Annotated in this window: 43 protein-coding genes and 1 riboswitch; of the genes, 9 read left to right on the top strand and 34 right to left on the bottom strand. The window is 42.7% G+C overall.

Annotated features, from left to right (window positions below; all coding sequences use genetic code 11):
* Positions 1-342 precede the first annotated feature (342 nt).
* Complete coding sequence (locus ACVRYP_RS09730) at positions 343-2,022, bottom strand: hypothetical protein (RefSeq protein ID WP_447468519.1); 1,680 nt, start codon at positions 2,020-2,022, stop codon at positions 343-345.
* Positions 2,023-2,132: 110 nt separating this feature from the next.
* A complete protein-coding gene (locus ACVRYP_RS09725; protein WP_447468518.1) occupies positions 2,133-8,774 on the bottom strand; it encodes a ZmpA/ZmpB/ZmpC family metallo-endopeptidase in 6,642 nt (2,213 codons plus the stop codon).
* A 168-nt stretch (positions 8,775-8,942) separates the two neighbouring features.
* On the opposite strand from ACVRYP_RS09725, the gene tehB reads away from it, so the two are divergent.
* A complete protein-coding gene (gene tehB / locus ACVRYP_RS09720; protein ID WP_447468517.1) occupies positions 8,943-9,809 on the top strand; it encodes an SAM-dependent methyltransferase TehB in 867 nt (288 codons plus the stop codon).
* 77 nt (positions 9,810-9,886) lie between these two features.
* Positions 9,887-10,714: an exodeoxyribonuclease III gene (locus ACVRYP_RS09715; protein WP_447468516.1), complete on the top strand. Its 828-nt coding sequence runs from the start codon at positions 9,887-9,889 to the stop codon at positions 10,712-10,714.
* A gap of 328 nt (positions 10,715-11,042) precedes the next feature.
* Here the strand turns inward: ACVRYP_RS09715 and ACVRYP_RS09710 are convergent, their stop codons facing one another.
* From ACVRYP_RS09710 to ACVRYP_RS09700, 3 genes are all read right to left on the bottom strand, one after another.
* Entirely contained in the window at positions 11,043-12,185 is a 1,143-nt protein-coding gene (locus tag ACVRYP_RS09710; RefSeq protein ID WP_447468515.1) for a 5-methyltetrahydropteroyltriglutamate--homocysteine S-methyltransferase, read from the bottom strand.
* Between the two features lie 106 nt (positions 12,186-12,291).
* The gene (locus ACVRYP_RS09705; protein ID WP_447468514.1) at positions 12,292-13,029 is read right to left on the bottom strand and encodes a cyclase family protein; all 738 of its coding nucleotides are present in this window, start codon (positions 13,027-13,029) and stop codon (positions 12,292-12,294) included.
* A 101-nt stretch (positions 13,030-13,130) separates the two neighbouring features.
* A complete protein-coding gene (locus ACVRYP_RS09700; protein WP_447468513.1) occupies positions 13,131-13,343 on the bottom strand; it encodes a YdbC family protein in 213 nt (70 codons plus the stop codon).
* 89 nt (positions 13,344-13,432) lie between these two features.
* On the opposite strand from ACVRYP_RS09700, the gene ACVRYP_RS09695 reads away from it, so the two are divergent.
* Complete coding sequence (locus tag ACVRYP_RS09695; protein WP_447468512.1) at positions 13,433-13,750, top strand: hypothetical protein; 318 nt, start codon at positions 13,433-13,435, stop codon at positions 13,748-13,750.
* 28 nt (positions 13,751-13,778) lie between these two features.
* Here the strand turns inward: ACVRYP_RS09695 and ACVRYP_RS09690 are convergent, their stop codons facing one another.
* Complete coding sequence (locus ACVRYP_RS09690; RefSeq protein WP_447468511.1) at positions 13,779-15,065, bottom strand: peptidase U32 family protein; 1,287 nt, start codon at positions 15,063-15,065, stop codon at positions 13,779-13,781.
* A gap of 151 nt (positions 15,066-15,216) precedes the next feature.
* Positions 15,217-15,729: a QueT transporter family protein gene (locus ACVRYP_RS09685; RefSeq protein ID WP_447468510.1), complete on the bottom strand. Its 513-nt coding sequence runs from the start codon at positions 15,727-15,729 to the stop codon at positions 15,217-15,219.
* Positions 15,727-15,825: riboswitch (PreQ1 riboswitch) on the bottom strand. It overlaps the preceding gene by 3 nt.
* A gap of 28 nt (positions 15,826-15,853) precedes the next feature.
* On the opposite strand from ACVRYP_RS09685, the gene ACVRYP_RS09680 reads away from it, so the two are divergent.
* A complete protein-coding gene (locus ACVRYP_RS09680) occupies positions 15,854-16,285 on the top strand; it encodes a GtrA family protein (protein ID WP_447468509.1) in 432 nt (143 codons plus the stop codon).
* 333 nt (positions 16,286-16,618) lie between these two features.
* Here the strand turns inward: ACVRYP_RS09680 and ezrA are convergent, their stop codons facing one another.
* From ezrA to ACVRYP_RS09640, 8 genes are all read right to left on the bottom strand, one after another.
* Positions 16,619-18,343, bottom strand: coding sequence for a septation ring formation regulator EzrA (gene ezrA / locus ACVRYP_RS09675; protein WP_447468508.1), 1,725 nt, complete (start codon positions 18,341-18,343; stop codon positions 16,619-16,621).
* Positions 18,344-18,430: 87 nt separating this feature from the next.
* Positions 18,431-20,383, bottom strand: coding sequence for a DNA topoisomerase (ATP-hydrolyzing) subunit B (gyrB, locus tag ACVRYP_RS09670; RefSeq protein ID WP_447468507.1), 1,953 nt, complete (start codon positions 20,381-20,383; stop codon positions 18,431-18,433).
* 50 nt (positions 20,384-20,433) lie between these two features.
* Complete coding sequence (locus ACVRYP_RS09665; RefSeq protein ID WP_447468506.1) at positions 20,434-20,997, bottom strand: HAD-IA family hydrolase; 564 nt, start codon at positions 20,995-20,997, stop codon at positions 20,434-20,436.
* 109 nt (positions 20,998-21,106) lie between these two features.
* On the bottom strand, positions 21,107-21,652 hold the full coding sequence (locus tag ACVRYP_RS09660) for a DJ-1 family glyoxalase III (protein ID WP_447468520.1): 546 nt from the start codon (positions 21,650-21,652) through the stop codon (positions 21,107-21,109).
* 130 nt (positions 21,653-21,782) lie between these two features.
* Entirely contained in the window at positions 21,783-23,009 is a 1,227-nt protein-coding gene (locus tag ACVRYP_RS09655) for an FtsW/RodA/SpoVE family cell cycle protein (RefSeq protein ID WP_447468505.1), read from the bottom strand.
* A 138-nt stretch (positions 23,010-23,147) separates the two neighbouring features.
* Complete coding sequence (locus ACVRYP_RS09650) at positions 23,148-23,390, bottom strand: type B 50S ribosomal protein L31 (protein WP_447468504.1); 243 nt, start codon at positions 23,388-23,390, stop codon at positions 23,148-23,150.
* Positions 23,391-23,634: 244 nt separating this feature from the next.
* Positions 23,635-24,552: an FAD:protein FMN transferase gene (locus ACVRYP_RS09645; RefSeq protein WP_447468503.1), complete on the bottom strand. Its 918-nt coding sequence runs from the start codon at positions 24,550-24,552 to the stop codon at positions 23,635-23,637.
* Positions 24,549-25,481: a DHH family phosphoesterase gene (locus tag ACVRYP_RS09640; RefSeq protein ID WP_447468502.1), complete on the bottom strand. Its 933-nt coding sequence runs from the start codon at positions 25,479-25,481 to the stop codon at positions 24,549-24,551. The genes ACVRYP_RS09645 and ACVRYP_RS09640 overlap by 4 nt, the downstream gene beginning before the upstream one ends.
* 101 nt (positions 25,482-25,582) lie before the next feature.
* On the opposite strand from ACVRYP_RS09640, the gene ACVRYP_RS09635 reads away from it, so the two are divergent.
* The 3 genes from ACVRYP_RS09635 to ACVRYP_RS09625 all read left to right on the top strand — a co-directional run bounded on the left by ACVRYP_RS09635 (position 25,583) and on the right by ACVRYP_RS09625 (position 27,650).
* Positions 25,583-26,026: a flavodoxin gene (locus tag ACVRYP_RS09635; RefSeq protein ID WP_447468501.1), complete on the top strand. Its 444-nt coding sequence runs from the start codon at positions 25,583-25,585 to the stop codon at positions 26,024-26,026.
* 221 nt (positions 26,027-26,247) lie between these two features.
* Positions 26,248-27,018, top strand: a complete 771-nt coding sequence (locus tag ACVRYP_RS09630; RefSeq protein ID WP_447468500.1) for a TraX family protein — start codon at positions 26,248-26,250, stop codon at positions 27,016-27,018.
* Positions 27,019-27,044: 26 nt separating this feature from the next.
* The gene (locus ACVRYP_RS09625) at positions 27,045-27,650 is read left to right on the top strand and encodes a TlpA family protein disulfide reductase (RefSeq protein ID WP_447468499.1); all 606 of its coding nucleotides are present in this window, start codon (positions 27,045-27,047) and stop codon (positions 27,648-27,650) included.
* A gap of 24 nt (positions 27,651-27,674) precedes the next feature.
* Here ACVRYP_RS09625 and ACVRYP_RS09620 read toward each other — a convergent pair whose 3' ends face one another.
* The 17 genes from ACVRYP_RS09620 to ACVRYP_RS09540 all read right to left on the bottom strand — a co-directional run bounded on the left by ACVRYP_RS09620 (position 27,675) and on the right by ACVRYP_RS09540 (position 45,077).
* Positions 27,675-28,538 carry a phytoene/squalene synthase family protein gene (locus ACVRYP_RS09620; RefSeq protein ID WP_447468498.1) on the bottom strand — a complete coding sequence of 288 codons (864 nt, stop codon included), beginning with the start codon at positions 28,536-28,538 and terminating at the stop codon, positions 27,675-27,677.
* The gene (locus tag ACVRYP_RS09615; RefSeq protein ID WP_447468497.1) at positions 28,525-30,012 is read right to left on the bottom strand and encodes a phytoene desaturase family protein; all 1,488 of its coding nucleotides are present in this window, start codon (positions 30,010-30,012) and stop codon (positions 28,525-28,527) included. The genes ACVRYP_RS09620 and ACVRYP_RS09615 overlap by 14 nt, the downstream gene beginning before the upstream one ends.
* A 204-nt stretch (positions 30,013-30,216) precedes the next feature.
* Positions 30,217-31,878 carry a sensor histidine kinase gene (locus ACVRYP_RS09610; protein ID WP_447468496.1) on the bottom strand — a complete coding sequence of 554 codons (1,662 nt, stop codon included), beginning with the start codon at positions 31,876-31,878 and terminating at the stop codon, positions 30,217-30,219.
* A complete protein-coding gene (locus ACVRYP_RS09605) occupies positions 31,875-32,564 on the bottom strand; it encodes a response regulator transcription factor (protein WP_447468495.1) in 690 nt (229 codons plus the stop codon). Before ACVRYP_RS09605 ends, ACVRYP_RS09610 begins: the two co-directional genes overlap by 4 nt.
* 3 nt (positions 32,565-32,567) lie before the next feature.
* On the bottom strand, positions 32,568-33,218 hold the full coding sequence (gene phoU, locus ACVRYP_RS09600; protein ID WP_307121171.1) for a phosphate signaling complex protein PhoU: 651 nt from the start codon (positions 33,216-33,218) through the stop codon (positions 32,568-32,570).
* A 2-nt stretch (positions 33,219-33,220) separates the two neighbouring features.
* Positions 33,221-33,979: a phosphate ABC transporter ATP-binding protein PstB gene (pstB, locus tag ACVRYP_RS09595; RefSeq protein ID WP_307121170.1), complete on the bottom strand. Its 759-nt coding sequence runs from the start codon at positions 33,977-33,979 to the stop codon at positions 33,221-33,223.
* Positions 33,980-34,595: 616 nt separating this feature from the next.
* On the bottom strand, positions 34,596-35,453 hold the full coding sequence (gene pstA, locus ACVRYP_RS09590; RefSeq protein WP_447468494.1) for a phosphate ABC transporter permease PstA: 858 nt from the start codon (positions 35,451-35,453) through the stop codon (positions 34,596-34,598).
* A 1-nt stretch (position 35,454) separates the two neighbouring features.
* Positions 35,455-36,318 (bottom strand): phosphate ABC transporter permease subunit PstC, encoded by an 864-nt coding sequence (gene pstC / locus ACVRYP_RS09585; protein WP_307121168.1) that lies wholly within the window; start codon positions 36,316-36,318, stop codon positions 35,455-35,457.
* A gap of 18 nt (positions 36,319-36,336) precedes the next feature.
* Entirely contained in the window at positions 36,337-37,152 is an 816-nt protein-coding gene (locus ACVRYP_RS09580) for a phosphate ABC transporter substrate-binding protein (protein ID WP_447468493.1), read from the bottom strand.
* Between the two features lie 236 nt (positions 37,153-37,388).
* Positions 37,389-38,192: an ABC transporter ATP-binding protein gene (locus ACVRYP_RS09575; RefSeq protein WP_447468492.1), complete on the bottom strand. Its 804-nt coding sequence runs from the start codon at positions 38,190-38,192 to the stop codon at positions 37,389-37,391.
* A gap of 10 nt (positions 38,193-38,202) precedes the next feature.
* Positions 38,203-39,099 (bottom strand): ABC transporter permease, encoded by an 897-nt coding sequence (locus ACVRYP_RS09570; protein ID WP_307121165.1) that lies wholly within the window; start codon positions 39,097-39,099, stop codon positions 38,203-38,205.
* A gap of 36 nt (positions 39,100-39,135) precedes the next feature.
* Complete coding sequence (locus tag ACVRYP_RS09565; protein WP_447468491.1) at positions 39,136-40,104, bottom strand: ABC transporter substrate binding protein; 969 nt, start codon at positions 40,102-40,104, stop codon at positions 39,136-39,138.
* A gap of 10 nt (positions 40,105-40,114) precedes the next feature.
* The gene (locus ACVRYP_RS09560; protein ID WP_447468490.1) at positions 40,115-41,074 is read right to left on the bottom strand and encodes an ABC transporter substrate-binding protein; all 960 of its coding nucleotides are present in this window, start codon (positions 41,072-41,074) and stop codon (positions 40,115-40,117) included.
* A 493-nt stretch (positions 41,075-41,567) separates the two neighbouring features.
* Positions 41,568-42,167: an HD domain-containing protein gene (locus tag ACVRYP_RS09555; RefSeq protein WP_447468489.1), complete on the bottom strand. Its 600-nt coding sequence runs from the start codon at positions 42,165-42,167 to the stop codon at positions 41,568-41,570.
* A gap of 35 nt (positions 42,168-42,202) precedes the next feature.
* Positions 42,203-42,679 (bottom strand): NUDIX domain-containing protein, encoded by a 477-nt coding sequence (locus ACVRYP_RS09550; protein WP_447468488.1) that lies wholly within the window; start codon positions 42,677-42,679, stop codon positions 42,203-42,205.
* Between the two features lie 31 nt (positions 42,680-42,710).
* Positions 42,711-44,699 (bottom strand): excinuclease ABC subunit UvrB, encoded by a 1,989-nt coding sequence (uvrB, locus tag ACVRYP_RS09545; RefSeq protein ID WP_447468487.1) that lies wholly within the window; start codon positions 44,697-44,699, stop codon positions 42,711-42,713.
* A 57-nt stretch (positions 44,700-44,756) separates the two neighbouring features.
* Positions 44,757-45,077 (bottom strand): putative heavy metal-binding protein, encoded by a 321-nt coding sequence (locus tag ACVRYP_RS09540; RefSeq protein ID WP_447468486.1) that lies wholly within the window; start codon positions 45,075-45,077, stop codon positions 44,757-44,759.
* A 236-nt stretch (positions 45,078-45,313) separates the two neighbouring features.
* Here ACVRYP_RS09540 and ACVRYP_RS09535 point away from each other — a divergent pair, with 236 nt between their 5' ends.
* Positions 45,314-47,506 carry an ABC transporter substrate-binding protein/permease gene (locus tag ACVRYP_RS09535; RefSeq protein WP_447468485.1) on the top strand — a complete coding sequence of 731 codons (2,193 nt, stop codon included), beginning with the start codon at positions 45,314-45,316 and terminating at the stop codon, positions 47,504-47,506.
* A complete protein-coding gene (locus tag ACVRYP_RS09530) occupies positions 47,506-48,246 on the top strand; it encodes an amino acid ABC transporter ATP-binding protein (protein ID WP_447468484.1) in 741 nt (246 codons plus the stop codon). Before ACVRYP_RS09535 ends, ACVRYP_RS09530 begins: the two co-directional genes overlap by 1 nt.
* 80 nt (positions 48,247-48,326) lie before the next feature.
* Here ACVRYP_RS09530 and ACVRYP_RS09525 read toward each other — a convergent pair whose 3' ends face one another.
* Together ACVRYP_RS09525 and ACVRYP_RS09520 are read right to left on the bottom strand one after the other, a co-directional pair.
* Positions 48,327-50,102 carry a glycerophosphodiester phosphodiesterase gene (locus ACVRYP_RS09525; RefSeq protein WP_447468483.1) on the bottom strand — a complete coding sequence of 592 codons (1,776 nt, stop codon included), beginning with the start codon at positions 50,100-50,102 and terminating at the stop codon, positions 48,327-48,329.
* Between the two features lie 116 nt (positions 50,103-50,218).
* Positions 50,219-50,313: IS3 family transposase (locus ACVRYP_RS09520; protein ID WP_447467603.1), on the bottom strand; the 95-nt coding region annotated here is incomplete at its 5' end.

Here is a 50,313-nt window from a genome sequence, read left to right as displayed (position 1 = left end):
AATATCTGGCTGAGAAAGAAAATCTTACCCAACCACATACTAGTATAAACTATGTCTCAACAAAATAACAGTGGTTTTGACACAAATAAGACCTAGTTTTGCGGGACATTTTCATTTTCGATTGACAATATTTTGGAAAATGTTTTAGACCTAAAATTCATAGCTACAAAAGAAGATTTCCAGCACTCAAAGAATAACAATAAAACAGAAGAATACAACATCATACAAAGCTAAACTAAATGATAAAGCCCTCATTAAGTGAATGCACTGACCCAAAAGTTAGATTATAACTATCTAACTTTTGGGATTACATCCAGAATCCTAGTGAGAGTCTTGCTTTATTCAATTTTTTTCTGCTGCCTCAGAATCGTTAGAATTAATCTTGAAGTTTTTGAGGTAGTTGTCCTTACTTAACTCGCCTGAGAAGCTATCTCCGATTTTCAAGAACGGCAATTGGTCTGTAGAGTCTTCTGTTGCCTTGACCTTATAAATCTCACCAGACGAAGAAATGTAGTAAACCGTTGAGCTATTTATCATTTGGCTAGCCAATTGGTCCACTACTCCTGTGATGATTTCGACTTCGGCCTGACCAGCGGCAGAGTTTGCTGTTCCAGATAGGGCTGAGGTGTCTAAATCGGTAAACTGCGAAATCAAATGCTCAATGTCGTTATTGACGGTTACCTGTTGGTAGTCTTCGGCATCGACCAAGGCATAGGACTTGACCAGACCAGCATCGTCTTTGAGCGATACCAGGTAGTAGGCTTTCTCATTGAGCTTGACCAGGGTTGGGGCAGTCGCCACATAGCCTTTTTCTTGAACCTCTCCTTCTGCCGATGCCATGGCAGCAGATTCTGTCGCCGAAGCCAGCTTGTAGTTGGTCACTTCCCTCGTCCGCATATTTACCAAGATAAAGCCAAGGTTAGACGAATCCGCTGTCGCAGAGGTAATCCCAGTATAGAGGTAGATATCTGAGCCAATGGAAATGTAATTGTAGCTATCGGTCGTCTCCTTGACACCGGTCTGGCTAAAGACCGTGTTCCAAAATCCATCTTGATAAGTATAGTAGTCATCCACACGGGTCAAAACATTGTTTGCCGAGAAGACCCTGTCCACCCAGTCAGGAATAGCGTCAAGACTGTATTCCTTGGTTTCACCCGTCACTGCATCTAGAAGAATAACACCGACAGGGTCTTTGGAAGTCAGCATGAAACGTGGTTTGTAGACCGTCGCCACATAGTAGGGATTGCCTGCATCGTCCACTTCAAAGGAAGGGTCTCCAAAGATGGTGAAGGGATGCTTAAACCGCAAGTAACGCAGGGTATCTCTGAAGAGATACTCAGAATCTGAGTACTTCATGGGTTGCTCCAGTGGAGCCAACTCTGCCTTCCCCGTCGTTTGGTTAACCTTGACATAGTAGCCAATCCCTTCTGAGCGGTTGGACAACCATTTCCAGAAATTTTTGTATTCTAAAGGTGATACCCGATAAGGCTGATTGCCAATGGTGACTTGACGGTAATCGTCTGAGATCCCGAATTGCGAGACCTTGTCAATAGTTCCTAAATAGGTATCTCCAATTTTCTTGGCAGATTTACGGTCCAAGAGAGCCAAGGCCGAAATATCGGTTTCAGGAAAATCCTGCGTAAAATCAGCCTCTTTTACCGTAATCACATTGGCATAGCTTTTTGCCCGAAAAATCCGTGAATTGAGCAGGTTCAAGCCCATCATCAAAGCGATTAGGCCGACAATGCCTATACCAATCCATTTTAACCATTTATCTTGGACCGTATTGATTGGATTAACTTCCTTGCGACTTGTATTGGTCGCTTTTCGGGCACTTGCTTTTCCTATCGTATCCATCACTGTCGTCAAGGATAAGCCAACAAAAGCTAGAACTAAGCCCTCAATCACAAACCACCAAAAGTCCGTACTAAGTAGATTTAAAGGTGGCAGAAAAAGCCAATAGCTAATCACCATAGCCAAAAGCCACACTATAGCCAATCCTTTTTTGAACACTTCTTTCATAGCAACCTCCATAGCACTTTTTACTTATTATACCATGTTTAAGACTGGGACCTAGGAAAACAGATGATGAAAGCCAAAAAAGTTACTGGATTTCTCCAGCAACTTTTTGATTAGTTGTAGATTGATTCTCTGAAATCATCTGTCAATGTCAAATAAGCATTAAAGATCTTAGCCTTCACTTCTTTGACACGTGAAGAACTATTGTAGTTTCTATTATTTAGATTGATATTTGTAGATGGTGAAAGCGTTAAGAAGCGTCTCACATCTTCATCTAAGGCTTCTTGCAAGAGGGCCTCAATCTCTCCATAAGAGCTTAAGCTCCGTTCTTGGTCCTTGTAAGTAATGGTAATAGGTTTAAGATTAGCCACCTTTGCAATCCGTTGGTCAAACATAGCTTTTTTAAACTCTTGCCAAGTAGCGTACTGTTTATCAAACACAACTTCAAGAACTAGCTCATCTGTTATAAGACCAACTGTCCGTCGTCCTTGCCAAGTTTCTGTTCCAGTGATGCCACGGCTTAAGGCTTCTGCTGCCAATTGGTTAGACACATAAGGAATAAATCCTTCCTCATAGCCTTTTTCAGCTAAGAGTTCAAAGGCCATTCGGCGGAACATGAGATCTCCTGGAGACCCTTTGTCATTAGAGAGAGCCGCATAGTTTGGTGAGAAGAGTGGTGCATAGTAGTAACCATTTCGTCTCAACTCCGCACTATCCTGACCAGCAGCTAACACATGTTCACGGTAGGAAACCACATTGTGATCAATCAAATCATAAACAGTAGCCAAATCAAGATCAGCCCACTCTTCCTCGGTGAAACGACGATACCTATTTCCGGCATGTGTTTCTTCACCTGTTCCTGGATCCGTGACATAGTAGTTTTCAATGGTATTAAAATAACCGCGTTGCTGGTCTTTAGATAGATTAGCCAAAGCGACAGTTGCTTCAGCATAATCCAAGGTGTAAAGCACATCAAAGACCCCATGGAAATATTCCTGCAAGTCATCAGCCGTCTGGTAACGCTCTGGTGAGCTCGCATGGTAGCGATTGCCATTGTCTGCTACTCCCATAGCCTCATAGTCATACATGGTATTGATGACGAAGTTAGCACTATCATGAGAAACAGGAGACTGAAGAAATCCTTGGGCAAAGAGCTCCGCCCCTAGACCAAAGCGACGGCCATAACCACCAAAGTAGATGCTACCATCATTATTGTGCACCACCTCATGGGTAAAGACTGAGGAGCCATAATAATCCAGAACCTGATTAAACATAAAGTAAATGGTTGTGCCATTTGCGATTGCGCCTGAACCATTATTGGCGTAGTGCGCCCTGCTTCCAATTGGTCCAAAGAAATCTTGGATAGCATTTGTCGCCTCATCACCATACATCGGCAACCATTTGCCACCATTTGGAATCTGGTAACCATCCCAAGTCACCATTGGCTTAATCATGCGGTCCCTGACATCTTCCAGGGCAATCCTGTACCAGAAATCAAAATGATCCCTTTGCCAGATAGCCGCTTGATCTGCCATCTCTCTGATCTTGGCCTCTTTTTCGGCTTGAGTGGCTAAGTTCTTGATGGCATCGTAACCATAATAACGGTCATACATGCCGTAAGTGATCCCACCAATAGTTGTCAGGATAAAGGTTTCTCCACGTGTCGTCAACAAGGGTAGAATCCCATTTTGCTGACTAGGAACGCTTAAGAAACTATAGACCGTCACATCTTGGTCTGGCAATTCTTGAGACGCTGCTTCAACCACATGGGCCTTGGTTGTTGCCTTAAACCAGTCATTATCCGATGTGTAATCCGTCAAGGTCTGACGATTAGCAGTCAAATACGAGAGCAAGTCGTGATAACCAGTGTAAGGCGCGATTTCTGTGCCATAAGTGGTTAGATTATTGGCAGGATTTAGTCTGTCATAGTTTTTACCAAGGCGAATTAACCAGTCCAGAGTGTCTACCTTATTGCCATAAAAATCTTGATAATAGAGCAATAGATCCTTAGCATTTAACTCTCCAAACTTGAAATCATACCAGCGGTTCACATAAGCCATGCCGAGTAACAAGGCTTCTTTATTATCCAGAATGTACTGGTCTAACTCATGGTTTGGCATCGTGATAATATTTGAAGTGGCAATAGCTCCACTGAGGAAGTCCTGCAGATTCTCCTTGACGCTAGTAAAGGAATCTTTGAGGTAAAGCTTATCCATCAAGGTCTCTACGGTAGAGTCTCCAATTTCTTTATTTAAAGCCTCCAGGAGACTTGGATCATAGTAATCAATAGCAGACAGCGTAGGTAGAACCTTAGCAAGAGTCGATTGGTAATGATCGGTCAAGTGGTTTGGTGTATAGATCAAGTCCGTCCCAGCAATAGCATACTCTGAAAGAGCCGTATCACGGAAATCTTCCGTATAGCTTAAATCAAGGTATTCGATACTACCGTCAGCATAGCGAACCAAGAGCTTATTAATCTCAGATTGGCGCCCTGCATAGTCCGCAATAATCTCACTACCCACCATCGGAATCACAGCAACAACTTGATCCGTAGCCAGTTTACCAGATGCAATCAAATTCCCTTGCTTAACAATAAATTCTTTGTTGTAAAATGGCAAGAGTTTTTCCGTATTAGCATATTTGAGCTGATTCTCAGATTGATAACCCGTTACTAGGCTGTAGTCAACATCATACTGATTAATGTCTGGCTTGATAAAGTCCGCAACATCGATCGTAATGCCCATGGCATCTACTTGATTCTTGGCTGTCTGGGCCGTGACTGTCTGAAGCCCTGTAGTTCGACCAGGCTGTGTGCCGTCCACTAGGACGACAGTAGCACTTGGGGTTGCTTGCGCATTTGCAATATTACTAATGAGAGCTGCACCGTTGGACACATCAACAGAGCTGACTATATCCTCAGAACGGCTAGACGTAAAGACGGAGCCAATCAAACCACCGACATGAGCCGCTGTATCTGCCTGGTTGGTTACTTGACCAGTTGCTACCACCTGACTAATTTTAGTTTGCGGGCCACTGCTTTCCCCTACTGCACCTGAGACACTGCCCACATGGACATTCCCAAAATTAGAAACTGCATTGACAGTGATCGTCGCATTAACAGATGCCTGCGAAATGCTGCTGGCATTACGCAAGTAAGCAACTAAACCACCTGTAATATTGATATTATTGGTCGTACTTGTCCGAATCTCACCGTCAAAAGCGATATTTTCAAAAGCTGTATTGCGGGCCTGGTAAACCAAGCCACCAAGAGACCGGACCCCAGCGATTGTACCTTGTACAGCAACGTTAGTAACCTTACTTTGACCTGCTCTACCATCCATAAATTTAGCAAGAGCCCCTAATTCGCTCCCACTTGGTGCAGTGATTGCCACATTGGTCAAGGCTAAGTCAGAAACTTGGAAAGAGCCACTTAAGGTATGAAACAAAGGAGCTGCTAGGCCGTCTATACGATTACTATTCCCTAGGAGCTTACCTGTAAAATGATCAGGAACATAACTAAGGGCTCCATTAGTCAATGGCATTTCACTGGCATTTAGGTCCTCACCAAGTTCAAAAGTCCCTGAAGGGTTCGCACGCATGGCCGCAATAAGCTCTGTAAAGGAACGGTATTTGCCATCTGTGTAAACTTGTTCTTTTGGAATATAAAAGTGGTAATTATCCTGATTCTCAGTTCCTTGTCCCTTGTATTCGATTAGCTGCGGTGCTGTCGCTGTCAGTTTGAAATAAGGTGTTTCATCAACAGATTCTTCCTCTGCCGCAATCACTGACAAGTAGATGTCTTTTTGCTGCTCATCAATGACTTTAGCGTAATAATTCGTCCAATCACTTGGTTCACTTGGCAAGGCTTTAACCAGTTGATAGTTGCCATCAGCTTGTCTTTGATAGAGTTCAACACGATCAACATGTTTGATTTCAACACGCTTATACTCCAATTCAAATGGCACTTCATCCAAATGTTCTGTTTCCTGTCCATTACCCAAATCATAGACCAAGGTCGTTTTCAAGGTATAAGGGACATACCAATCGAGGTTTGAAACATCCAGATCATCCCAAGAAGTGATTGCTTGAGAGGTAACCAGGGTGGTTCCATGGTAGATGTCAAACTTAGCTTCGACAAAACTATCTGTCGGGTCTTCTAAATCATAGTTGAGCGTCACTTTCTTATCGTCATCGTGTTCGACTAAAGCCGCTAAAGTTAAGACTGGCTTCGTCTTGTCCTGAACGACATCAATAGAGACAGGCACTTCATCAACAGAGTCATCAGTATAGGTTACCAATACCGTTACTGACACTGTTCCAACTATAGCTGTTTCAGGTATCGCTTGCCAAGCATAGGCCTTCACATTGGTGACACTGCTCGGGTCAATGCTCTTTTCAGCTGCTGGCACTTGGCCAACTGTAACGGTTTGGTTAAGGCCTACAGGTGTTTGCTGTTCCGCTTCTGTTCGAACCTTGGTACCTTGCTTGATGACTCTAGCCTGTGGTGCAATAGTTGTTTCTTCAGCCGGCTGATCGATAACCTCATTCGTCTGCTCACCCCGAATCGTCTTATAGGTCGTCGTAATCGTTTGAAGACCTGGAACCGCTTCAGACACCACCTCAGTCTCACCAACATAAAGGTCATCACTGAATAAGTACTGATCCTCCAGCTCAAGCACCTTGGTCGTCTTGACCTCAACACTGCCTTCTAGGGGCTTAATGCCACGACGGATAACTTGGTCAAGCACCGCCATCGTCACTGCTTCACTGATCGTTGGATTGTCCTGGCGAACGCCTTTCAAGGTCTGATAGATGGTGGTTACCACCTTTTCACCAACCTGCCCTTGCGTCACCATCTCAATATCTCCAAGGTAGAGTTGATCCGTCTCGATTACCTGAATCTCAAAGGGAATATCTTGAACACTGGTTTCTATCTCTTCACCAGCAATTGGTTTGGTTCCTTGATGAATGATTTGGCTAATTGGGTCCTCTAAAATCACCTCACTACTGGCCACAGGATTGCCGATGATGGCACCGCGATCTGTTGCGAAGATTTCTGTGATTTCTTTAAGACCATCCTGTCCTTCTTGGGTCACTACAGTATAGTCTTCATACTCGCTGTCATCCGCAACAGTCTGCGTTTCAAACGGAATCAATTCTTGGCGACTGAGAGTGGTTGTTCCAGCTAGCGGCTTGGTGCCTCGTTTGATCACGGCATCCACAGGATCTCGCAAAACCTTCTCAGCAACTACTTGACCATCACGATAGGTACGTTCAACGATACCTACCTGTCCTTCACGGATCACTTCCGTCTCTCCCTGAGCAAGATTCGCATCCTCTTCATAAAGGGTCTCGAAAGGAAGCTCTTCCTCTACAATCAGACTTTCTACCTCAGGAGCTCGACTCCCTACACGCACGATTTCCTTAACAGGCTCTTGCAAGATTTGGCTCGATAAAAGTTCTCCATTGACATAGGTCAGCTGACGGCTACCGGCACGACCTGCTTGCACAACCTCAGAGGTTCCAAGTGGTAAATCCGGTGCATCCAGACTTTCTGTTTCATAAGGAATCACTTCATCCATAACAGTTGTCACCACTTCTGGTTCAGTGGGTGTCACTGGCTCAGAGGACACCTCTGGAACCACTGGTTCCTCTGGGCTGACAGGCTCTTCCGGATCAACAGGTACTACAGGCTCAGTTGGAACAACTGGTTCAATCGGTGTATTATTTACCGGAGCAACATCAGAACCCTTGAGAATAATCTCATCTTGAGGTGCCACAAGAACCTCTTCGCTGGTCAAGACACCGTCCGTAAAGATCAGACGTTTTTGTCCCAGAACACCCGTTTGAAGCAATTGCTCCGTACCAAGTGGTAAGCTAGGGTCTTCACGGTATTCCGTCATAAACGGCAGACTAACAAGAGATTCGGTCACAACAGGTTCTGCCACCGGTAACTCTGGAGTAGTCGGTAGAGCAGGTGTCTCTGGTGTGTTCACTACAGGTAGCGTCGATGCAGTCGGCTCTTCTTCGCTTGACTGATCTGGTGTCGCGGTCGTCACCTCATCAGACAGAGAGGGACTCTCTATCACAGGTGTCAGCTCCTGATTATCTGAAAGCATTGCTGAATGATCAAGAGTCTCCTGAACAGTCGCATCCACCGTCGCAGTATCAAGAGTCAAATAGTATTTGAAAACACGGTCACCAACACGGTACTGAGGATCTGGAAGCTTGTCCCCAAAGATCCCTTGGTGACTTTCCTGTAGAAAATGGCTAATCCCAAGCTCCAGGGCTTGACTCACAGGGCCTGTCAATAAGGCTGACGTAACTCCTAGAACAATCATCACTTTAAGAGACTGTTTCGATTGACGATCACGCACTAAAAAGATGGCTGCAACCCCTAATCCAGTTAAGACTGGTAATAGCCAATGCATCTGGTCACCTGTTTTGGGCAATTGCAAAAAACCGTGCTCTTTTTGATACACCAAGATATAGGTTTTGTCGCCATGTACGACCTCATTATGGAATTCTTGTTCCGTTTTCAACAAAGAACGCTGTTGCTCCGTCAAGTCTTCATAGTTCACATAAAAATAATCAATCTGTGCTGTAGACGGACTGACTTGACTTTGTTCAGTAATTGGTGCTTGGGGTTCTTCAGCAAAGATTACTGGTCCCGCTAGACCAATACCGATAACAGTCGAAGCTAATCCTAGCTTAAATTTTCGTAAGGAAAATTTAAAGTGACGATTGTAAGGCATCTTTCATACTCCAAATTGTTTAATCTCCTTATTTTAGCACAAATTAGCGATATCCACTCTTCTAAATGCTTTCTAATTCTTCCTACAAGCACTGCAGGTTAAATACGGATAGACTCATTCCGTTTTGTTATAATGGTTGTAACAACAGTTTAATAATAGGAGGTTCATATGCATCATACCCTTATCCCTTATAAAACCATGCCCGAGTGGACAACTCATACCATCCCCCAGACCTTCCAAGAACGCCACAATACCAAACCAGGAACCTGGGCCAGATTAACCATCCTCTCTGGCAAACTCCACTTCATCAGTCTCGATGAAAACGGCACTGTCCTAGACGAAGCCATCTTTGACGCAAATAGCGATACCCCCTTTGTCGAGCCCCAAGCTTGGCATCGGATCGAGCCTATCACAGATGACTTACGTTGCCAGCTGACCTTTTACTGCCAACCGAGAGACTATGTGGCTAAGAAATATGGCCTCACGCCCACACATTCCGAGGTCCACTATACCGCTCCTTTCCTCGCACCAAACAGCAAGATTCTCGACCTCGGCTCAGGACGTGGTCGCAACAGCCTCTATCTGGCGAGACTAGGCCATGAGGTGACAGCCCTTGATGTCGACCAAGATGCCCTCACTCTCCTAAAAGAGATGGCAGAGGCCGAAAACCTCCCCATGACCATCGCACCCTATGACATCAATATGGCCAATCTCACTGAATCCTACGATGCCATCATCTCTACTGTCGTCTTCATGGGCCTCAACCCTGATCGGGTCCCAGCTATCCTCCAGAACATGCAAGAGCAGACCAAGCCCGGAGGCTACAACCTCATCGTCTGCGCCATGGACACGGCATCAACACCCTGTCCTATGCCCTTCTCCTTCACCTTTAAAGAAGGCGAACTCCGTCAATACTATAGAGATTGGGAATTCATCAAATACAATGAAGACATGGGTGAACTCCATAAACGTGACGAAAACGGCAACCGCCTGAAGATGCAATTCGTGACCATGTTAGTCCGTAAAGTCCAGTAATACCGATTCCCCTTGGTCGCAAGACTAAGGGTTTTTTGATATAATAGAGCCATTACAGACTTAGAAAAGGAACCCCTATGAAACTCATCTCTTGGAACATCGATTCCTTAAACGCTGCCCTCACTAGCACATCGCCACGTGCCCTTTTGTCACAAGCTGTGCTGGATACCTTAGCCCTCCATGACGCAGATGTCATCGCTATTCAGGAGACCAAACTCTCCGCAGCAGGGCCTACTGGCAAGCATTTAACCATCCTGGCGGAACGTTTCCCTGACTATAAGATTGCCTGGCGCTCCTCCGTCGAGCCAGCTCGCAAGGGCTATGCTGGAACCATGTTCCTCTACAAGAAAAATCTAACCCCTATCATCACCTACCCAGAGATCGGCGCCCCGACAACCATGGATGTTGAAGGTCGTATCATCACGCTAGAGTTTGAAGATTGTTTTGTAACACAGGTCTACACCCCAAATGCAGGCGACGGTCTTCGCCGTCTTGCAGACCGTCAAATCTGGGATGAAAAATACGCCGACTATCTCGCTGAGCTTGACGCCAAAAAGCCGGTCCTTGCCACTGGGGACTATAATGTCGCTCATAAAGAGATTGACCTTGCCCATCCTTCTAGCAATCGTCAATCTCCGGGCTTTACCGATGAGGAACGCCAGGGCTTTACCAACCTTCTCGCCAGAGGTTTTGTCGATACCTACCGCTACCTGCACGGTGATGTCCTTGGAGCCTATACTTGGTGGGCACAACGTAGCAAAACCAGCAAAATAAACAATTCTGGCTGGAGAATCGATTACTGGCTGACTAGTGACCGTGTGGCCAAACACGTTGTCCGCTCTGAAATGATCGACTCTGGTAGCCGTCAGGACCACACCCCAATCTTAATGGAAATCAAGCTTTAATACATTGATACTTAACCGTAAGGTCTTGCCTTGCGGTTTTTATGTGTTCTAAAAAATCAAAAGAGAGCTCTAATTGCCCAATAAGTCTATTAAAATCTTTAGGGAAACCCTTAAAATTTTTTCCTAAACCACTTAACACTCTGATTGCTCCGTTTTATTATCTGTCTCATACCTTTTGGATCCATGCAATGTTAATTCTACTATTTGTGAATCAGTCTTAAATACTATTGACTTGACTGGATAATCAGTTAGATTCTCCTCATCTTCTACTACATACATATACGTAAAAGGCCGAGCTACTCGCTCGACCCAATGCCTACTGTCTATCTTATTCCCCCCATACTTCAGCCACGATTTCTTGGATGAGTTTGAGCTTAGCCCACTGTTGCTCTTCAGTGAGAATATTACCTTCCTCAGTTGAGGCAAAACCACATTGTGGACTGAGGCACAGATCTTCTAGCGGTACAATCTCAGCTGCTTCTCGAATACGCGCAATGACGTCTTCTTTTTTCTCTAATTCTCCCGATTTCGAGGTCAAAAGACCAAGGACGACTTTCTTACCTGGTGTCAACTCCTTAAGGGGTGAGAAGTCACCAGCACGATCCGTATCATACTCCAAATAGTAGCCATCAACTTTCTCATCCCCTAAAAGCTCTTTGGCAATTGGACCGTATCCTCCAGAAGATGCCCAAGTTGAGTGGAAATTCCCACGACAAACGTGACTAGTCACTGTAACATTTTCTGGAACTGCTTCATAAAAAGCGTTATTAAGGGTTAAAAATTTGTCTGCTAAATCAGCACGTACTTCTTCTTTTGTTTTTTCACCGCGACCCCAAGCTAATAAGAAATTATCGTCAACAAGTGTTCCCCATGTGCAATCATCGACCTGGATGGCACGAAGACCCTCGTCATATAAATCGTTCAAGACAGTGAGGTAAGCATCTCGGATATCTTCAACCACTGCTTCAAAAGTTGGGTAAAACTGAGCTAAATTAGCCACATGTTCTTCATCACGAATCAATTCAAAATACAGTTGAGCCGGAGCTGGAATGGTTAACCGTGCAACTCCTTTTTCACCAACCTCATGACGCAGAAAGACATAATGCTTCACAAAAGGATGATTTTCACCAGAGATCTTACCAGAAAGGATAGCTGAGTCAGCTTTGGTCGTTTCATCATGGAAATGGTAGCCTTCAGCTGCTTGAACATGCTCCACACCATTGAGACCCCAGAAGAAATCCAAATGCCAGTAAGCACGACGAAATTCGCCATCAGTAATGTTTTCAATACCAAGCTCTTGTTGCTTGACCACTAATTCACGAATCGCTTGGTCCTCAACCTTAGTCAATTGGTCCTGCGAAATCTCCCCCGCAGCATATTGCTCACGCGCCGCAATTAAATAATCTGGGCGTAAAAAGGAGCCCACATGATCTACTCTATACGGTGCAGTTTGTGTCGTTGTTTTTGTCATGGTAATGTCCTTCGACTTTCATTTTCATTTCTTTTTTATTGTACCAAAAGCTAGTATTACTGTAAATTATATCTTTTCTATCTTATGGTATAATGAATAGCTATAACTAGGGTAAAATTGCAATGGCTCGAACAGGAGAACCTGTCGCTTTTTCCCAATGCGGAAAAGCAATGGTAATCAGGCTACCCGTAGCTGGCACCTGATCCAGATTGGTCATCACTTCGATTTGGAAAATGTCTTGAGATAGGAGATAATATTCTTCGTGAAGAACTCCTCCATTGTTAAACATAGCCAGCCCCGAGTCCGTATCAAGTGTCTCATGGCCAAGTCCTTTAACCTGACGCTCATGGATCAAAAACTCCAGGGCATCCCGTCCCCAACCAGGACTGCGCTGCGCCCCACGCTCATCAACATTGGTCATGGCCTCTTGGCTCGGCCAACGCTTGTGCCAATCACTCCTGAAAGCCACGAAGCTCCCTGCAGGAATCTGTCCGTACTCTGCCTCAAAATCCAAAACGTCTTGTTTAGACAGTTCATAGTCCGGATTGTCAGCAACAATTGTACTTTTATCAATGACATATAAGGGTAAGATAAAGTCTTTCAAGTCAAAGTCATCTAACCATCGGCCACCTTCGACAAAGTGAATGGGAGCGTCAATATGAGTGCCATACTGGGTCACTACTGAGAATTGCTGGACATGAAAACCATCGGCCAAAGTAAAGATATCCTTTTTCTCAAGAGCCGGAAGAGGAGGAAAATGAGGAATCGTCTCATTGATTTGATGAGTTAAGTCCACCCATTTTTTACTTTGTAAGATTTGATATATCGTCTGTAAGTCTGACATAATAACTCCTTTATTCGTTTCTAGCTCCACTATATCAGAGCATTTGAAGGCTTACCAATATAAAAAACCTATCGTTGTGATAGGTTTTTTATATTGCGACCTTATTTAGAAAATTCATCCAATAGCACCTGAAACTCTTCATTGGTTAGGGTAATCCCCTTTCCCATTTTGCTGTGATCAGGACTCCAACTTCGGATGTCATACTTGGCTTCTGCGCCGTTGAAGCTGACACGGTTGAGTTCCTTGGTCCAGCCTTTTTCATTTTCAGACAAGACCAATAGTTTTTCAACAATTTCAAAACTAAATTCTGCCATATAATCCTCCTAATCAACTATTCGTAAAAACTTGTGATTTTTTTAAAAATGGTATATGATTATTGTATCAAGACTTTGGAGTTTTTGCTATGAAAAAGATAGTCTCAAAGCTTATTTTGCTTCTGAGCCAGTATTTATCTGGCGATGAGCGAAAACACAGCCATACAAATAACACCATTAAGCCAACAATACTGAACACCATTGAGAAGGCTCTCAAAGAAAACATTGCTGTCCATGTGATTTATAATGATTCCAATTTTACGGGTACTGTTCTTCGCATTGATCAGGACAAATCCCAGCTCGTTATGGAAAATCTCAGAAAATCACTCACCATGGTTATTGCCCTCCACGACATCAAACGAGTTAGAGTCTTACCTCCAGAATTACAAAAAATCGCTGAAAGTTAACTTCAGCGATTTTTTAATAGCCATTAAATTAAGCACGAACAGTCATGCTGACGCCATCTTCTTTGTAGAGATTGATAAGACCAGACTTGCAAGCACGCACCATATCACCAGGGTAAACGTCTTGAGGGACCGTTATGGTTAAGAGTTCCATCGGATTAGGAGCTCGGTCAATCTTTTCACCATCAGCATTGTGGAGGTTCTCAATCACCGTCTCAAAATGACGGAAACCTGGTCCGTAAAATTCAACTTGGTCACCTTCATGGAGGACATTACGCTGTCTTATCGTCGCAGTCATTGTCATTTTATCAAAAGCGACAACTTCTGCCACAAATTTGTATTCAGGAATCTTACGACGAGCTCCAAAGAGTTGCTCGTTTTCAGATGGGGTTTGATAATAAAAGCCAGTTGCTAATTCACGTTGAGCAACCTTCCACAATTCATCAATCAAATCCTGCTTAATAGCTTCAAATTTAGCCGGACTTTCCAAATAAGCATCTACAGCGGCCTTATAACAATTAGTCACAGTTGATACATAGTGGATAGATTTCATACGCCCTTCAATCTTGAGGCTGTCAACACCATTTTCAATGAGGTCTGGGATGTTCTCAATCATGCACATATCAACAGAAGACATCGAATACTCTTCTGGAATTTCCCCTTTGAGGCTACGGCGTTCCTGCCCAAAAGGCATTTCATAGAGATCATATTTCCAACGACAGGACTGTGAACAACCTCCACGGTTTGCATCACGGTGGCTCATGTGATTTGAAAGCACACAGCGCCCAGAATAAGAGATACACATAGCCCCATGAACAAAGGCCTCAATCTCAACATTTGTGCGTTTTCGTATCTCCGCAACTTCTGCCATGGTCACTTCACGAGCTAAGACAACACGGGTCAATCCCAATTCTTTCCAAAATTCAAAGGTTTCATAGTTGGTCGCCGACGCCTGGGTCGATAGGTGAATCTCAAGACCCGGTGCATCTGTTGAGGCAATCATGATCAGCGCAGGATCTGAAACAATAACCGCATCAATCCCCATATCTCTGAGCTCTCTAAACCACTCTCCAGCTCCTACTTCATTGCCCTCATGAGTGATCATGTTGGCTGCGACATAGACCTTAGCACCATGTTCATGCGCATAGGCAATTCCTTCACGCATCTGATCTGGTGTGAAATTACCTGCACGGCTCCGAAGGCCATAGGCCTGCCCGCCGATAAAGACCGCATCGGCACCATAATCAACAGCCACTTTTAATTTTTCCAAAGTTCCTGCTGGGGATAAGACCTCCGGACGTTTCAATTGTTTTGTCATTTGTTTCTCCTATTTGCAATATAGTAGACCCCTTTATTTTATAGAAAAAAAGGGTGAAAAGCAAGGAAAAATTGATTGAAAAATCACAAAGTGCAAGTGGGGTAAAAATAAAAAAATCTGGCTTCCCAGACTTTTAACTACTTTCTTAAAATTACAGACGCAAGTCAATCCGCTTACTTAATTTATCCATGATAATACCGCCAATAAGCAATGAAGCAAACTCTCCAACCCCAGTTGTTACCCAGGTAAAAAAGAAGGGGCTATCGTAAAGGAATTTCAATTCCAGTGCAATAGTGAGCATACTGAGAGAAAAGAAAATGGCAAAGTATAAAAAAGCTTTGTTAATGAGACCGTTAAAGAGATAGTCTTTCATATAGCGTTCAAATAGATAAACTCCCAAGGTTAAGAAAACTAACGTTGAAAGTCCTCCCACAATCATATCAATCCAGCCAAATCCGATAAAATTTGCTATCATACAGCCTATTGTTACACCGACAATATACTTTTTATTGTAAAAGGCTGTGAAGTTCATCATCTCAGACAAACGAAATTGATAGGCTCCATACGATATTGCATTAAGGGGCGGTGTAATGGTTAAGGCAATATAGATAGCTGCAACCATAGCAATTTGTGCGAGATCTCGTGCAGTCCATTTTTGAGTCATTTTGTTCTCCTTTGGCGGCTAAACCGCTTGTAATATGCTTGACTAAAGGTAGGAAGTGTCAAGGGTTGTCAAAAACAACTTTATAAGTATAGCATAATTTTTCGAAAAATGGTAGACTGATACTATGAAAAAAATCTTAAATCACGAAGTATTATCCTATCTCTTTTTTGGCGTTCTGACAACCCTAGTCTATTTTGTGACTCGATTCATCGTCTTTTCTCTGACCAAGGAGTCGCTCTTTGCTGCTTTTGTAGCCAATATCACCGCGATTTTGTTCGCCTTTGTCACCAACGATCGTTTTGTTTTTAAACAAGCAAGACAAGGATGGATGAAACGTCTCGTTAAATTCTTTATTGCTCGTCTTTCAACACTTGGTATCGACCTCTTGCTAACCTATCTTTTGACAAAAGCCTTTCCGGGAGTCATTGGCCAGTTTGTGTCCCACGACCCTAAAAAAATTGACCTAATCGTCTCATTAATCAGTCAGGTATTTTTCGTCATTTTAAATTATGTCCTCAGTAAACTTCTTGTCTTTAAAGACAGTGCTCCTCAGTAAAAAGGCTAGCTGTACACGTGCTCGCTTTTTTTGTTATTCTATTTGAAAAAAGTCTGGTTGTTTAGAGGTGGAAAGAGTTCCTTTCAATAAAATAAAATCCTCCTGTTCACTCGCCTTGGACCGAAATTAAAATAGTCTATTCTCCGTCTATCAAACCTCTCAACCTCTGTATCAAGAACTTTGTACTAAATCAATTAATAGAGTCTGGACTGCCTCCACTGTCTCTTTCATTTTAATCTATTTTTTTCATCCCTTCATTCACAAAACGATAAACATTAAAAATAGAGTCTGGAAGATTCCAAACTCTATTTTAGTTACTTTAGTATCTAATTATTAGAAAGTGATGCTCTCACGTGTACGTTGGTAGGACTTTACAAAGCGTTCTGTAACACCAGGCTCAACATTTTCAAGAGCAGTTGAGATTGTTGCAAAGGATGAGCCATAATCAAAATGTCTTTCAAAAGAAGCTAAAGCATCATCAAAAGCGGTCTGAATATTAGGATCCTGTGACCGATAACGATTCGAATACTGGAGTAATTGCTCCGTTAAGCTAGCATCTTGAACAATCTGATACGTTTCTGCTTCCAGTTCGTCCATAGCTATTTGAGCCAAATCTAATTGACGTTTGATAGCTTCCATATCAATGCGCTCCGGTTCGAGAGCTTCCATCAAACTCTCAACCTTATCACTCGTTGTAAAGAAAAGAGTCATAAAGGATTTTGGAATTCCCGGAAGGTTTCGTTTTTCCATATACCGTTTAATAGTATGGAGTTTATTCACAAACGAACCTGCCTGTTGACGAGCGTTAGCTTCCTGGGTTTCTTGCGCATTGAGATACTCTGCCAAGCCAATCTGATCCTCTTCGATATCCGAAAGTTGCAGTTTAGCAGCTTTGAAGCTCTCTAAAATGTCAGAATAAGGAATATCTGGTTGGTTCATCCGTTCAATCTTATAGTGAACATCTGCTTTCAATTCTTCAAAGCTATTCTTAACCGTTTGGATTTGACCTAACTTACTATCTGAGAGGAAGAAGGCCTGACGAAGACGCTCAACCTCTGATTGCAATGTGTCTTGACTTGATTGAATATGATTGAGATAATCTGGCAGAATCTTAGACAGTTTAGCAACTTCTTGTTTCGCTTCAATTTCTTTTGTAAAGATTTGATAGAGGTTATCAATCTCATCTTGTATACGCTCATTTTCAGCATCCGCTTGATCTAATTCAAAGTCAACTGTTGTATTCAGATTATCCTTGATTGCTGAACGGATGTCTTGAAGGCGGACCTCAATGTTTTCTTCAGGGAATTGGTAATTTTCTTCTAACAGTTTTTTATAGCCAGACTGGAGGTCTTCCAATTGTTCCGGCATGGTTGTTACAAGTTTTTCAATCAAACCTGGAACCCGATCCATAATCTGTTTGAGCGCAATCATGTGCTCTTCTGTCTTATCAAGGATTGCTGACGCTTCAATAGGATCTCCGGAAGTATTTAAGGTGACAAACTCTGAAAACTCCGATTCAATATGCTTGAATTGTTTCTGCAGTTCAGGCAAGGTTGATCCATAGCTTGCTTCATTTTCAGCAAGTGTCTGTTGCAACCCATCAAATAAATCAAGTGCATGATGAACACGTCCACTGTTTTTTTCTTCTTGAGTTTTGAGATCAGACATAGCCTGTCGAATTTCCTCGATGTCATGACTTACTAGATTAATCTGACTATCGATATTCTCAATGGCATTTTTAGCTTTCAAAAATCGAAACGATTGATTAAAGCCTTCTGTTTCAAAAATCTGATTCTCAATATCTGCAAAAGAATTAAGTGAGAGGTCAACCCATTTTTGATTCCACTCTCGAAAAGCAACCTGACTTTGACCAATTAAGTGCATGTTTTTCACTTCTTCAATTTCATCATTGACTGGAAGATTGAAGAGAGCTTCTTTACGCTCTTCTAACTGATCTAGCAAGGTTTCATTCCGCTTTCTCGCTAAAATACTCAATACATAAGCAAGGATAATAATGGTGACTATCACAATGATAATAATGATTGCGCCACTAGACATATAAATCTCCTTTTATTCTATTTTGATAGAAAACCTGCCCTATTATACCATATTATAAGACAGATTGCACCCCCATTTAAGAGACTTTTAAATGTCAAGGGTTGAATAAACAGCATTTTCTTCGATAAATTCACGACGAGGCTCTACTTTATCCCCCATCAACATGTCAAAAATCCGGTCTGCTTCTGCAGCATCATCCACAGTCACACGTGCCATCAGGCGTTTTTCAGGATCCATCGTAGTTTCCCAAAGTTGATGGTCATCCATCTCACCAAGACCTTTATAGCGTTGGATGGTTGGTTTTGAACGCCCCTGACTGTATTCTGCTAAGGCAGCCTCCAACTCTTGTTCTTGATTAGCTCCTGGTTGAATATAAGCCTTGATTTCTGATCCAACCTTCACCCCATAAATAGGTGGTTGAGCAATATAAACATAACCTGCTTCCAACACTGGACGCATATAGCGGTAAATAAGCGTCAAAAGAAGGGTACGGATGTGCGCGCCATCGACATCGGCATCCGTCATGATAACCAGTTTTTTATAACGTGTTTTTGAAACATCAAATTCTGCGCCAAAACCAGTTCCCATGGCTGTGAAGAGACTTCGAATTTCCTCATTGGCTAAAATTTTATCCATTGTCGCTTTTTCGACATTCAAAATCTTTCCACGAATCGGTAAGATAGCCTGAAATTCACGGTTACGACCTGATTTAGCTGATCCACCAGCAGAATCCCCCTCAACGATAAAGAGTTCGGTTTCGTTGGGGTCATTAGATGCACAGTCAGCTAACTTACCGGGCAAATTGGAAATTTCGAGTCCTGACTTTTTACGCGTAACTTCACGCGCTCTTTTAGCTGCAATTCGAGCCTTGCTGGCTAGAATCCCTTTTTCAACAATACGACGTGCAATTTGAGGGTTTTCCAATAGGAAATCTGAAAATGCTTCTGAGAACAAGCGATTCGTAATCTTAACGACTTCGCTATTTCCCAATTTTGTTTTCGTTTGCCCTTCAAACTGTGGATTCGGATGCTTGACTGAGATAACCGCTGTCAGACCTTCTCGGACATCCTCTCCGGTCAGATTGTCCTCATTTTCTTTGAGAATTTTGTTTTTCTTAGCATAGTCATTGATGACACGGGTCAAGGCAGTCCGAAAACCTTGCTCATGCGTCCCACCTTCATGTGTGTGAATATTATTGGCAAAAGAAAGAAGATTCTCCTGGTAGGCCGTCGTATACTGCATCGCTACTTCGACGATAATATCATCCATCTCACCTTCTGTGAAAATGGGCGTATCAAATATGGCTTCCTTGTTAGCATTTAAATGCTCAACATAGCTAGAAATCCCACCTTCATAGTGATATTCCTTGGTCTGCTCTTTATCAGCGCGCTTGTCTGTAATGGAAATTCGTAAGCCACGATTCAAGAAAGCGAGCTCTTGCACCCGTTTGTCAAGTTTGTCAAAATCATATTCTGTGGTTTCTGTAAAGATTTCAGGGTCTGGATTGAAGTGAACAGTGGTTCCATGACGATCCGTTTCTCCGATAATCCTCAAGTCATCTACTACTACCCCTTGACGGTATTCCTGATAGTGGATTTGACCATTTTTGTAGACATGAACTTCTAGTTGTGTCGATAAGGCGTTAACAACGGAAGATCCCACTCCGTGGAGACCCCCAGAAACTTTATAACCGCCACCGCCAAACTTTCCACCAGCATGAAGGATAGTAAAGACTGTTTCAACTGCTGGGCGCCCTGTTTTTTCCTGAATATCGACTGGAATTCCACGTCCATCATCCACAACGGTAATCGAGTTGTCTTTTTCAATAAAAACATCGATTGCTGTCGCAAAACCTGCCAAGGCTTCGTCAATCGAATTGTCAACAATCTCCCATACCAAGTGGTGGAGACCTTCTTTTGAAGTTGAGCCAATGTACATCCCAGGACGTAAGCGCACGGCTTCTAAGCCTTCAAGGACCTGAATCTGGCTAGCATCGTAATTTTCAGCTAGTTCTTCTAAATTTTTAATATCTTCTGTCATTTTTCCTATTCCTAAAGCCTTTTAAGCTCATCTTTATGTCTGTCTCAATTCTATTCAAGAATAGCTTGCAAGCTACTTTGTCCATCAAAATGATAGACTGCCATTCCTGCTACTCGTCCAGCTTCTAGGTCAATCTCACGATCACCAATAACTAAAGCATTCGTCATCTCGTATTTATCCTTAAGGTATAAAAGTGCTGACGGATCAGGCTTTCTTGGAAAACCACTATCCCCTGTGACCACTTCTTCAAAGAGGTGATCGATTCCAGCTATGGCTAAAATATCTAAGACTTGATTATTGCGGTGAGACCACAAAAAATTTCGACCTCCTGAAGAAACAATTTGCTCCAGAACCTGTCTGACACCCTTAAAAAGGATTGGCGTTTCTAAAGCTATTCCTTCATGGAATTTGTAATGCTCTAAGAATCCCGGTAAACCCGCTGCATAGCGAGAAATGGCGTCATCCGTTGAAATCTTCAAGGCTGCATACACCTCATCATGAGATGGAGCAGGACGACCATACTCTTCTAATGTTTCACAAAAAGCTTTGGCCGATATCTCATAATTATCTAAGAGTGTACCACCTAAATCCCAAATGTAATCATGATAGTCCATAGTCTTTATTATAGCATATTTTCTGAAAATATTAAAGCCTTAAACAACTTGTCAGACAAGCAATTTAAGGCGTTTTCAGCTCTCGTTTAGATGAAAAATCCTCAGAGTTTTAACTAAATAATGAATCATAAATCATGGCATTACTCAGCTTTTTAGAGTTACCTCCTAGGATATCCACTAAATGATAGGCAAAAGCCAGACTGACCCCAGCTCCTTGGGCCGTAATGATACGACCATCTTGAACAAGAAGATCCTTAACATGCTCTCCAGTAGCAATCTCCTCTTCTACTCCTGGATAGCAGGTATACCGTTTATCGTTTAAAAGGCCAGCTCTCCCGAGCACCTTTGGCGCTGCACAAATGGCGCCAAGCCATTTCCCAGCTTGATCTGCCTCCTGAAGAGCCTTGATCAAGGCATCATTATCACGTAAATGATCGGCACCTGGTAAACCTCCTGGCAAAATAATCATTTCATAGTCCTCTAACTGTCCCTCAAAAACCTTGTCTGCTAGAACTGTAATGTTATGAGATCCTGTAACGTCTGGAGCAAATCCTAAGATTTCAACAGGGATGTTGGCCCGTCTTAAAACATCAACTTGAGTGAGGGCTTCAATTTCCTCGAAACCTGGTGCAAGTATTACAGCTACTGTCATAATGATGACCTCCTTTTAGTATTAGTGATATGATATAGTGCCACGACATTCTTATGCACTAAGAGTTTTTTAAAATACGCTCTTTAGAACGCTTGTCCAACTGTCTACCTTCTTGTTGCTGAAGCAGTAAACCCTAGTCGATATTTTCAATGATAAAGCGATGTTTTCGGACGCCTTTACTTTGTCTTTCTTCTTGTTTTAAGGCATTTTGATAACTCATCGATAAGAGCAAGCCTATACCAATCAGATTGGAAATGATGGAGGATCCTCCTTGAGAAATAAAGGGGAGGGGAATTCCTGTTAATGGAAGAAGACCTGTTGCTGCACCGATATTTTCTAAAATATGAAATAATAACATCATGATAAATCCTGTTGAAATAAAGGTATAAAAACGATTATTGGAGGCAATAGTAATACGAATCATTCGATAAATCAACAGCATGTAAAGGCTAATAAGAATGATTCCCCCAAGGAAGCCAAAATTTTCAGCAATGACCGTAAAAATCATATCACTCTCTCGCACAGGAACATGAACATCACTAATCATGAAGCCTTTGCCCCAAAGTCCTGCGCTGCCTATTGCAATCAAACTTTGGGCCTGTTGAAAGGTTATTGTTTGGGCATTTTCAAATGGGTCTAGCCATGCGGATACACGGTTTAATTGATAAGTGTCAATGCCAAGATTATGCAGAAAAACTCTGCCTTCTTCTTGAGAAAAAACAATCACAAAGCCACCTATAAGGAGAATCCCTAAAATGATAACAGGCAAAATAATCGCCCAAGAAATGCCTGATAAGAGGACCATTCCCGCAAAAATAGCGACAAAAACCAAGGCTGTCCCCAAGTCTTTTTGGAGGTATAGTAACATTAGCACAGGAATTGTCGTTAAGATGATTTGGAAGAGAAGCCAAAAATCTTTTTTGACCGTTGCTGAATGGTGCTTTGATTGGAATCGGACGATCTGATAGGCCATCATCAAAATGTAGGAAATTTTCATAAATTCAGAAGGCTGAAAGAGACTCTGGTTATTCCATGCCACCCAGTTTTTTGAACCAGTTGCAGCGATCAAATCAGGGCTGTAAAAGACTAGGGGCAAGATCATCAGCACCAATCCTAAAAGATATAAAAAAGGAGTTGCTTTCCATAACAATTGGCGATCGAAAAACATGACTAAGGAAGCAAAAAACAATCCAACTAGAACCCATGCTCCCTGCTGAATCAGCATCTCAGCAGCCCTATCAGGATAATCTAAGTTGGTTGCGACAAAAATAGCAACCAAACCTATTAACAGTAAGAAGACTACCGGAATAATTAACTTGACATCAATCCGTTTCAAGAGTGATGTATCGTCTGATTTCATAATGTCCCTACTCCTAACTTTCCTTAAAGACTTTTTCATAAGATCTTTTAACTATTATACCAAAAAGGCCATTGTTAGTGAGATTAAAAATGTATCTAAAAAACACAGCTCTCTCGAACTGTGTTACATATAGCCTGATTATTTGATACCGTATTTTTTGTTGAAACGGTCCACACGTCCATCGGCTTGTGTGAATTTTTGACGTCCTGTGTAGAATGGGTGTGAATCAGAAGAGATTTCAACACGAACCAATGGATACTCAGCACCTTCAAATTCAACAGTCTCGTTTGTTTTCTTAGTAGAACCACTTAAGAACTGATAGCCTGTAGAAGTGTCTTGAAAGACAACTGGACGGTATTCTGGATGAATATCTTTTTTCATTTATTAAACATTTCCTTTCTGCCATAGCTCTTCTGAGCCATAGTTTGTAACTTCATTAGTTTACCAAAATATTCTCTTCTTGGCAAGCCCAAAGCCTCTTTTTTTAGTTTTTCTACCATTCTCACCGTTTGCGTTTAGAATTAATAGCTAAATCACTTTTTGATTCATTAGCCAAACATCAATACCCCTTGGATACACTAATCAATCAGTTGCTGTGTCGTGTGAGGACGAGTCAAGTCACTTTTTAAAAACTTTTATAAATGCTTCCGTCTTGCATGATTGCAATGGCTTCAATGTTGGGCTGAAGCGCGACTTCTCCCATGATAGCAGGCAGAGACTTCCCAAACAATCGTGTCGTCCAAATTTCACAATCAACAGACCGTTTGGATATGATGGTTAGACTTGACAAGTCGGATTGAACGGGATACCCTGTTTCAGATGAGAAAATATGGTGATAGGTTTCACCATCAATGGTCAATGTTCGCTCATAAATTCCTGAGGTGACAACCGATTGATCTCTGATGGGTATAATAAGACTGTTAGTTCCACGAGCTTTCTCAGGATTTTGAATCCCAATGCGCCAATAGCCATCCTCTTGATGGGGAGCTTTTCCCATGGTTAACACATTGCCACCAAGGTTAATGAGGGCAGCTGACACTCCGACTTCTTTCAAATACGCTAAGAGCTTGTCAGCAATATACCCCTTTGCTAGAGCTCCCAAATCTATCTTCATGTCCTTTTTCAGGAGATAAACAGATTGCTTTCCATCATCTAATTGAATCTGGTTTGGGTCAATAAGTTTTAGAACCTGACTAATCTCCTCATGACTTGGTTTCTTGGCATCTTGAAATCCAATTCGCCAAAGCTGAATAAGGGGACCAATGGCGATGTTAAGGTTCGAGCCAGGAGCGCAAGAATGGTCTTTACCCAGTTTTATCAACTCATAAAGGTCTGGATGAACCGTAACCGCTCTCTGGCCAGCGCAATCATTGACGACCATCAATTCTGAATCCGGTCGATTTGCCGAAAAACGCCTTTCATAAAGATAAAGTAGCCGCTCAACCTCTGCTAGAATCGGTTGAGGCCGTTGATGGAAAATCATAACATCGATGACCGTCCCCATGAGTCTTACTTGTAATTTCTGAGCCTGATATTGGGTCATCTTGGGGCAACCAAAGCTTGTAATTCTTGATAAATCAGGTCATTTTCTTCTAAGCTATAGGAGTTAGCCCCAGAGGCTAAGGGGTGTCCACCTCCTGCATGCTCCTTGGCAATCTGGTTAATCGGCATGAACTTACTGCGCATGCGAACACGGTAGATCCCTGATTCTTGCTCGACAAAGATAGCCCAGACCTTGACATCTTCAATCTGACCAGGAGCAGATACAATGGCTGAGGTTTCAGCATCCGTTAGGTCATATTTCTTGAGGATATCCTGAGTCAGCACGACACGAGTAGCCCCATTTTCGTCCATCTCAAGGTTGTCATAGACATAGCCTTGCAACTTAGCAATTTTATAGGAAAAAGAGTCCATCTGCCGTGACAAAGCTGCTGCGTCAAAATTATAACGGCGAAGTTTGCTGGCCACGTCAAATGTTGTAGCCGTTGTCGCTGGATAAAGAAAACGCCCTGTATCCCCGACAATTCCCGCGTACAGCAACTTTGCCGTGTAAGCATCTAAATCCAAGTCATTTTCAAAGGCAAAATGAGCCACCAACTCTGACGCTGAACTAGCATTCGTATCAACTAGGGCAATATCACCATAAGGATCCTCATTTGGATGATGGTCGATTTTAATCAGATAATCTCCTTGAGTATAGCGTTGGTCATCAATTCTTGCCATATTAGCAGTATCTGTAACAATAACCAAAGCTCCTTGGTAAAGATTGTCCGGTACCACATTCATTTTAGCCAACCAAGATAGGCTTGGCTCATCTTCCCCTGTCACAAGGATTGTTTTTTCAGGAAAATTGCGCTGCAATAATTTTTGCAATCCGACCTGGCTACCTAGGGCATCTGGGTCTGGCTTGAGATGACGGTGAATGATGATGGTGTCATAACGCTTAACTTTGTTTAAGATTTCTTTATTCATAGCTTGTAAACTCCTTATACCTCATTGTATCACAAAGATTTTCCTTTGAAAAATAGAAAAATATGGTATAATGTGAGATATCTTATTTTTGGGAGGATCACATGTCTTTAGCGAAAATTGTCTACGCCAGTATGACAGGAAATACTGAGGAAATTGCAGACATCGTTGCTAATAAATTAGAAGACCTCGGAGTAGATGTCGAAACCAATGAATGCACTACCGTCGATGCGGATGATTTTTTAGATGCTGATTTGGTCATTGTTGCGACTTATACTTATGGAGATGGCGAATTGCCTGACGAGATCGTTGATTTTTATGAAGACCTCCTCCAGCTTGACCTGTCAGGAAAAATCTATGGCGTCTGTGGGTCTGGTGATACCTTTTACGATGATTTTTGCAAATCGGTTGACGAATTTGAAACAGCCTTTGAAACAGCTGGCGCAACCAGAGGGGCTTCTGCTGTGAAGGTTGATCTTGCTGCTGAGGATGATGATATTATTAATCTTGAAGACTTTGCTCAAACTTTAGCTGAAAAAGTCCTTTAATCCATCGAGAACATTTTGGCTTATTATCATGATTCAATAACAAAGAAGCTGGCATTCCCTAGCTTCTTTCTCTACTCTTAGAAAATCAACTCTTTATAACTATCATCTTGTTACCTCCATGTCTAAACCAAGGCAGTGTAATAAGCATCTAAAATCCCGTGCTAATCTGCTATTGGCTTTAGACCAACTATCACATCTTCTGATGAAAGGTAAAACAACTAATGACAAAAACCAGTCGAGGACTTTCCTCCATCACCTTGAGAAGCATTGCTATGTTGGCTATGGTTATTGACCATACGGCTGGCACCTTTTTCCCAGACATTTTATGGCTTCGCTATATTGGTAGAATTGCCTTTCCGATCTTTGCCTTCTTATTGGTTGAAGGGTATGTCCATACTAAGAAATTTTCCCATTATTTGCTCCGTCTACTGGGGTTAGCCATTTTAACAGATATTCCATTTAACCTGATGTTAAATCAGTCTTGGGACTATGTTCCTTTCCAAAACGTTATCTGGACATTTGTCATCGGTTTAGCATCGATTTGGGCTATTGACAACAGTAAAGGAAAAATTCCTCGAGCTGCCTGGTACCTAGCGACTCTTGTCGTGATTCTGGTTAGCACCTTTTTAGCGGACTGGTTAGAAACAGACTACCACAGCCTAGGTATTCTCATGATTTTAGGGTTTTATTTCTTCAGAGGAAATACCGTGCAAAATCGCAGCGGGCAATTTAGCATTATGCTACTGGCCAATGTTATCCTTCCTAATCTGAATACACTGACGCTTATTGGTTATGAGAATCTCCCTCTCTACTGGGATTATTATGGTTTTGAACTCGTTCATCCTCAAATTTTTGCACTGCTAGCTCTTCCTATCATTTGGCTATATAGTGGTCAACAAGGCTACCATTCAAAAGCTGGTCAAGTCTTTAACTACCTCTTCTATCCAATACATATGCTCGTTATCGGGTTGCTAGCTATGAGCATTATTTAAAATGAAGAAAAAATTTGGAGTCTATCATGTCCACCTTAAAAAAACTAGGCTTATCTTTCCTAATCATTTTTCCATTAACCTTAGGAATTGTCTTTTTCTTAAAACAGCGAGACGCTAAGCCATCACTACAAGCAACCAATCCATCAGTAAATACTACTTCTAGCACTACGGATGCTAGCAAGACTACCCAAACAACCGATCCAAATCTACTAGACCAAAGCCTTCCTAATTTTACTTTGACGACTCCTGAGGGTAAGGTTATATCTAACCAATCCTTTGCGGGCAAACCTATGCTTTATATGGAATGGGCCAGCTGGTGTCCCCATTGCCAAGAGCAACTGCCAGTCATTCAAAAGCTCTATAATACCTACGGAGATCGGGTTAACTTTGTTCTAGCCAATGCGACTGGCTCCAGAGGCGAAACCTTGGATGATGCCAAAAGCTACATGGACAACCATCACTATACTGTACCCTGGTATAGCGACACAAAACTCAAGGCTGCCAACACCTTAGGCATCACGTCCTTACCAACTATCTTGATTATCGATCAGAACCAATCCCTACTGAACCGCTTTGACGGTGCACAGGAAGAAGCGGATTTGACCAAGTTGCTGGACAGTCTGATACCATAAAAAGGAGCGAACAATCGCTCCTTTTTACTTGTATTTTTTAAGATCGGATTTGACGGCTACCAGTAATTTGGCTTTTTCCAAGGCTGAAATGGATTGACGTTTGGTTAGGACCTGATAACCTGATTGGCGACAGGCGTCTAAAATCGCTCGGTAATAATAGATGGCTGATAGGAGGGCTAAACGGGTTTCTGCTTTAACTAGGGGGATAATCCCAAGCCCACGCGCATAAAGACCCTCTGCGAGCCTCGCTTGATTTTCCCAGAGCTCAATAAGATTCTTTGTTGGTATTTCTTGGTCCAAATCCTTCTCACTGACCCCAAAAGACTTCATGTGATTAACTGGTAGGTAAATCCTGCCTTTTTGCCTGTCCTCACCAATATCCCTAAGGATATTAGTCACCTGCATGGCTTCACCGAGGTCTCTCGCGTAGCTCGCGCAGGCATCTGGTTGTTCTGATAGAATCGGCAAGAGCATGAGCCCAACTGTCCCCGCGACATGATAAGCATAGCGGCTCAAATCGTCCTGGGTGTCTGGTTGGCGAAAAGCCATGTCCATCCGTTGCCCTTCTATCATGTCGTAAAAAGGCTGAAAGCGCATAGGATAGTGCTGAAACACAACAGCTAAAGCCCGCCAGATGAAATGATCAGGAACCTGACCAGCTTCAAAGGCTCTGAGTTGCTCCTCAAAGGCATCCAGTCCAGCCAAATCTTGATTTTCATCAATCAGATCATCAGCCTGACGGCAAAAAGCGTATACCGCATAAACACTTAAGGCTTCTTCTTCAGGTAATTGGGAAAAAGCCGCGTAAAAACTCTTTGAGGCACGTTTGATAATCTGTCGACAGGCTTCAAAATCTGCCACGTGCTCATGAAACTTAGTTGTTGTCACGCAAAAACTCCTCTACCGCTAACTGAGCACTCATAAGTACAATAGGAACACCTGCTCCAGGGTGCGTACTACTGCCGCAGAAATACAGATTATCGACTGCCTTAAACTTTGGTTGAGGACGGAAATAGTTGCTCTGAAGGAGGGTTGGCTTGAGACCAAAGGTCGCGCCGTTAAAGGCATTGAACCGTTCTTCAAAGTCCTTAGGTGTATAGATTTGCTCAAAGACAATGTGCTCATCGATATCCTCAAAGACAGTTTCAGCCTTCATCTTAGATAAAATCAGGTCGCGATAGGCTGCCACAGCTTGGTCTGACCAATCCTTATACAGAGACAACTCTGGCACTGGAACCAGAACATATATCGCCTGATGTCCTTCAGGGGCCATGGTCTCATCGACCTGACTTGGCGAGTAGATGTAGTAGGATGGATCTGTCGGCAACTTTCCTTCCTCAAAAAGGTCGTTGACATTTTTCTGGAAATCTTGGGCAAAGAAAATATTGTGCAAGGAGCCTAAGTCGTATTCCTTGTCCACTCCCAAATAAAGGAGAAAACACGAACAAGAGTATTCCATTTTAGCGATTTTTTTGTCCGAGTACTTACCACGTGTCTTTTCGTCCGGCAAGAGATTGACCATAGCGTGTGGGAAATCCGCGTTACAGATGATTGCATCTGCTGGAACAACAGTCTCCCCCAGACGAATCCCAGTGGTCTTTTTCCCTTCCACTATAATCTCATCAACCGAGGCACCGTAATGAATCTGCCCTCCTAGTTCGAGGAAGAGCTTTTCCATAGCCTTGGCATAAGCATGCATCCCACCCTTAAAATACTGAACACCATAAAAGAGCTCGATCATAGGGATAATCGAGTAAAGCGAGGGACCTTGATAGGGAGAAATCCCAATATAAAGGGTCTGAAAAGCCAGCGACTTCCGCAGACGGTCGTCTTTGACGAACTTAGCTATCGAGCTATAAGCATCGTTAAAGGTCCGCAGGCGAAGCGCTTGATAGATGGTCCGAGGATTGTAAAAATCCCAGGCACTCCGAAACGATCTGGTCAAAAAGTGGTCTTTGGCGATCAAATACCGCTTGTAAATATCTGCCAAGAAAGCCAAGTAGCCTTGCGCATCTTCATCAGAGATGCCTTCTAATTGATGAATCAGCTTGGTCAAATCGGTCGAGAGTGGCATAGCTTCGTCTTTGGAAAAATGCAGAGTCAGCATAGGATCAACTGGACCGTAGTCCATGTAATCCTTTAGATCTCGCCCACAAAATGTAAAGACCTCTTCGTACATGTCTTTCATCATGACAATGGTTGGCCCAACGTCAAAGGTAAAGCCCTGTTCTTTAATCTGGTGCATCTTGCCACCAGGCTTATGGTTTTTTTCGTAAATGTGGACCTGGTGGCCCAAGTGTTGGAGGCGGATGGCTGAGGCAAGGCCAGCAACTCCTGCTCCAATTACTGCAATCTGTTTCATGACTACTACTCCATTTCTCTACAGTCTAGTCACGTTCCCTGTCTCTTATAGTTTACCATAATATATCGATTTTTTCATAAAATTCTCAGGTGCTCTACCAAAACGTCGCTTGGTAAACAAAAAGGAGAGGACGACATAGGTTTCTTCCTCTCCTTTGGTTTTATGAACAGTTCTAAGGAAAATTCAACACTTGTCTCCTTACGTTTAACCCTCTATATCCAGTGGTAAGACAACCTCAAAACGACTGCCCTGCCCGAGCTCACTTTGCACCGTTACGCGTCCCTTATGGTAGTCCACACCATTTTTGACGATTGAAAGACCTAGGCCTGTACCGCCTGTCTTTCGAGAATGGCTCTTGTCCACGCGGTAAAAGCGTTCAAAAATACGGTTTTGCTGCTCTGGAGAAATCCCTTCACCTTGGTCGGTAACACTAACAATAACATCCTGGTCAAGTCTTGCCATCTCTAAGCTAATCCTGGAATCAGTTGGACTATACTTAATGGCATTGTCCAAGAGGTTGTAAAAAATATCTGTCAGGATTTTAGCATTCCCTTTAACCGGACTGGACACCAAATCCTCAACAAGAGTGATCTTTTTAAGGGCAGAGGCCTCCCTAAGGCTATCTAGAACTGTGGTTAAAATGACCTTGAGGTCCAAAACTTCCTCATCAGGATTCGCTTGCTCGTCCAACTGAGAGAGCTTGATCACATCATCGATCAACTTGATCAAGCGTTTCGCCTCCGCCTGAATATGGCTAATAAAGCGCTCCTGCTTGTCGACAGGGACCATCTGATTGGCCAGAAGCTCACTGGCCCCCATAATGGTCTGGAGGGGTGTTTTCAACTCATGGGAGACATTGGCTGTAAACTCCCGCTTCATCTTATCGAGACGGCGTTGCTCGGTCACGTCCACGATCAACAGTACCAAGCCCATATAGGTCTGCGCTTCATCTACCCGACTGGCTAGTAGGCGATAAATCACACCATCTTGCTCCATGTGGTAGCTAGCATGGCCGACTTCCTTAGCTTTTAACAGGGTTTGCTGGAGATCATAGGCATGGCTGAGTTGATAGAACGGTCTACCTTTGGCTGTTTCAGTCTTAAAAATAGCTGCTGCTGATTGGTTGAGCAGCATCACCTCATCTTGGCGATTGAGGATAACGAGGCCTTCAGCCATCTGATCTGTAATGAACTGTAATTCTCGCTCACTTTGTTGAATTTGCTGAACTTGCTGGGCATTAGTTTCATTAAGGAAATCCATCCGCCTCAAAAGAGGAAGGAATTCGTCATAAACTTGGCTAGATAAGGGCTCATTGAGGTCAATCTGATTGACAGGCACCATGATTCGTTTGGATACCCACTTGGCCATGGCATAAGCAGCCAGTAAAGACAACAAGAAAATAAGCACTAAGAAATCCCAGAAGTCTTTGAGAGTCCCTAAGAAAGAGATAAATTGCACAGCTACCCTTAAGACTGTTCCTGATGGTAAAAGTCTTGCCCGATAAACCGTCTGCTCGGTCATAGTTGTCGAATAGCGCGTACTCTCCCCGTACCCGGTCTCCAAAGCTTCTACAATCTCCTCGCGCTGACCATGGTTCATCATGGTTTTGGCATCTTTTTTCGAATCATAGAGCACTTGACCTTCAGCGTTAACTAAGGTAATCCGAAAATCTTGGCTATCTAACTCCTTTAAACTTGATTCTCCCTGTCGCTCCGCTACTTGGACCAAAGTACCTAGTTGGCTATCGAGAACCCGCTCCTGTTGGTTAGACCAATATTGAAAGGACACCAAACCAACCCCAAATAAACTAAGGCACAAAGTCAAAGTCGAAATCAGCCAAATCGCTCTGAAAATCGTCTTGGTCATTGGTCACCTTCTTCCCAACTATAGCCGACATGGCGAATCGTTCGGATATATTGACTGTAAGCACCCAATTTTTGTCGCAGGGTTTTGATGTGAGCATCGACCGTTCGTGTTTCTCCCAAGTAGTCCATTCCCCAAACCTTTTGCAAGAGCTCTTCTCGGGTAAAAACGCGATTAGGGTGTTGCAAAAAGCGTTTAAGAAGTTCAAATTCTTTAAAAGTTAAATTAATTTTTTGCCCATCTAGCTTAACCTTGTGCTGGGTCAAATTAAGGTCAAGGTTCTTAAAGAGTAAATGGTCTGTTTCTTCTGATTTCCCGCGGTAGCGTCTCAAAACAGCTTTAATCCGTGAAATCATTTCCATCATCCCAAAGGGCTTAACCATGTAATCATCAGCCCCTAAATCAAGGCACTTGATTTTATCGTATTCACTGCCTTTGGCTGTGGTCATGATGACAGGAAAATCACCAAAATCAGGCTGAGCTCTCAATTCCTTAAGAACCGAGACCCCATCCTGATCAGGTAGCATGATATCCAAAAGAAGGAGGTCAGGCTTAGCCACCTCCTTGTTGTGTAAGGCTTCAAAGAAAGCGTGAGCATCAGGAAAACCACGCCCTTCAAACCCTGTTGATTCCAGGGTATAAAGGACTATCTCACGGATACTGTCGTCATCTTCTAAACACCAAATCATCGTTTACGTTCCTTTTCTCTCCCCAGTAACGAGGAAAATTAACCACCGCGCAGCGTTTGCTGAATGGTCCGCAATTTTTTCAAAATATTTTGCAATCAGGAGTAAGTCCAAGATTTCTTCTTCTTTGGTCTCGTCCTCTTCTAATTTCATGATTTTGATCAGGGATTTTTTCATGGTCTTGAAAGCTTTGTCAACCACATCATCGTAAGCAACCATTTCTTCAGCAAGAGCAGGATCTTCCTGAATATAGGCTTGTACGCTAAGTGATAAAGCTTTTTGCGTGACTTTGGCAAGCTCTAATAAGGCATTGTAGGCTAAGCCATCTGTCTGATTCACCTTTTCCAGCATACCATTGATATTTAAGATTTGCTCCCCAACACGATCAATATCATTGATCATCTCTAAGGTCGAAGAAATGCGACGCAGATCACGCGCCACAGGCTGTTGTTGCAAGAGCAATTTTAAACAACGCGCCTCAACTTTTTTCTTCAACTCTTCCACCGTTTCGTATAGTGGGCTTATCTCTATCATAGTATGATTGGCAGGATTTTTCAACTCTCGAAGTGTCAGAGCCATCATTTTTTCACTAATAGCCATCATCTCCACAAGTTCCATATGCATTTTTTCTAATTGATGATCAAAACGTTCTCTCATGATTAACCAAACCTTCCTGTGATATAGGCTTCTGTTTTCTCCTCAACAGGGTTTGAGAAGAGTTCCTGGGTTTTGCCATGCTCAATCAATTCCCCCAATAGGAAAAAGGCAGTATAATCTGAAATCCGCAAGGCTTGTTGCATGTTGTGGGTCACAATGATAATGGTGTAATCTTTTTTGAGTTCTACCATCAATTCTTCAATTTTTGCAGTTGAAATAGGGTCCAAGGCAGATGTCGGCTCATCCATCAGAATAATCTTAGGATTGACTGCCAAGGCACGCGCGATACAAAGACGCTGTTGCTGACCACCTGATAATCCAAGGGCTGACTTATGCAAACGGTCCTTAACCTCATCCCAGAGGGCTGCTTTTTTCAAGGAATCCTCAACGATCGGATCTAGCTCAGCCTTGCTTCTAATACCATGGGTCCGTGGCCCGTAGGCAATGTTGTCGTAAATCGACTTGTCAAAAGGGTTCGGACGTTGGAAAACCATTCCGATATCCTTGCGCAAATGAGTGACATTGATATCCTGGCGGAAAATATTCTCTCCACCATAAGTAATCGTCCCTTCGTAATGAACCCCTTTTATCAGGTCATTCATGCGGTTAATAGTTTTTAGAAAAGTAGACTTTCCACAACCAGAAGGGCCAATCAAGGCCGTGATTGAATTCTCAGGAAAGGTCATGTTGATCCCCTTGAGGGCCTTGTGCTCAGAGTACCACAACTCCAGCTGATCAACAGATAAAATCGATTGTGACATCAAAAACTCCTTATTATAAGATACAAAGGGCGTTAAACGAGCAAAGGCAAAACAGGAAGGCAGACGATGAGTCCCTATGACTCAAGGAAGCCTTATCTTTTTGACACAGCTCGTAGCCCGTGTTCAATTCCAAGATACAAAGGGCGTTAAGAAATACGTTGGAGAATGAATCAGCTGACGCAGAAACTCAGGTTTCTAGGAAGCTGGAACATTCTACCGAGTATTTTAGCCCGTGTTCAATTGAAAGATATGAGAGCGTATAAAGGACGACGGGCATTTCTCAACCCTGACGACGAGTCTCAGGACTCTAGGAAGGGAGGAAAATCATCCAAGTCCTTAGCTCGAATTCAGTTCTTTAAGATACAAAGGGCGTTTAGCGAGCAAAAGCAAAACAGGAAGGCAGACGATGAGTCCCTAAGACTCAAGGAAGCCTTATCTTTTTGACACAGCTCGTAGCCCGTGTTCAATTCCAAGATACAAAGGGCGTTAAACGAGCAAAGGCAAAACAGGAAGGCAGACGATGAGTCCCTAAGACTCAAGGAGGCCTTATCTTTTTGATACAGCTCGTAGCCCGTGTTCAATTCCAAGATACAAAGGACCTCTAACCCCCTTTGTTCTACTCTTTCGTCCGTGAAAGACGGGTGACTTGGTAGGCCACTTGGTTGATGATAAAGGTCAGGATGAGGAGAATAGTTGCAATGGCAAAGGCCACTTGAAACTCCCCTTGTTCTTTGGCATAGACATAGAGCGAGACTGTCAGCGTAGCTCCTGATTTGAAAATGGCTGAGAAGTAGCCTGTTGCTACGTGAGCAAGACCAGCTGTGTAAAGGAGCGCAGCCGTTTCCCCTAAAATCCTGCCAATCGTTAAAATGGTTCCTGAAACAATACCTGCCACACACTTAGGGAGGACAACCGTAAAGACCACACGGGACTTACCAGCACCAAGGGCAAAAGCACCTTCCCTATAACTGTTCGGAACAGTTTTGAGACTCTCTTGAGTCGTCCGGATAATAATGGGCAAGTTCATCATCACTAAGGTCAAAGCACCCGCTAAAATGGATGTCCCAAAGCCAAACATCTGAGCAAAGGCCAACATACCCACTAGACCAAAGATAATAGATGGAATCCCTGATAAGGTTTCCGTGGTAAACTCGATCCAGCTAATAAGCCGTGGATGATTGGCATACTCTGTCAAATAGATAGCCGCCCCAATACCAATTGGTAATACAACTGCCAGAGTCGTAATCACCATGTAGAGAGTATTTAAAATATCTGGTAAAATCCCAATATTACCTGTTAAATAACTGGGACTAGTCGTCAACAGTTCCCAAGACAAATGCTGAGCACCATTCCAAACCACATAGACAATAATAAAGAGAACCAGTCCTACTGTAATAGCTGCTGATAAGAGCATGGCAGTCTTGAGCGTCAAACTGTAGAGACGCCGTTTTTGCCATAAGCGCGTGTCTTCCATGTTAACGCTCCTTTTTCTTTAAAAGATAATTGAGTAAGAGATTGATGCACATGATAAAGGTAAAGAGCACCAAGGCAATGGAGAAGAGGGCCTGACGTTGCAACCCAGAAGAGTAAGACATCTCACTGGCTACCGCTGTCGTCAAAAAGCGAACACTCTCAAAAAGAGAAGGCATATTAGCCGCATTCCCTGATACCATCATAACGGCCATCGCTTCACCAATAGCCCGTCCAACACCTAATACAACTGCTGCTGCCACACCACTTTTTGCAGCTGGTAAGGAAACTCGGAAATAGGTTTCCATCTCAGTCGCACCAAGGGCTAACGAGGCATCTTCGTAATCTTTCGGCACTGCATCCAAAGCAACAACTGCTGTCTTAATGATAGATGGCAAAACCATAATGGCCAAGACGATAATTGCTGCTAAAAGGCTAGCACCATCTGACAAATGGAACAGTTTTTTAATTCCAGGCACCAAAACCAACATGCCGACAAGACCATAAACGACTGAAGGAATGGCAGCTAAAAGGTTGATAGCCTCATTAACTACTAATTTTACCTTTGGAGATGCCACCTTAGACAGATAAACAGCTGTCAAGACGCCGATTGGCACTCCAATTATCAAAGCACCTAGTGTGCCATAAACACTTGATAAAATAAAGGGCAGTATCCCATATTTAGCTGTTCCAGCAGTTGATGCCCATTCTTTACCAAGAAGGAAATCAAAAACTCCGATTTCGAAAATAGCTGGCAAACCTGCAACAATTAAATAAACCGTAATCAGTAGCACTGAGGCTACACTAACTAGCCCTAAGGCAAGAAAGATGCCGTGAACCAGCATCTCCCAATCAAACTTTTTTTTCATGAATCTTCCTACTTACGATTAGTTAGCTGGGAAAACGCCAGCCTTCAAGATAAGTTCTTTAGCTTCTTCTGAAGTTGCATAGTCAAAGAACGCTTTGGCAGCTTCTGACAATTCAGCACCTTTTTTAGTCACCATTAGGAATGGACGTTGCATCACGTAAGAACCATCTAAAACAGTGTTCTCAGACGGAGTCACACCATCAATATCTAGTACAGTTACTTCATCAGAGACTGAAGCAAGTGACGCATAGCCGATAGCATTTTCGTTAGATGATACCGTTGAAATAACATCTCCTGTTGAAGTCAATTCTTGACGGTATTTTGCTTGGTCTTCAATTTCAAGAATAGATTCAAATCCATCACGTGTTCCTGAACCTGCTTCACGACCGATAATAACGATTTCTAAATCAGAACCACCGAGATCTTTCCAGTTAGTAATTTCACCCTTATAAATAGCTGCTAAATCATCTTTCGATAAATCTTGCACTGGATTGTCAGGGTTGGTGACTACCGCGATAGCATCATAAGCTAGAACAGTTGCTTCCAGCGTGCTTTCTTCTTCTTCTTTTAAGGCGCGACTAGCAAGACCAATATCTGCTGTTCCATCACCTGCAGCCTTGATACCAGCACTTGATCCAGTTGGATCATAAGTGAAAGTAATATCTGAATTGCTTTGCATGAAGGACTCACCTAGGGTACCGATTACTTTTTCCATGGAAGTTGATCCGTTTGTCTTTACAGATTGTTCTGCTGCGGAACCACCGCCTCCGCCGCCACATGCTGCTAAGCTAAGACCTGCTACTGCCGTCAAAGTTAAAAGAAATGATTTTTTCATGTTTGAAAACTCCTAAAACACTATAGATTATTTGTTACAAACACATGATACCAAAGCAATGTAAAATCCAAACCCGTCATTTGTAAAATTCCTGTAAAATCCAAAAATCCACTCAAATCAGTACTCTATTCCCGTACTTCACCTAGATTTCACCTGTTAGTGTCTTTAAAAATGGAAGAGAAAGTAAAAAAACGATTGGAAAAATCCAATCGTTTTTATCTCTGTCTATTCAGAGCCTAGCTTAAAATCAATTCGTCATTAGCCAAGGCTTGGCCACTGTTTTTGTGGAAAAGTTCCATCAATTCTTGGACTGTTAAGTTTTTCTTTTCTTCGCCTTGCACATCGACAACAATTTGACCTTGGTGAAGCATGACCAAGCGATTTCCGTAGGCAATGGCATTCTCCATATTGTGAGTGATCATCAAGGTGGTTAACTGATTGCTTTCAACAATTTTTTGGGTTAATCCCATAACCATGTCACTGGTTTTTGGATCTAGTGCCGCAGTGTGCTCATCTAATAGTAACACTTTAGGCTTGACTAAGGAAGCCATAAGAAGCGTTAAAGCTTGGCGTTGCCCACCTGATAGGAATTGCGTGTCCACCTTTAGACGGTTTTCTAATCCCAAGCCTAACTCTTTGAGAGATTCCGCGAAAATGTGGCGTTCGCTATCTTTAACACCCCAGCTTAAGCCCCTTGACTGTCCACGACGATAAGCAATGGCCATATTTTCTTCGATGCTAAGCCGAGATGCAGTTCCCATCTTTGGATCTTGGAAAACACGGCTAATCTCTTTAGCCCTCTTGGCCGCTGGAATTTGCTTAATGGATTTGCCTTCTAATAGTATATCTCCTTCATCAACAGGTAGGGTACCTGCTAGAGAGTTCATCAGGGTCGACTTTCCAGCACCATTGCCACCGATAATCGAAATAAAATCCCCTTCATCAACATCTAAGGATAATCCTCTTAACACATGATTTTCGTTAATGGTTCCTGCTTCAAAGGTTTTATGAATGGATTGTATGGATAAAATTGTACTCATCTTTCCTTACCTACCCTTTCTGTTGCATTCCTGATAACGGACGAATGTTTAGCTTTTTTTGCAACTCTGGCACAAAGAGGACAACAGCCAACAAGATAGCTGAGAACAATTTCACTAGGTCAGCGTCCATACCAGGGATTTCTAAAATAGCCAAGATAATTAAACGATACAAAATAGACCCTAGCACAACTGAAGCCAATCGCATCCCAATGCTCAAGTTTTTCAAAATCACTTCCGCAATGATCACAGAGGCAAGACCGATAACGATAGTTCCTGTTCCTGAATTTAAATCTGCATACCCATTGTTTTGTGTCAAAAGAGCACCACATAGAGCAATCAGACCGTTTGAAAGCATGTAACCATAGATTTTCATGCGGTCGACATTAATGCCGTTCGCCTCACTCATGGGAATATTATCTCCTGTTGAACGTAACGCAAGCCCAACCTGCGTCTTCATTAAGAGGGTTAACAGAGCAATGACCACTACCACAAACACCGCTCCGATAACCAAAACAGCATTTGTTTTAGATAGCCCCAAAGCCTGTAGTTGTGTGACCAGAGTGGTCTGCCGCAAAAGGGCAACATTTGCTTTACCCAATACTTTCAAATTAATAGAATACAGACCAGTCAAGGTGACGATCCCTGTTAGAAGGGCAGGTATCTTCAACTTAGTGTGGAGGAGCCCAGATACCAAGCCTGCTCCCATACCACCCACGAATCCCAAAAGCGTTGCTAACAAAGGGTTCAAACCATTCACAATAGAGGTAGCACAGATGGCGGCTCCTAAAGGGTAGGACCCTTCTGCTGTCAGGTCTGCAATATCTAAAATACGATAAGTCAAGTAGACACCGATTGCCATAATTGACCATAATAACCCCTGAGATAAACTCGATAACACTAAATCCACGATTTTCTCCTTTGAACAGAACTGTTCATTTGTTTTTTAATTTGAGACAGATAAATGAGACACATCAATACCTAATTTGTCAGCCATTTCTGCGTTTACATGCAAATCAACTGTTTCTGGCGCTTGGACGGATAGGGTTGAAACCTCTTCACCTTCAATAATCTTAATAGCCATTTTTGCTGTTTGACGACCCAAGGCTTCATAGTTTGTTCCATAAGTCAGCAAACCACCTGCGTCGACCATATCCGTTGATCCGCCAATAACAGGGACCTTATATTCAATCGATAATTCTCCAATCATGGTCATCGTTGATGCAACGGTATTATCCGTAGGTACAAAAACGGCATCAACATCTTTCATGAGACTAGTTGCAGCATCTTGAACATCATTGGTTGTTGAAATCCCTTTTAAAACTACTGTATAGCCAGCCTTTTCCAAGAGTTTGCTAGCTTCTTCAACCTGAACTTCTGAATTTCGTTCACTGGTCGTATACAAGATACCAACCGTTTTGGCATCTGGAACAGCTTGCCCTAAGAGTTCTACTTGTTTATCAATCGGCGCCTGGTCACTGGTACCTGTTAAATTACCTCCAGGATTCTCAAAGCTGTCCACTAAGTCAGCTGAAACAGGATCTGTTACCGCCGTAAATAAAATAGGAACATCCATAGAAGCTGTGGCTAAGCTTTGGGCTGCTGGAGTTGCAATGGCTAAGACCAATTGATTCTTACCGACCAATTGTTCTGAAATCGTTTGGAGATTAGCCTGGTCACCTTGTGAATTTTGATAATCGATGGTAATCTTTTCCCCATCTTTATATCCATTTGCTTCTAATTCTGCAACAAATCCTTCACGCGCTGCGGATAATGAGTCATGTTCCATATACTGTAAGATACCGACATTGACCGTATCATTTGATGCCTTATCCGCTGTTGAACAAGCTGATAACGTCAACAGAGACAAGCCCGCTACAGTTGCTACAAGTGATTTTTTAAAAGAACGATACATGATTTTTCTCCTATTTATTTAATGCTTCGATGCTATCTGGCTCAATGCCTAATACTGCTGCCATTTCTTCGTTAACAGCAATGCTTGCTGTCTCAGGCTTTTCAACTGGAATATCTGCTGGATTTTTTCCTTCCAAGATGTCCAATGCTAGCTGACCAGCTTGAACTCCAATAGCATGGAAATCAACTCCGTAAGTAAAGAGAACTCCTTCAAGATAGGCTTCATCACTTCCAATAGCAGGGACTTTTTTGTCCATCAAAATTTCACCAATCGTCGCAGCTGTCGAAGCGACGGTATTATCCGTTGGTAAGTAAATCGCATCCACTTGGCCTGATAATGATGTCATGACCTGCTGAACATCGTTTGTCGTTGTAACGGTTTTAACAATCACCTTAACACCCGCTTGTTCAAGGGCTTCTTGAGCTTCTTTTGCTTGAACCTCAGAGTTTACCTCACTGGAATTGTAAAAAATTCCAACTGTTTTGGCCTCTGGAACCACTTTTAAGAGCATCTCAATTTGTCCAGCAACATCGGTGGCATCGATCGAACCTGTCATATTACCACCAGGATTTTCCATACTTTCTACCAATCCAGCTGATACCGGATCCGTAACCGCTGTGAAGACAGACGGTGTTTCTCCATCAACATTTAACAAGGCTTGGGCTGCAGGGGTTGCAATGGCAAAGTTTACATCGTTTTTCCCAGCCAATTGCTCAACCATCGTTTGCAGGTTAGCCTGGTCCCCTTGAGCATTCTGGAAATCTACCTTTAGATTCGTCTCTTCTTCATAACCGCCTTCTTTTAAGGCTTCAAGGAAGCCATCTTTCGCAGCTGAAAGAGCATCATGCTCTGCGTACTGGATGATTCCAATGGATACTTGATCTGAATTTTGATCAGATGAGCTGCATGCTGCAAGACTGGTTACAGCTATAAAACTGAGAGCCATAAAGGCTATGCGACGGAATTTCATTTTCTATCTCCTTTTTTTAATGAAGAAAAGACTGTTAGGCAATCACTGTATAAAAATAAGGACCATCTAGAGTCAATCTAAATGGTCCTTGACAACTGTGTTAGGAGAACAGATGATGTGGTTGCCCATTTAGATTTTCATCCATGTGAGCACCTGCCAAATAAGGACAGCCACATAGATACAAACTGAACGTTTCTCGTGTTTGCATCCATGGGTTACATGTCTACAAACACTATCTAAAGTAGCTGTAAAAGTAACAATTCGCTGATGATATCTGACAAGTCACTGACATCTAACTGTCTCCATTTCTCATTTTATTTTAGTTAGTAAAATAATAAAACTTTTTTAGCCATTTGTCAAGGGATTATGAATAATTTGACATTTTTTTGAAAAATTATGAACATAGTCAAACCGAATCTAACCAGCTCTCCTCAACCTGTCTGTTCGGTTTATTTCACATATAGTAGATATAGTAGGCTCTGTAAACAGAGCCTTAGCTTTCAGAGTCATCATCGCTGTACAGCCCTTTGTCAACACTCTTAGCTACTAACTCTAAAACAAGTTGCCAAATGTCTGGACTCTCCTGTTCAATAAAAGCTTTTTTGGCTAAAACCTGTTGTTTCGTCAAGCCGTCTGGATTATCATTGTCCTGCGCTATAAAATAGTGATTCATCAGCGGTGCAAGGGCGTCAATGACTCTCGCATACCTTGCTTCTGAACTGGTTCCTGTTTCAAATTCTTTCCACAGGGTCAACAAATTTGATCTTGAAGCATCCGGCAAATACCCTAGTGTTTGTTGGACAGAAAATAACTCCCTCTGATAAGAAGTGGCTTTTCCTTCTTCATCGAAAACAGAGGTGTCTCCTGCACCAATTTCTCCAATGTCATGGATGAGAAGCATCAACATCACAGTCTCTAGGTTAACGTCATCCTGAAAAAAGGATTGTAACAGAGGAGCCATAATGGCTAGTTGCCAGGAATGCTCGGCAGCATTTTCATAACGGCCATCCATGGTTTGATTTTGACGCTGAACAGTTTTTAAAGACTCTATTTCTTTGAAAAAGGTTAGATACTGTTGAGGTGAATGATTCACTGATAGGGTTCCTCCTGATTTTCCATTAAATGAATCTACACTAACGCTTCTACCACAAACACTTCTCCGACAGTAAGCCCACCATAAAGGTTCTGGTCAAAGTGGCCTGTTTTTATATAATGTTCCAAGACGAGCTTAGCGGTCAAGGGCATGTCTAGATTATGCAAGTCTGATAAGGAAAACCACTTGAGCTGGCCTTCATTAGACTTTAGTGACATCTTCTCAACCAATTCCGCAAAGAAGAAATAAATAACTCGAATCTCGCCCTTAGTTTGCCGAAGTGTCACATAGCGCAGCTGTAAGTCCCTTAGGTCAGATTCCGACAAACCCAACTCTTCTTTCAACTCTCTGAGAACACCCTGTTTAGCGTTATTTAGCTCCCCTTGTTCCAGATGGCCTCCTGCTGAGGCAACCCAGAGGTGGTTAGCTACCCGAGAGCCCTCACGATAGAGAAGAAGAATCTCATCACCGTGAATCAGGTAGAGACTGGTCATGTTGCGTTGAGTTGGCATGAAGTTCTCCTCATATTATTTTGCTTAACCATCACCCCATAGCCCTTAATTCTAAAACCATATCACGGATTTGAGCAGCCAGTTCAAAGTCGAGCAAGCCTGCAGCTTCTTGCATCTGCCCTTCTAACTCCTTGATGAGAGCCTGACGTTCCTTCTTAGTCATGGTTTCTGGGTTCTGGGCCTCGATACTGTCTTTATCCACCGTCTTGGTCACCGCAATCAAGTCCCGAATTTCTTTCTTAATGGTCTGCGGTGTGATGCCGTGCTTTTCATTATAAGCCATCTGAATGGCGCGACGGCGGGCTGTCTCATCAATAGCCCGTTGCATGGACTGGGTCATGTTATCGGCATACATGATGACATGGCCGTCACTGTTACGGGCGGCACGACCGATGGTCTGGATAAGGCCACGCTCATTGCGCAGGAAGCCTTCCTTGTCCGCATCGAGAATAGCGACCAGACTGACTTCAGGCACATCAATCCCCTCCCGCAAAAGGTTAATCCCAATCAGGACATCAAAGACACCCAGGCGCAGATCACGGATAATCTCGGTTCGCTCCAAAGTCTTAATATCTGAGTGCATGTACTTGACCTTGACCCCCATCTCCTTGAAATAGTCAGTCAAATCCTCAGCCATCTTCTTGGTCATGGTGGTGATAAAGGTCCGCTCACCTTTTTCCGCACGACTGGTAATCTCGCCAAGCAGATCGTCAATCTGACCATGGGTAGGACGCACCTCCACTTCAGGGTCCAAAAGGCCAGTCGGTCGAATGATTTGTTCGACAATAGTGTCTGTCTGTTCATTTTCATAATCACCCGGCGTCGCCGACACATAGACAATCTGGTGCACATGGCTCTCAAACTCTTCGCGACGAAGGGGACGGTTGTCCAGTGCACTTGGTAAACGAAAACCATAATCCACCAGCATCTGCTTGCGGGAGCGGTCACCATTATACATCCCACGGATCTGGCCCATGGTCATGTGACTCTCGTCAATCATGATCAAAAAGTCCTCTGGGAAGAAGTCTAAGAGCGTGTAAGGCGGCTCGCCCTCACTCCGTCCATCCATATGGCGGGAGTAGTTCTCGACGCCATTGGTGTAGCCCATCTCACGGAGCATCTCAATGTCATACTCTGTCCGTTGCTTCAGGCGTTGCGCTTCTAGAAGCTTGCCTTCAGCTTCAAAGACCTTGAGCTGGTCCTCAAGTTCTGCCTGGATCTTAGCAATGGCCACTTCCATGTGATCGGCATTGGTCATAAAGTGAGTAGCTGGGAAGATAGAGAGATGGTTGACTTCTCCTAGGACGCGACCTGTCAACGCCTCGATTTCCCGAATCCGGTCGATCTCATCTCCGAAAAATTCTACCCGAAAGGCATGCTCATCACGACTGGCTGGAAAGACTTCAACCACATCCCCACGAACACGAAAGCGTCCCCGCTGGAAATCGATGTCATTGCGCTCAAACTGGATGTCCACAAGGGCATTCAAAAGTCCGTCTCGGGAGATTTCTTGCCCAGGACGCAGGCTGACCACGCTGTCGGAGTATTCCTTGGGCGACCCCAAACCATAGATACAAGAAACCGAGGCCACTACGATGACATCGTTGCGTTCCAAGAGGGCAGAGGTTGCCGAATGGCGCAATTTATCAATTTCATCATTGACCGAGCTATCTTTCTCAATATAGGTATCAGAGGACGGGACATAAGCCTCAGGCTGGTAGTAGTCATAGTAGGACACAAAATACTCGACCGCATTGTCTGGGAAAAATTCCTTGAACTCCCCGTAAAGTTGTCCTGCAAGTGTCTTGTTGTGGGCAATAACAAGAGTAGGTTTATTGACCCTTTGGATAACCTGACTCATGGTATAGGTCTTTCCTGTCCCTGTTGCCCCCATGAGGATCTGGGCCTTCTCGCCACCCTCGATATTATCGACTAGTTGCTCAATCGCTTGAGGCTGGTCACCGGACGGCTCGTACTTGGAAACAAGCCGAAATGCTTTATCTGTTCTTCTTTCAATCATAGCCTTATTTTACCACAAAATCAGAGAGAAAAGGCTGGAAAACCAGCCTCCACTTTTCTATGTCAACTTAACCGCCGTGCCACTACAGGTCACCATGAGCATGCCATTGTCAGCCCCAAGCACTTCATAGTCCATCTTAACCGCAATAACAGCATCAGCACCTAGCGCTATGGCTCTATCTTCCATTTCTTTAAGGGCTGTTTCCCTAGCTTCCGTCAACTCGCCTTCGTAACTGCCGGAGCGACCTCCAAAAATATTGCGAAGACCTGCGCCTATATCCTTTAAGACGTTGATTCCTGTAATGACCTCACCAAAAACAATGCCCTTATAGTCTGTGACCTGACGTCCATCAATGGTTTGAGATGTTGTGATTATCATAGAAAACTCCTTTCAATTGCTTTTTTCTTCATTATAGTCTTTTGATCGTAAAAGGTCTATGGTTAACCCATAATTTTTTGTAAGAAGTTTTTATTAATATGTTAGATTTTCTAACATATTCAATTTGCAAAAATTTTCAGAATTTGGTATAATGGAAAAATATTTTTGGGAGTTGGTTTAGATACCCTTTAACCATAAAAGTATTTGACCAACTGCTACTACAAAGGAGACTCCTAATGAAGAAAAAGTTTTTAGCGCTCTTGCTAACCTTACTTCCCCTTTATACCATGTTGACAGGACACACTGTTCAGGCTGAAACGATTGATATTGTGTTTGACTCTACCTATGCCCCTTTTGAATTCCAAGACACTGATGGAACCTACAAAGGCATAGATGTCGCCATTATCGAGGAAGTCGCTAAACGTTCAGGTTGGACGACCAATAATACCTATCCAGGGTTTGATGCGGCAGTCAACGCAGTGCAATCAGGACAAGCTGATGCCATCATGGCCGGAATGACCATTACAGAAGCCCGCCAGAAGGTCTTTACCTTCTCTGATTCTTATTTTGACACGTCTATTGTCATTGCTAGTACCGGAAATAAAACCGTACCAAGCTACGAGGACCTTAAAGGGAAAACTGTCGGCGTCAAAAACGGGACTGTTTCTCAAACGTTCCTGGAAGAAAACAAGGAAAAATACGGTTATACCATTAAGCCCTTTGATACGGGAACTGAGATGTATAACAGTTTAGCAGCTGGTGCAGTAGACGCTGCCATGGATGATACTCCCGTCATTCAGTATGCTATCAAGCAAGGGCAAGACCTCGCCATCAATATGGAGCCTGAAAATATTGGTTCCTTTGGGTTTGCTGTCAAAAAAGACGGCCCATACGAATACCTTGTTGACGACTTTAACAAAGCCCTCAAGGAAATGAAGGCTGATGGGACCTATGACGCCATCATCGCTGAATGGGTTGGTGACGATGAAACAGAGGCATCAACCTTCTCTAGTAGCCTTAGTTTGACAGGTGATGCTCTCGCCAAGGCAACTGCTATCAAACCAGTTTATACAATTGTCAGCGATTCGTCCTTTGCCCCCTTTGAATTCCAAGATGAATCTAACACTTATGTTGGTATCGACATGGAACTAATCCAAGCTATCGCTGAGCAACAAGGCTTTGCTATTGAGATTCAAAACCCAGGTTTTGATGCCGCCCTAAACGCCATTCAATCTGGTCAGGCAGATGGGATGATCGCTGGTATGTCTATTACAGATGCTCGTAAAGAAACCTTTGATTTTTCAGACGCCTACTTTACTGCTAATGCTATTTTAGCTGTTCAAAAAGATAGTGATATCACAAGCTACGAAGACCTCAAAGGAAAGACTGTTGGTGTCAAAAACGGGACTTCTTCACAGGACTTTCTCGATGAAAACAAAGATAAGTATGGCTACACTGTTAAAACATTCTCTGAAGCCTCAGGTATGTACGATTCTTTAAATACTGGTGCTGTCGTGGCTGTTATGGATGATGAGCCAGTTGTCAAATATGCTATAACACAAGGACAAAACTTAGCGACTCCGATTAAAGGGATCCCTATTGGTCAATACGGATTTGCTGTTAAAAAAGGGAGCAACCCAGAATTAATCGAAATGTTTAATAATGGTTTAGCAGCCCTGGTTGAGTCCGGTGAGTACGATGCGATTTTAGCTAACTACCTATCCGAAAACAAGAGTTTCGAAAAGGCGAGTTCTGTCGACGAATCAACGATTTCTGGACTCCTTGGCAATAACTGGAACCAACTCCTTAAGGGACTAGGCGTAACGCTCGGTTTAGCTTTGCTATCCTTTGCTATTGCAGTCATCATTGGGATTATCTTTGGGATGATGGCTGTTAGCCCTATCAAAGCACTCCGCGTGATTTCAAGTCTCTTTGTTGACGTGATTCGAGGGATTCCCCTTATGATTGTTGCAGCCTTTATCTTCTGGGGTATTCCCAACTTGATTGAATCTGTCACTGGCCAACAAAGTCCTATCAATGACTTCGTCGCAGGGGTTATCGCCCTTTCTCTCAACTCAGGTGCCTATATTGCAGAAATTGTGCGAGGCGGTATTGAGGCTGTTCCACCTGGTCAGATGGAAGCCAGTCGAAGCCTAGGTATCTCTTATGGTAAGACGATGCAGCGTATCATTTTACCTCAGGCAGGAAAAATCATGCTACCGAACTTTATCAACCAATTTGTCATTACACTTAAAGATACAACGATCATCTCAGCTATTGGCTTGGTGGAACTTTTCCAAACAGGAAAAATCATCATTGCACGTAACTACCAATCCTTCCGTATGTATGCTATACTAGCAGTATTGTACTTGATTATTATTACGCTATTGACACGATTGGCAAAACGCTTAGAAACGAGGAATAAGTAATGGCAACATTAAAGATTGATGTCCAAGATTTGCATAAATATTTCGGGGACAATGAAGTTCTTAAAGGGATTACAACCCAATTCTATGAGGGAGATGTTGTCTGCATAATCGGTCCATCTGGGTCTGGTAAGTCGACCTTCTTACGCAGCCTTAACCTGTTAGAAGAGGCTACTAGCGGACACATCATCGTAAATGGCTATGACCTCCTAGATAAAGAGACAAAAGTCGATAGGGTCAGGGAAAATATCGGCATGGTTTTTCAACATTTTAATCTCTTTCCACATATGACTGTTTTGGATAATATCACCTTTGCACCTATTGAGCATAAAATCATGTCAAAAGCAGAAGCCGAAAGCTATGCGTCAGAGCTTCTCGATAAGGTTGGATTGGCTGACAAGCGCGATGCTATGCCAGATAGCCTCTCAGGTGGGCAGAAACAACGGGTAGCGATTGCCCGGGCTCTTGCTATGAAACCAGACATCATGCTCTTTGACGAACCAACTTCGGCTCTAGACCCTGAAATGGTTGGTGATGTTCTCAATGTTATGAAGGACTTAGCTGAACAAGGCATGACCATGTTGATTGTCACCCACGAAATGGGTTTTGCCCGCAAGGTTGCTAACCGAGTGATCTTTACAGATGGCGGTGAATTCCTTGAGGACAATACCCCAGACCAAATTTTCGATAATCCTCAACATCCTCGTCTTCAAGATTTTCTTAATAAAGTCCTCAACGTCTAACTTAATCGTTCAGAAAGCCCCACTTCCGAATGGAAATGGGGCTTATTTGTAGTTTTTGATTTGTCTGGACGGAAGATCAATTATTTTTGTGAAGCCAATAATCTAAGAGCCCTGGCGAAATACCCATCATCTTCCAAAAGATCAGACTGTTCTGATTTAAAAAGATTTAGTTCATCAGTGATAATACCATTTACTGGACTTTGCAAATAATTAGACATAGTAGATGAATCGTTAATCGTCCAAACATACAAATCCTTACCTTGTTGTTCTGCGCTTAGCATAATAATCTCATTATAGGAGAATTCTTCAATAACATAAAAATCAACACCGTAATTGCCAAAACTACCAAATTGCAAAGGAATGACATATCCTGTGGATAATTGGGGTGCTTTCTTCTCAATATTTTCCATAAGCTTTAAATCTAGAGACATAACCTTATCATCTTTTCCGATATCTAAGCGATCTAATTCTTCTAAGACAAGCTCTACATAGTTATCAGGTTCACTTCCATGTGGCTTCAATTCAATTAGAAGGGGTTGATTTAGTTCCTTAGCTTTTTTGACATATGTTTCAAGAGTAACAATTTCACTAACAAAATCATCCTGGTATATACCGAGGCCCTCAATCTCTTGTAATGATTTCTCGGAAACATTCCAGTTCCTGCCCGCTAAACGCAAAAGATTATTGTCGTGAAGCACTACAAACTGTTGGTCAGCCGTCATCAAAACATCCATCTCAACCAAATCCGCTCCTTTAGAATGAGCAGCTTCTAAAGCTTCAATCGAGTTTTCGACTCCTGCTGTAACATCACCACGATGAGCAATCATAGCGACATCTTTATTGAGATTAGCAAGATAAAGTTGGATGCCATTGTAAAAAATTGAAATTAAAATTGTTGCTAGTAGTAGGAACTTGCTCCACTTTGGGTAACGAAAAGGCCTTGCTTCACTATCTGACAAAGTAACATAATCTACGGATCGGTCCAAATCATCAGCTCCAAGTAAATGATTAACCAAAACTTCGATAGTTACTAATTTATTAAGGAAAATTACGATATAAATAATTCCCTTAACCAAGCTATAGAAAAGCGTTTGAAAGGCTATGTTATTCCACCAATTATCTAAAATTCCAAAAATAATTGATAAAAGGTAGGTGAATAGAATACCTATCCCAGTAACAAATCCTGTAAATAGGAGAACAACAATCAATAATTTTAATTTATTGTGCCTCGTTAAACGCCAACTCTGGATCATATTTTGCCAAGGTGTGTCTTCATTAACGACAGAGAGTGGTAAAAAATATATTAGGCGAATATTTACATACAAAATTAAAGCAAGAAAACCATAATAAAAAATAGTACCAAACCAAGTTTTTAAGAGCTCACCAGATATAAAATCAGGAATCCGAAACCGATCTAGTAATGGAGAGCTTAATCCAAGATTTCCTATAGGTATCATAAGTACCAAGTAAGCTAAGAAAACGATTATTTGAAATCCAGACAGCCACTTCATTTTCTGCCAGGCTACTTTAAGCATGTCTCTAATTTCTACATTGCGGTAGGAACTTACTACCATGTAGATGAGACAAATGTATTCTAAAAAAATAAAAGCTGCTACTAAAAGGATATAACCCACGAGAACTAAAAATGGCGCTGTTTGTCCTATAACATCTAAGAAATTATCTTGCTTTAGATTTGAAACGCCAGCTAATCTTAGGGCAAAGTTAAAAATTAGTCCTAATAGATATCGACCAAGTGTCATCAAAAGGACTTGCAATAAGATACTAGTTAGCAAATAGCGGTATTTGTGAAAATAAAGATTTTTAAGACATTCTCGTGCTAATTGTCTAATTTTCAACTGGTTTTTCCTCCTTTTATTTTTTCTATTATATCAGAAAACGAATCTTTTTGGTAACACACCAAAAGAAAAAGACTAGCACCTTGTACTGACCCCAAAAAGTTAGACAGGAAATATTAGTGAAAGGATTTAGTTCTGTACTGCACAGGGCTAAGTCCTTTTAGTTTAGTCTTAATGCGTTTGTTATTGTAGTAAAAAATGTAATCGGTGA

The organism is Streptococcus rifensis (assembly GCF_053203525.1).
Note: the sequence above shows the minus strand (reverse complement) of the source record. Positions and strands in the feature narration are given on the sequence as shown.

Bases quoted from the DNA above. Each gene is read 5' to 3' on its own strand.
- ACVRYP_RS09730 (WP_447468519.1), bottom strand. From the start codon at position 2,022: ATGAAAGAAGTGTTCAAAAAAGGATTGGCTATAGTGTGGCTTTTGGCT.
- ACVRYP_RS09725 (WP_447468518.1), bottom strand. From the start codon at position 8,774: ATGCCTTACAATCGTCACTTTAAATTTTCCTTACGAAAATTTAAGCTA.
- tehB (WP_447468517.1), top strand. From the start codon at position 8,943: ATGCATCATACCCTTATCCCTTATAAAACCATGCCCGAGTGGACAACT.
- ACVRYP_RS09715 (WP_447468516.1), top strand. From the start codon at position 9,887: ATGAAACTCATCTCTTGGAACATCGATTCCTTAAACGCTGCCCTCACT.
- ACVRYP_RS09710 (WP_447468515.1), bottom strand. From the start codon at position 12,185: ATGACAAAAACAACGACACAAACTGCACCGTATAGAGTAGATCATGTG.
- ACVRYP_RS09705 (WP_447468514.1), bottom strand. From the start codon at position 13,029: ATGTCAGACTTACAGACGATATATCAAATCTTACAAAGTAAAAAATGG.
- ACVRYP_RS09700 (WP_447468513.1), bottom strand. From the start codon at position 13,343: ATGGCAGAATTTAGTTTTGAAATTGTTGAAAAACTATTGGTCTTGTCT.
- ACVRYP_RS09695 (WP_447468512.1), top strand. From the start codon at position 13,433: ATGAAAAAGATAGTCTCAAAGCTTATTTTGCTTCTGAGCCAGTATTTA.
- ACVRYP_RS09690 (WP_447468511.1), bottom strand. From the start codon at position 15,065: ATGACAAAACAATTGAAACGTCCGGAGGTCTTATCCCCAGCAGGAACT.
- ACVRYP_RS09685 (WP_447468510.1), bottom strand. From the start codon at position 15,729: ATGACTCAAAAATGGACTGCACGAGATCTCGCACAAATTGCTATGGTT.
- ACVRYP_RS09680 (WP_447468509.1), top strand. From the start codon at position 15,854: ATGAAAAAAATCTTAAATCACGAAGTATTATCCTATCTCTTTTTTGGC.
- ezrA (WP_447468508.1), bottom strand. From the start codon at position 18,343: ATGTCTAGTGGCGCAATCATTATTATCATTGTGATAGTCACCATTATT.
- gyrB (WP_447468507.1), bottom strand. From the start codon at position 20,383: ATGACAGAAGATATTAAAAATTTAGAAGAACTAGCTGAAAATTACGAT.
- ACVRYP_RS09665 (WP_447468506.1), bottom strand. From the start codon at position 20,997: ATGGACTATCATGATTACATTTGGGATTTAGGTGGTACACTCTTAGAT.
- ACVRYP_RS09655 (WP_447468505.1), bottom strand. From the start codon at position 23,009: ATGAAATCAGACGATACATCACTCTTGAAACGGATTGATGTCAAGTTA.
- ACVRYP_RS09650 (WP_447468504.1), bottom strand. From the start codon at position 23,390: ATGAAAAAAGATATTCATCCAGAATACCGTCCAGTTGTCTTTCAAGAC.
- ACVRYP_RS09645 (WP_447468503.1), bottom strand. From the start codon at position 24,552: ATGACCCAATATCAGGCTCAGAAATTACAAGTAAGACTCATGGGGACG.
- ACVRYP_RS09640 (WP_447468502.1), bottom strand. From the start codon at position 25,481: ATGAATAAAGAAATCTTAAACAAAGTTAAGCGTTATGACACCATCATC.
- ACVRYP_RS09635 (WP_447468501.1), top strand. From the start codon at position 25,583: ATGTCTTTAGCGAAAATTGTCTACGCCAGTATGACAGGAAATACTGAG.
- ACVRYP_RS09630 (WP_447468500.1), top strand. From the start codon at position 26,248: ATGACAAAAACCAGTCGAGGACTTTCCTCCATCACCTTGAGAAGCATT.
- ACVRYP_RS09625 (WP_447468499.1), top strand. From the start codon at position 27,045: ATGTCCACCTTAAAAAAACTAGGCTTATCTTTCCTAATCATTTTTCCA.
- ACVRYP_RS09615 (WP_447468497.1), bottom strand. From the start codon at position 30,012: ATGAAACAGATTGCAGTAATTGGAGCAGGAGTTGCTGGCCTTGCCTCA.
- ACVRYP_RS09610 (WP_447468496.1), bottom strand. From the start codon at position 31,878: ATGACCAAGACGATTTTCAGAGCGATTTGGCTGATTTCGACTTTGACT.
- ACVRYP_RS09605 (WP_447468495.1), bottom strand. From the start codon at position 32,564: ATGATTTGGTGTTTAGAAGATGACGACAGTATCCGTGAGATAGTCCTT.
- phoU (WP_307121171.1), bottom strand. From the start codon at position 33,218: ATGAGAGAACGTTTTGATCATCAATTAGAAAAAATGCATATGGAACTT.
- pstB (WP_307121170.1), bottom strand. From the start codon at position 33,979: ATGTCACAATCGATTTTATCTGTTGATCAGCTGGAGTTGTGGTACTCT.
- pstA (WP_447468494.1), bottom strand. From the start codon at position 35,453: ATGGAAGACACGCGCTTATGGCAAAAACGGCGTCTCTACAGTTTGACG.
- pstC (WP_307121168.1), bottom strand. From the start codon at position 36,318: ATGAAAAAAAAGTTTGATTGGGAGATGCTGGTTCACGGCATCTTTCTT.
- ACVRYP_RS09580 (WP_447468493.1), bottom strand. From the start codon at position 37,152: ATGAAAAAATCATTTCTTTTAACTTTGACGGCAGTAGCAGGTCTTAGC.
- ACVRYP_RS09575 (WP_447468492.1), bottom strand. From the start codon at position 38,192: ATGAGTACAATTTTATCCATACAATCCATTCATAAAACCTTTGAAGCA.
- ACVRYP_RS09565 (WP_447468491.1), bottom strand. From the start codon at position 40,104: ATGTATCGTTCTTTTAAAAAATCACTTGTAGCAACTGTAGCGGGCTTG.
- ACVRYP_RS09560 (WP_447468490.1), bottom strand. From the start codon at position 41,074: ATGAAATTCCGTCGCATAGCCTTTATGGCTCTCAGTTTTATAGCTGTA.
- ACVRYP_RS09550 (WP_447468488.1), bottom strand. From the start codon at position 42,679: ATGCCAACTCAACGCAACATGACCAGTCTCTACCTGATTCACGGTGAT.
- uvrB (WP_447468487.1), bottom strand. From the start codon at position 44,699: ATGATTGAAAGAAGAACAGATAAAGCATTTCGGCTTGTTTCCAAGTAC.
- ACVRYP_RS09540 (WP_447468486.1), bottom strand. From the start codon at position 45,077: ATGATAATCACAACATCTCAAACCATTGATGGACGTCAGGTCACAGAC.
- ACVRYP_RS09535 (WP_447468485.1), top strand. From the start codon at position 45,314: ATGAAGAAAAAGTTTTTAGCGCTCTTGCTAACCTTACTTCCCCTTTAT.
- ACVRYP_RS09530 (WP_447468484.1), top strand. From the start codon at position 47,506: ATGGCAACATTAAAGATTGATGTCCAAGATTTGCATAAATATTTCGGG.